This window comes from Amycolatopsis panacis (assembly GCF_003600245.1).
GTDB classification, from domain to species: Bacteria; Actinomycetota; Actinomycetes; order Mycobacteriales; family Pseudonocardiaceae; genus Amycolatopsis; species Amycolatopsis sulphurea.
This window is the reverse complement of the sequence record NZ_QZFV01000010.1, coordinates 57,672-115,342: the sequence shown is the minus strand read 5'-3', so window position 1 is coordinate 115,342 and position 57,671 is coordinate 57,672. Positions and strand designations below refer to the sequence as shown.

Sequence of the window (57,671 nt, the reverse complement as noted above, 5' to 3'; positions counted from 1 at the left end):
GTCCGGCCCAATGGGTCGGTGACGCTGGTGGGCTCGCCGAGGGTGTAGCCGTACAGCGTGGCGTGGCCGAGGTTGTCGGTGACCTTGCTGACCTGGCCGCTTTCCAGGGTGTCGACGGTGGTGGTGCGCGCCGTCGGATCGGTGACGGTGTGCAGGGCGCCGTTGGGCAGGTAGCCGTAGACGGTGGCGGCGTTCTGCCAGTCGGTGCGGCGGCTGATCTGGTCGAACGGGCCGTCTCGCGTGAAGGTCGCGGTGCGGGCGTTGCCGGTGCCGGCGAGCTGGGTGACGCTGGTGAGGTTGCCGTAGGGATCGCGGCCGAAGTCGGTCCGGCGGCCGAGTGGGTCGGTGGTGCTGGTGACGACGTTGCTGGCCGGGTCGCGCGCGATCGTGGTGGTCTGGGCCAGTGGAGTACCGAACGCCGCGGTGTCGCTGGTGGTGAAACCGGCGGCGTTGAAGGTCAGGCGGCGGACGGTGCCGCGCGGGTCGGTCAGCCGGGTTTCGGTGACGTTGCCCGCGGCGCCGGTGGTGTAGTCGATCTTGAAGAACGTGCCGTCGGCGTTCGCCTGCTTGGTGACGCGTCCGTTCGCGTCGTAGGTGTTGGTGGAGAAGACGGTGCCGCGCGCGTCCTTGCTCGTGGCCAGCCTGCCCTGCGCGTCGTAGCCGTAGGTGGTGCTATTGTCGTCCGCGTCGACGAATTGATTCAGGTGGCCCGAAGAGTCGTAGCCGTAGAAGACTTTGCGACCGGTGTTGTCACCGATCAGGGCGAGTTCGTGGTCGTTGTTGTAGGACAGGTCGAGCCATTTGCCGTTCGGCGAGGTCACCTGGGTGATCGGGCCCTTGTTCCGGACCCTGCCGTCGGGATCGGCCGCCGCAGTCGCGCGGTGGATGGTGATCGTGTTGCCGAACCTGTCGCGGATCGCCTGCAGCGGCGCTTCTTCACCGAAGACGTAGGCGGTGCCGTCGCGGAGCCGGACGTCGAACCCGTTGCCGTTCCAGGCAAGCACGGATCCGCTGAACTTCGTCGGCGTCGGGTCCGCGGCGAACACCGCGTCCAGGTAATCGGTGGAACCCGTGCCGCCGGGGGTGATCCGGTGGTACCGCACCCGCCCGCCGTCGGGCAGGATCAGCTGCCCGTCCAGCCATTGCCGGTCGGAGTAGAGGTACATGTTGTAGTCGAAATCGCCGCCCACGCCGAAGGTGCGCGGCGCGGTGTCGCCCTGCTGGTAGGTGCGGTTGATCGCCAGCGGCAGGGTGTCCTGGACGGCGAGGTCGGTGCGGGTGCCGGTGAGCAGGCCGGTGGCCAGGTCGACCGGATCGGCGGCACTGACGATGCCGCCGGGCTTCGACGCGACCGGCGGCGGCGGTGCGGTGCCGGGCCCGATCAGCATGGCGCCGGTGAACTGGTAGACCTCGGTGCCGGCGTCGGGCACGACCTGTTTGCGGTCCGCGGTGACCTTGCCGTGGCCGTAGACGAACCAGCCGCGCCCGGCCGGGTCGTAGTGCCAGAAGTCCATCACCGTGCCGGGCGAGGCGTTGGTGTAGTTCGGATACACCACGCGGGCGCCGGTCGGGAACACGTACGCGCTGCCGGGCTGGACGGTGAAGTACACCGGGACGTGCGAGTTCGGCAGCGGGAACGGCGGACGGTCGATCGGGATCGCGGTGATGGCCAGCTCGGTCACCGGTTTGCCGGCCACATCGCGGACCACCGCCCCGGCGGGCAGGCGCACTTCGAGCCCGGGGATCGCGGGGTTGGTGACGACCGTTTCCCGCTTGGCCGGCGATTCGAGCTTGACGGTGTGCGCCGTGTCGAGCGCGGTCAGCCAGATCGGGTAGGACAGCACGGTGGTGCGGCCCTCGGCCACGTCGACACCGATGTCGTACAGGCCGAACGACGCCTTCGGGCCGTTCGCGGTGGTGCCGTCGACGCGCAGGACTCGGTGCCCGGCCCCGACACCGGAAAGCAGGAACCTGCCGGTGGAATCGCTGGTGCCGCGTGTGCCGTCGATCGAGACCGTGATGCCGGGCAGGCCGCGGCCGTCCAGGCTCTGCACGCGACCGGACAACGCTGTGGTGCCGGCCGGGGCGTTCAGTGCGGCGGGCTGCCCGGTGGACACCGCGGCGCGATGAGTGGTCCAGTCCTTACCGGACAGATTCGCCTTGTCCGGGGTCCAGCTCGGCCCGCCGGCTTCCGCGGCCGGCACGGGCTGCTGGAAACCGGACGGCACGCCCGGTGCGCGGTGCGGCAGCACGTCGGCGTTGAGCCGCTGAAGCGGTGCGCCAGGTCCGGGCGACGGCGTCGCGGCAGGCGGTGCCGGTGCGCGGGGTTGCGCCGAGGATCGAGCCGCGGCAGTGGCCGGGGCGAGCACGATCGTGGCGGTGCCGGTGGCCGAGTACGGGCTGAGCAGGATCTCGTAACTGCCGGTCACCGGCAGCGCGGGCAGCGGGGTCGACGCCGCACTCGGACCGGAAGCGAGAACCGTACCGTCCGGTTTGGACACTGTGTAGTACGGATAGTAGGGCAGCGCGCCGCCGGTGACGTTGAGCGAGAGCCGCTGCCCCGCGGTCCCGGAATAGCGGACGCGGTTTTCCTGGCCGACCCGCGGGAACGACAGCGTCTTGGCCGCGTTCAGCTGGAGGGCGCCCGCGTCGATCGGCTCGGACAGGGTCGCGGTGACCGAACCGGTGACGAACCCTTCGGGAGTGACGACGATCCGGTGCTGCCCCGCGGTCGGCGGGACGATGACCCCCACGCCGCCCTGTTCGATCCGGTCGTCGACGATCGCGGCCCCGGTCGGGCCGAGCACCCGCACCCGCAGCGCTGTCCCGGCCGGGAACATCGAGCCGGTCAGGGCGAGATTGAGCCGACGGCCGGCGGCCGCGGTGAACGCGGTCTCGCCGAGCTGCGCCCGGCTGCCCATCGTGAGGATCTTGGCCGCGCCACCGACGGCGATGGCGCCTGCGTCGACGCGCTGTTCCAGCGTCAGCTGGGTGCTGCCGGTCTCCGCGTACGGGTAGACGACGATCTGGTAAGTCCCGTTGGCGGGCAACGGATCCAGGTCGACTTGGGACTCGGTCAGGTTCCCGTCACGCAGGACCGAGCCGTCCGGGCCGACCACCTGGACACGGAACGTGTGGGCGAACGCCATGGCGGCAAAGCCCAGGCTCAGGTGCTGCCCGGCGGTACCCGCGACGGTGAACCTCGTGCCCTGACCCGCCCGCCCGGCGACGGCTTGCTTGGTGTCCCCCACCGCGAGCGCGCCGCCGGACTTCTCGTTCGACAGCGTCACCGTGACCGCGCCGGTGCTCGTGGGGTCGTTCAGGGAGAACTCCAGCCGGAACGTGCCGGTGGCGGCCGGGGTGAAGAAAAACGAACTCAGTGAGCGGGTCTCGGAGATGCGGGCCGCGACTTTGCCGTCCGGGCCGATCACCTGCGCCCACAACGACGCCGGCGCGGGGAAGGTCCAGCCGGAGAACGCCAAGGACACCGGCTGACCCGAGGTCGCCGCGAAGGACGACACCGCGGTATGTCCCGGCTGAGCCAGCGTGACCGTCGTAGCGGCATCGGTCGCGCTGAGCGTTCCCGCCGATTGGATGGTGGTGAGCCGCAGCTTGAACGCGCCGGTACCGGAATACGTGTCCAACGTGATCGTGTAATTGCCGGTGACCGGGAGCGCCGGGACTTCCCAGTGGAAATCCGCGACGATTCCCGAGGACACGACCGAACCGTCCGGTGCGGTGACCGTGAGAGTGGGAAGATAATCGAAGCCATAGCCGGTCAAATCGAGACTCAGCGCCGTCCCCGCGGTACCGGCATAGGTCAGCCGCGCATCCTGGCCCGGACGATCGATCTGTACCGTCTTGTCCACACCGGCTTCGAGCGGACCCGCTTCCGCGGCGACCGAAGCCGTGACGGTGATCGACCCGGTGCTTTGATCCGCGGCACCGAACACCACTGAATACGTACCGGTCTCCGCTGCCGTGAAATCGAGATTCCCGTTCCCGTCCAAGCGGATCTGACCACGCGTGGTGCCGGGCGACCACTGCAGCGCAACCCCGTACGGCTCGCGGATCTCCGCCGTCACCGCCGAGCCCGGCGCGAACGTGGAACCGCTGAAACCCAGGTCCAGATGCTGGCCCGCGACCGCGGGGAACGACAGTTCTGCCTGCTGGCCAGGCTTGGCCAGATTCACCTTCGTGCCCGCACCGGTCATGCTCAGCGAACCGGCGATCCGGCTCGAAAGCGTGGCCGTGACCGAACCCGCGCCGGCGGCCGGGGGCGTCAGCGCGATCTGATAGATGCCCGTACTGGGCAACGGCGGAAGCTCGTATCCCCCGTTCAGCTTCGAAACCGCCCAGAACTGATCATATTGCGCACGCGCGAACTTGGCCCCGTACGGAGTGAACGCACCGACGCCGAAATCCGTGGGAAAGGTCGAACCCGTCAACCCCAGGGTGAGACGCTGGTCCTTCTTCCCCGCAAAACGCAGCAACGCGATCTTGCCCGCGTTCGCAATCGTGACGACCGTCGGCGCGCCGTCGGCATTCAGCTTCGGCGTCGTCGCGACCGCGGACGCAGCGAACCCGTGCGGCGCCACGACCAGGTCGTCCGTGCTCGTGCCCACCCCGCCGGGCGTTTCCACCGTCACCGGTCCGGGCGCCGCGTAATCAGGCAACTCGACTGCCAGCGACGTTGCCGTGGCCGTTTTCACCTTGGCGCGCACCGAACCGACGGACACCACATCATTCGCGGCGACGGTGTCGAAACCGGAACCGGAAATCGTCAGCGTCGCGCCGCCCGTCACCACTGCGGGGCTGAAGCCGGTGACCACCGGAACCCCCGCCGGGGCATCCACCGTGAACGCCTGCTGGCTGCCCGCCGACCCGGCTGGCGTCGCGACCGTCACCGCACCGTTCGTCGCACCGGCCGGCACCGTCACGGTCAACGACGTGGCGCTTGCAGACGTGACCGTCGCGGCTTTGCCGTTGAAGGAGACGGTGTTCCCGCCGGCCGTGGTGGCGAATCCGGTGCCGGACACCGTGACGGCCGCGCCCGCGGGCGCATGAGCGGGTACCACACTGGTGATCGACACCGACGACGAGGCGTACCGATCGATCGAGGCAAGGTTGCCGGAGGCGTCATAGTTGTACCGGCCCGTCGACCCGCCCGCCTGGGTCACGCCCTTGAGCTGTCCCGCGGCGTCATAGGAATAGTCGACCGGATTCGACGGAACGGGCGCGGCGGCCGCATCCGCTGCCGGAACCTGCACACCGGACAACACCAGAAGCGCCGACAAGCCCAGCACGAACGCACGCCGCAAGGCAGGCACGATCCCCCCAAAGAAAACACCAAGTGAACAGCTCTGAATGGAACAGGAAACGCACGACCGAACCGCAAGAACGGCATGGATCACCCGAAACGGCGAACTCACCGAATCAGGACGCTAGATCAACCGGCGCAAAACGCACAAGATCACCCGCGGGCCGCCGGAGTACGAACGGGCACCACGAGAAGTATCAACGGGCCACCAGGGCCAGGAAAGCGGGCAAAACCGACGGGTGCGGCGGAGGTGGTCACCTGAACGAACCACAACCGACGTCGCAGTTCACGGTTGACATGGAGATCGCTATTTCAGTTCTTCACCAACAGCACGGCGGAACATTTTCGGCCGGTTCGGCCATTCGGCGGCGAAACGTTCGACGCAGCGGCACGGTGTGCGTTCAGCGGTGAACGGAACCTCCCGGCCCGTTGTGGTCCTCTCGATCCCGTGGTCTTCGCGCGACGGGTGGTCGATGGTGCAGAGCGAGTGGCAGTGCGGGTGGAACACCGGTTCACCTTGGAGGAAGCGGTCACCGGAATACTTGCGGCGGGGTGCGGTGATCCGCTCCGGGGCGTCGGCGAGTTGTCCGTCCGCCGGGTCCGTGCGGCGCTGCGGGACGTCGTGAGCGGACAGGCGAGGGAACGGCCGGGCGCGCGCCGGCACCGGCTCGCCGACGACGTACAGGCCGAGCTAGTCCGGATCCGGCTGTTCTCCGACCCGGCGACCGTGCCGCGGCCGCACCCGTACGAGTTCGTGGCGGTGTCCGTGGAACACCAGTTCACCCTCGACGAGGCCACTGCGGCCGTGATGGCGGCCAAGCCGATGGTGCGGCCGGGTCCGGGAAGGCACATCGTGCCGTTGACCGCGCGGGAGGTCCGGGAGGCGCTGTGCTTCGCGGCCCGGCACGGGACCTGCGGCACGCCGATCCGGCTGCGGCCCGAATCAGGCGACCCGGACCGGCTGGCCACCTGGACCCGGGACGAACTGATCCGCCTGCGAGTGTTCACCGGCCCGGCGACCGCCGCGACACCGTGATCACGGACGGTTACTCTTCGGGGACGATCGACCGGCCGGGAGGGATCCGTTGGAGTTCGAGGCGGGCGGCGGGCGGAAACCGTCGTTCCTGGGCAGGCTGCCGGAACGGGACCGCGCCGCGCTGCTGGCGCTGGGCCGCCCCCAGCGCCTCGGCGTGCGGGAACCGGTGCTGGCGGTGGGAAAACCCGGCACCGACGTGGTGGTCCTCGAATCCGGTCACGTCAAGGTGGCCTCGGCCGATCTCCAGGCCCGGCAGGTGATTCTCGACGTCGGCGGGCCGGGTGACATCTACGGCGAGGCGGCGGTGCTCTCCGGGCGGCCGCGGATGGCCGACGTGGTGGCGCTGGACGAGCTGTCCGTGCGCCGGATCGACGCCGGCAGTTTCCGGCGTTTCCTCCACGAACGCCCGTCGGTCACGCTGGAACTGCTCGTGCTCCAGTCCTGCCGGCTGTTCGACGCCCAGCAGGAACGCACCTACACCCGCGTGCCCGACGCCGTCACCCGGATCGCCCGCAGACTGGCCTATCTGGTGGACGTCTGCGCCACCGAGACCCGGCACGGCTGGCGCCTGGACGCCCCGCTCAGCCAGGAGGAACTGGCCGCGTTCATCCCGCTCGGCCGGACCACGCTGGCGACCGTGCTGGACCGGCTGCGCGAGCAGGGCATCATCAGCACCGGCCGCCGCGCACTAGCCGTTCTCGACCTGAAACGCCTGCTCATCCTGGCCGATATGTGATCCATATCACTGCACTGTGCCCGTTCCGCCGCTGGTTCTGTTCGCGGGTGAACAGAACCTCGGTCCGGTGCTCGCGAGACTCCTGTCTGTCACTGATCAGTGCATCCAGTGCAGGGGGACAGCGGTATGACCACGCTCACGGCCAGTCGGTACAACGCCCGGACGATGGCGGTGCTCGCCGTCGACATCATCGGGTCCTCGCAGGCCAGTGACGACCTGCTGGACCCGATGAAGACCGAGATGGAATCCCTGCTTGCCCAGGCGCTCGACACGGTCGGCCTGTCCTGGGACGAAGCGGCCCATATGCGGGAGACCGGGGACGGCTCGATGCTCGCCTACCCGGACCACCAGGCCGGGCAGGTCGCGGAGACCGTGTTCTATCTGGATCACCTGTTGCGTTCGCGCAACCGGTACCACCGCGTCCCGATGCGCGCCCGCGTGGCGGTGCATCTGGGGCCGATGGCCGAGCACCACCGTTACCACCGCACCTACATCACCCTGACCCGCCTGCTGAACGCGGGGCCCTTCGGCGAGGTGGTGCGGCACTGGTGCGAGATCGACCCGCTCGGCGAGCGGTTCGGGGCCGGGCTGGTGATCTCGAAAAGCCTGTGGCAGGCGGTGATCGAACCGTTCAGCGTCGCGCTGGTACCGCCTGCGCGCTGCACGCGGATCGAAGTCGTCACCCCGGATTTCACCGGCGAAGCCTGGATCCACCTGCCCGGCCTCGACGCCGAGGACACGCTCGCGCGCAGCCGCCCGCGATCGCGGGCGGCCATCCGCCCGGCGGCCGTCGAGCCCGCGCACAGCGAGCCGCCCGGTTCCGCCGAGCCCGCGCGCAACGGCACCCGCCTCAGCTCCAGTGCCTAGGCCCGGATTCCCCATGCGCATCGAGTGCAAGCAGCTGGTACCGCACGAACCATCCCGGCGCACACCCTGGGACCGGGTCCGGATCCACGACGAGCTGATCGCCGACCGCGCGGCGCGGGGCGACCGCGCGGCGTTCGGCGTCCTGGTGGGCCGCTATTCCTCCGCGGTCCACCACCTGGTGCGGCGGATGGTCCCCGAAGCCGAGGACACCGACCGCATCGTCATCGAAATCTTCCTCGCGGTCTGGCAGGAACTCCGCGATCCGGGCTGCCACAGAGGTTTCCTGCGCAGCCTCGGCCGTGCGCTCGCGGCCGAACTCCGGCGGCACCGGAGCGACTGAACCGATATGTCCACAGTGGACGGCCGGGTGAGCGTCACACCTCGATGTGCGAACCCATCACCACGGTCCGGTCCCGGGGCAGGGCGAAATGCTCGGCGGCGTCGGCGGTGATGTAGGAGGTCGCGATGAACAACCGTTTCCGCCAGCCGGCCATGGTGGGCTCGGGTCCGCGGCGCAGCTCGATCTTCGACAGGAAGTAGGACGCCCGCTCCAGATCCAGCGGCCCCTCGGTGTCCGCGGGCTTCAGCAAGGCGAGCGCGCGTGGCACGTCGGTGCTCTCCATGTACCCGAAGCTCGCGCTGACGTGGGTGATCCGGTCGTCCGCGTGGCCGAGGCCGTCGACCACGAACCGCTCCTCGTCCGGGACGCGCGGCACCTGCACGGTAACAATGGACAGCACCACGATGTGCTCGTGGCGGACGTGATTGTGCTCGGCGTTCGCGCGGAAGGCCAGCGGCGCCGTCTCGATACCGCGGTTGAGGAAGATCGCGGTGCCGGGCACGGGGACCGTCTCCAGCACGCCGGAGCGGAGGTCGTCGACGAACTCCTGCAGCGGTCCCTCCTCGCGGTCCCGCTGCGCGGTCACCACGGCACGGCCGCGCTCCCAGGTCTTCATCACGGTGAACGCGGTGAGCCCGATCAGCAGCGGCAGCCACGCCCCGTGCACCAGCTTGGTCATGTTCGCCGCCACGAACAGCAGATCCACCAGCAGCAACACTGCCGCACCCGCGCCCAGCAGCCAGCGCGGGACCTGCCACCGGCGAGCGGCGATGAAGAAGAACAACGTCGTGGTGATGGTGATCGTGCCGGTCACCGCCATGCCGAAGGCGAACGCCAGCGCGGCCGAAGTGCGGAACGCGAACACCAGCGTCAGCACCGAGACCATGAGCAGCCAGTTGATCCACGGCACGTAGATCTGGCCCGCCTCGGACTCGTTGGTGTGCACGACCCGCAGCCGCGGGAGGTACCCCAGCCGCGCGGCCTGCGCCGCCACCGAGTAAGCGCCGGTGATGACCGCCTGCGAGGCGATCACCGTGGCGGCGGTCGCCAGCAGCACCAGCGGAAGCCGTGCCCAGGACGGCACGAGCAGGAAGAACGGGCTGCTGATGTTCGCGTTGTCTTCGAGGATCAACGCGCCCTGGCCGAGGTAGCTGAGCGTGCAGGCGGGCAGGACCAGCAGCAGCCAGCCGCGGGTGATGGCCCGGCGGCCGAAATGCCCCATGTCGGCGTACAGCGCCTCGGCGCCGGTGACCGACAGGACGATCGCGGCGAGTGCGAAGAAGGCGATGTCGAAGTTCCCGGCGATGAAGCTCAGCGCGTACGTGGGCGACAGTGCCTTGAGGATGCCCGGATCGTGGGAGATTCCGCCGATGCCGCACAGGCCGATCACCGCGAACCAGGCGATCATCACCGGCCCGAAGACCCGGCCGACCGCCGCGGTTCCCCGGCGCTGCACCAGGAACAGCACGACGATGATCACCGCGGTGATCGGCACGATCAGATCGTCCAGATCGCTGGAGACCACCTTGAGGCCCTCGATCGCGGACAGCACCGAGATCGCCGGGGTGATCATGCTGTCGCCGAAGAACAGCGAGGCACCGAAGATCCCCAGCCCGGCAAGGAAGGCCGCGGCCTTGGCCCCGCCCCGGCCGCGCAACCGGCGCAGCAGCGTGATCAGCGCCATGATGCCGCCCTCGCCGTCGTTGTCGGCGCGCATGGCCAGCAGCACGTAGGTGAGGGTCACGATGATCATCACCGACCAGAAGATCAGCGAGACCACGCCGAGCACGTTGTCCGGGCTCACCGGCACCGGATGCGGGTCGGACGGGTTGAACACGGTCTGCAGCGTGTAGATCGGGCTGGTCCCGATATCGCCGAACACGACGCCGAGCGCGCCGATGATCACCGCGAGCCGGATCGCCTTCTTCCGCCCGTCCCGCGCGTGCCCGCTGGACACGCTTTCCTGCCGTACTTCGGCCACTCCCGGTCCTCCCGGATCCCGGGCGGGGCCAGCACCCCACCTCGGGCCGGACGATACCGACGATCACCACCCGGCGCCCGAGCATGACGCCGGGGGCACGGTGGGTTCTTGACGTTTTTTTAATGCGCCGTCCGGGTGGACTACGCCTGATGGCAGTCCCCTTCCAGGGGTTTCGGGTGTATAGGCGATCTGCAGCGAGGGCGTTCAGACGAGGGAAGCGCTCAGCCCGCCGTCGAGGACGTAGTGACTGCCGGTGACCCAGGAAGCGCGGTCGGACGCCAGGAAGACCACCACCTCGGCGATATCCCGCGGGGTGCCCAGCCGGCCCTGCTTCGCCGCGACGAGATCGCCGAACGGGGCCTGGGTCACCGCCTCGAAATCGGGGACCAGGCGCTCGACCATCGCGGTGTCGGCGAAACCGGGACAGACCGCGTTGACCCGGATGCCCGCCGCGCGCATCTCGACCGCGGCGACCCGGGTCAGCTGGACGACCGCGGCCTTCGTGGCGCAGTAGGACCCCAGCAGCGGGCTGCCGCCCAGCCCGGCGACCGACGACATGTTGACGATGTTGCCCTTGGACTCCATCAGGTACGGCGTCGCGGCCTTCATCGCCACGAAGGTGCCGCGCACGTTGACCCCGAAGATCTTGTCGAAGCTCTCCGTGGACTGCTGCAGCAGCGGCGACGAGACCTCGATCCCGGCGTTGTTGACCAGGACGTCGAGGCCACCGAGCAGCTCGGCCGCCCGTGCCACCGCGGACTGGACCTGTGCCTCGTCGGTCACGTCGCAGTTCGCGACGCCGGCCGCGCCGATCTCCCCGGCCGTCTGCTTGGCCGCTTCGGCGTTCCTGTCGCTCACCACGACCCGTGCGCCGCGCTCGGTGCACAGCGCGGCGATCGCTTTGCCGATCCCGGCGCCGGATCCGGTGACGAAGACCCGCTTTCCGTCAAGTTCGGGCATGTCGCGTTCCTTTCGCTTGGTCAGGTCTCGTCGACCTTGGGCAGGATCTCTTCTTTGAGGCGCTTCATGTCGTCCAGCGTCTTCGACACCGGCACGTCCTGGAACGGCGGCCAGAGGAACGGCATCGTCAGCCCCGCCTCGCGGTAGCGCTTGAGCTGGTCGGTGAGCTGCCCGGCCGAGCCCACCAGCAGGTTGCTGCCCTTGCCCAGCGGGCTCTGGTCGGCGTCCTCCTCGGTGATCACGAACCAGATCATGCTGGAGATCTCCAGCTCGTCCACCGAGCGCGGGGTGTCCAGCTCGGCCAGCTCACGCTGGATCTCGGTGCGCCAGGTGCGGATGTCCTCGGGCGAGTCCTGGATGCCGATCCAGCCGGACAGGCCGTACTTCGCGATCCGGGTGGCCGCGCGCTTCGGGTCCTTGAGGCCGCTGAAGAAGATCGGCGGATGCGGCCGCTGCACCGGCTTGGCGCCGAATCCGCTGGGCCCGAAGTCGGCGAACTCGCCGTGGTATTCGAACACCTCGTTGGTCCAGATGCCCTGCAGGATCTCCAGAGTCTCGCGGACGTGCTTGTTGCGCTTGGGAAAGATGTGCGAAGCACTGGCCGCGGCGAACTCCTCCGGCATCCAGCCCGCCCCGACGGCCACGTTGAGCCGCCCGCCCGCGAGGTGGTCGATGGTGGCCAGCTCGGCGGCGAGCACGCCGGGCGAACGGTAGGGCGTGTCGATCACGCTCATCCCGATGCGGACCTTCGAGGTCTTCGCGGCCAGCCACGGGATGAGGGGCATGCCCTGCAGGAACTCCCCGCGCGAGCTGACCGGAAGTCCTTTGGGGAAGCCGGGAATCATGCCGAAGGCGTACTGCAGCTCTTCGCGGTCGGAAGCCTCGGGCACGATGATCCGGTCGAGCGTCCAGACCGAATCGAAGTCCAGGTCCTCGGCTTGCGCGGTGAGCTGCGCCAGCTCGGCCACGGTCACCTTGTCCCGGAAGTTGGGCAGATAGAGCGCGAGTTTCATGGTGGGGCTGCCTCCTTGTCGCGGGTTGTCTCTCAGGTGCCGGAGAACGTCCGGCGGATGTCGGCCTTGAGCACCTTGCCGATCGTGGAGCGGGGCAGCTCGGTCCAGATCTCGATCTGCTTGGGTGCCTTGACGCTGCCGATGCGCTCCTTGACGAACGCGATCAGCTCGGCGGCGTCCAGCCCGGCGCCCGGCCGCAGCTCGACGACCGCGGTGACGCGCTCGCCCCACTTCTCGTCCGGCAGGCCGATCACCGCGCAATCACGCACCGCCTCGTGGGCCAGCACCGCCTGCTCGACCTCGGCCGAGTAGACGTTGAACCCGCCGGTGATCACCATGTCCTTGGCACGGTCCACGATGTGCAGATAGCCTTCGCCGTCGAGAAAACCGATGTCGCCGGTGTGGTGCCAGCCATACACGCCGGCCTCGGCGGTGGCCTCGGGATCGCGGTAGTAGCCGGCCATCACCAGCGAGCCGCGCACGCAGATCTCGCCGCGTTCGCCGCCGGGTACCGGCTGTCCCTGCTCGTCCAGAATCGCCACCGTGACCAGCGGCGAGGGTCGTCCCGCCGAGGACAACCGTCCCGTGTGGACGGTTCCGTCCGGGTGGCGGTGCTCGGCGGGCGACATCGTCGAGATCATCATCGGCGCCTCGGACTGCCCGAACAGCTGCCCCATCGGGCCGATCCGATCGAGCGCCTCGGCCAGCCGGGTGACCGACATCGGCGCCGCGCCATACCAGAAGCACTGCAGGGAGGACAGATCCGTGCGGTCCAGCGCCTCGTGGCCGAGCACCAGGTAGATCAGCGTCGGCGGCAGGAAAGTGTGCGTAACCCGGTGCCGCTCGATCAGTGCAAGGAACCGGCCGACGTCCGGCTTGGGCATGATCACGATCTCGCCGCCGCGGGCGAGGACCGGCAGGCACAGCACCCCGGCCGCGTGCGTCAGCGGGGCGAGCGCGAGGAACACCGGCGCGCCGTCGAACGGGTAGCTCATCAGCGTGATCGCCGACATGGTCTCCAGATTGCGCCCGGTGAGCATGACCCCTTTGGGCCGTCCGGTCGTGCCGCCGGTACCGACCAGCGCGGCCACGTCCCCGGGCTGCTCCGCGGCGACGGCGGGATCTTCGCGGGCGGCCGCGAGCCACTCGTCGAAACCCCGGGCGCGCTGGTCGCCCTCGCCGAACCGGATCAGCGTGGTCAGCTTCAGCAGGTCCGGCGCGATGCGGGCGATCAGATCGTCGAACGCCGGTTGGTAGAACAAGGTCGAGCAGTCGAACAGATCGAGCAGCTCCGCGTTCTCCCCCGCCGCGTTGCGCGGATTGATCGGGCACCACACCGCGCCCGCGCGGGAGATGCCGAAGACGCAGGTGAACGCCGTCGAGTCGTTGGCGGACAGGATGCCGACCTTGTCCCCCGGCGCGACCCCCGAACGGCGCAGCGCGCGGGCGACCGCCTCGGCCAGGCCGAGGACCTCCCGGTAGGAGCGGGAGACCCCGTCGAGGGTCAGGCAAGGCGCGGCAGGGTCGAGGGAGGCGCCCTTTTCCAGGTAGAAGAACAGCGACATCTTCGTCCTCCGGCGTTCCGGCAAGCGCACCCTGGCTGCTGACGACCCTGACCGCTTTTTGGACGAATGTCAAGATTTTCTTGGACGAGTGGTCAGAACGCGCCCTGGGGTGCCTGTCCGCCACGCCCCGCCGAGCCACCGGCCGCCCTCTGTCCATTTCGGACCCGGCAGCAGGGTGGAAAAGCCCTCAATCCCCCATTTCGGTGAACGGCTCTCAGCCTGCCCACAGCGCCGATCCGCGACGGTGAGGGCGTGAGAGTCGATCGACCGGGGCGGCTGCCCCGCGCGCGGCGGACGAGGATCGCCGGGCGGGTGTCGCCGGCCGCGACGCCGGTGCTCGCCCTGACCGGCTACGGCTGGGCGAGCCATCACGGTTTCGTGTCCGGCCTGCGGACGTCCGGCGTGCTCAACGGTGCCTCGACCTCCGCCGGCGGGGACACCGACATCCCGATCATGGGCCTGGATTCCCGGCTGGACGCGACGCCGAACAGGCCGTCGCGTTCGTGCGCCGGCGCCGGGACTACGTGCACCCCTCACTCGGCATCCCGGCCGGACATGTCCGGATCGAGCTGGGGACCGACTACCCCTCGACCGATGACTCGGCGGCCAGTGGTGGCCTTCCGGCCGGCGGCGGCACGGCGTCCCCGAATCCGTCCACACCGGACCCTTCGGGTGGACTTTCCCCGCTCAGCGGCGGAGCAATCCCGTGCGTGAAGTGACCTGCAACGCCCGGCGGCGGCCCCTGGCGGTCCGGTTCGCCGGTTTGCTCGCAGTTCTGGTCCTGGCCGTGGGGTGGGTGCTGCTCGCCTCGCGACTGACGCAACCGTTCAAGAGCGCGACGACCACGACAGTGCCCCCTATGCAGGTGAGCGCGGCGAGCGTCGCACCGGGTTCGGCGACGCCCGCCTCCGCGGACAGCGCCGGAACCCGGCCGTCCACCTTGGCGGGTCTGGCCGGCTGGGCACACCGGGTGGCGCGGGTGACCGGAGTCCCGGCTCGCGCACTGGAGGCCTACGGCAACGGCGAGCTGCGAATCCGTGCGACGCGCCCGGACTGCCGGCTGTCCTGGGCGACCCTCGCGGGCCTCGGCCGCATCGAATCCGACCACGGTCAGTACGGCGGGGCGAAGCTCGGGGCGGACGGCCGCCCGTCCGTCCCGATCGTCGGCACTCCGTTGCCCGGCGCGCCGGGCAGCCAGGGCCACACCCATGCCCGCGCGCTGGGCCCGATGCAGTTCATGCCCGGCACCTGGTCCCATTGGGGCACCGGCGATCCGCAGCAGATCGACAATGCGGCGCTGGCCGCGGCCCGCTACCTGTGCGCGGGCGGCCACGATCTCGGCACTGCGGCAGGCTGGTGGTCGGCAGTGCTCTCGTACGACGATTCGGTCGAGTTCGCGCGGAAAGTCTTCACCGCGGCCGACCGGTACGCCCGCGCGACCGCGCATCTCGGGGGCTGAACCGCCGCTCCTGCGGTCAGGATTTCCACGGCGTGGCACCGGCGTGGTCGGCCTTCAGCGTGGTGGTCAGCGGGCCGAGAATGCCGGGATCGGTGGTGATCAGGCCGAGTTCGCGGTTGCCGTTGAGCGAGGCGTTGGAGAAGTTCTCCGAACCGACGAACGCGGAGGCGCCGGATTGCCCGGCGTCGGCGATGATCACCTTGGCGTGGATATAGAGCTTGGCGGACCGTGCGTAGACGCCGATGTCCGCGCCGGCCGCGGCCAGGGTATCGAAGTTCTCGGTCCAGCTGGAACTGGTGGTCATCGTGATTTCGACGTCGACCCCGCGTTTCGCCGCGGCGCCGAGCGCCTGCACCACGTCCGGGTCCGCCATTTCCTCGTTCTCCACGGCCAGGCTCGTCTTGGCGCCGTTGATCAGGGCCAGCAGCGCGGACCGGGAGTTCGTCGGCGACCAGACCAGATCGGCTCCGGCAGGCGGAGTGATCGCGGTATCGGTGAAGTCCGCGCCGAAGACTTTCTCGATCGCCGCGACGTCCGCGGAATCGTGGTCGGTCACGCCGAAGTCACGACCGGTCGCGTAATAGCGGGAAGTCAGGTTGCCGGACAGGATCAGGGAAGTCCCGCCGTCGTCGGTGATGGTCTTCTGATGTGTGGCCTTGAACCCCGGCGGCGCCCAGACGACCTGGACACCGTGCCCGGACAAATAGGTGAAAGCCGCCTGATTGTGCTTTTTCTCCCGATTCTGGTCAAGAATCACCCGCACCCGCACACCCCGCGCGGCGTCGGCGGCGAGATCCTGTTCCGCGGTGGTGTCGGCCAGCTCGTACATCGTCATGTCCAGCGAAGTCTTCGCCGCGGAGATGAAGTCGTACACCGATTTCCACTGGTCGTCGGGTTCGGTCACCAGCGCGGAACCGGCCGCCTGCGCCGGTGGCGCGAACGGCAGCGCGGCAGCCACCAGCGCCGCCACCACGAAGACCGGAATCCGCCGGGAGAATTCGGCACAGCGCATGACAGCCCCCCGAATCGCAATTCAGAAACCTGATAGACGATCTGGCAGTCATGTTCTAACAGGATTCGCCCGGGCCTGGCAATACTCCATATTCCCGATCGGAATCGCGCCGCGAACCGGATATACCCGCATACCCGCGCAGAATGGCACGGACCACCCGAATCGGGACCCGTTTTCACACCCGCAGCGGCGCCGGAAGCGGTTCCGCGTGAACCACGTGCAGGCTGCTCACCGCACGAGTCAGCGCGACGTACAACCGTTGCAGACCATGGGGCTCCGCCGCGACGATCCGGGCCGGTTCGACGACCACCACGGTGTCGTACTCAAGCCCTTTCGCGAGCGAGACCGGGGCCAGGGTCAGCCGCTCCGCCTCCAGAAGATCGTCGCCCAGCACCGTGTACGGCAGCCCGACAGCGGCAAGTTCCCGTTGCCAGGCAACGACATCCTCGTCTGCAGCAAGCACGCAGACGGAGCCTTCACCGGCCAGCGCACGCTCACAGGTCTCGACGACCACCCGCACCGGAGTGCCGGTCCCGATCACCCGGAGCGCGTTTTCGCGCCGCCGGAAGGATTTCGGCCCGGACAGACCAGGGGCGATGTGCGGGAGCAGCCGGGCCGCGAAATCGAGCACCTCGGCCGGCACCCGATACCCGCGGTCAAGCACCTCCACCGTGCCATCCGGGCGATCCAGCCAGGCCAGCACGGCCGCCCAGTCCCGCACCGCGAACGGGCTCGTCGCCTGCGCGAGGTCGCCCAGCACGGTGCCCGCCCCCGCCATCCTCCTGGCCACCGCCCGGAGGTGCATGGGACTGAGATCCTGCGCCTCGTCGAGCACGATGTGCGCCATCCGGGCCGGGCGGCCGAGCAGGCCCGCCACCTCGTCGATGAGCGCCAGATCGAGAGACGACCACCGCATCGACCGCACACTACGCGGCCGTGGGGCGAGCACGATCGCCCGCTGGTCCACTTCGGACAGCACACCCGCCGCCGCGACGGCCAGCTGTCCGGGATCGGCGAGCAGCTCGAAGACCAATCGGGCCGGATCGACGGCCGGCCACACCCCGCGCACCGCGCGGCGAATCCCCGGAGTTTTGCCCAGTTCAGCCAGCGTGGCGGTGGTGCCGGAGCCGCACTCCATCCGGCGCAGCACGGCATGGGCCAGCCGCTGGGCGTACAACTTGCGGCCTGCGCCGTACCCCATGCCGCGTTCGAGCACCCGCGCGAGTTCCTCCGCCTGATCCTGCTCGGACAACCGCCAAATGCGGTGCCGATACTTGATTTCGGCCTCTTCTTCCGGCTCGCGGCGCTGCGCCCACAGGTGCCGCCGGAGCACCTCGGCCATCGCCGCGCCGCCCTTGACCCGAGCCGCCTGCGGATCGTCCACTTTGGTCACTTCGATACCCGGACCGGTCAGGTCGTCGATTGTCAGCTGCCGGACCTCCACCTCCCCCAGCGTCGGCAGCACGGTGCGGATGTATGCCAGGAACGCGCTGTTCGGCCCGATCACCGCCACCCCGCCGTCCTTGCGCAGCCGCTCCCGTTCGGAGAACAGCAAGTACGCCAGCCGATGCAGGCCGACGGCGGTCTTTCCGGTCCCGGGCGCGCCTTGGATGCAGACCGTCTCGTTCACCGGCGCTCGGACCAGCCGCATCTGCTCGGGCTGGATGGTGGCGACGATGTCGCGCATCGGCCCCTGTCGGGGCCGCTCGATCTCCTTCACCAGCAACCCATTCGCGGTGGAAGTGGCAGGCGCGCCCTCGATCGGCTCATCCTCGAAGGCGCTCAGCTCGCCGGACCGGTCGAACCCGTACCGGCGGCGGACCCGCACCCCCATCGGCTCTGGCGGTGAAGCTTCGTAGAACGCGCGGGACAGGGCGGCACGCCAGTCGATGACGATCGGCACGCCCTCCGCGTCGCGCACCCCTCGCCGGCCGACGTAGAGGAAATCACTGTCGCCCGTGCGGGTATGCGCCATCCCCTCGTCGGCCAGGCTTTCCTTGCCGGGCCGGTCGTCGAAGACCGCACCCGCCGCGTAGTCCAGCCGACCGAAGAAGAGCGGCGCGCCGTCGAAGCCGGACAGGTCTTCGACGACCTTCTTCCGGAACTCGCGCAACGCGTGGTTGAAGTACTTGTCCACCACGGCGTCGCCCTCGGCGGCTCCTCCGACCAGCATCGCCGTCGCCTCGCCGCGCATCCGGCACAGCTTGGCCCGGCACAGCGCCATGAACTCCCGCTCCGCCCGGATCTCCTCCCCACCGGTCATCCCGCACCCCCCGCGGTCTGTTTGTAATAGTTCATTTAGACTATACTAACCGGACCACCCCGGGAAGGGAACGACTGTGCGCACGTTGACCACGCTGGGCCTGACCGTGCTGCGGCTGCTCGCCGAGCGCCCGCAGCACCCGTACGAGCTGCGTCAGCAGATCCGGGAACAGGGGCTCGACCGGATCGTGAAGGTCACCCACGGCGCGCTCTACCACACGGTGGAGACGCTGGCCAAGGCCGAACTGACCCGCCCGGTCGAGACCGTGCGCGAAGGGAAACGCCCGGAGCGGACCGTCTACGAGATCACGCCTGCCGGGCTCGAACTGGCCCACGATCGGCTGCGCGAACTGCTGGTCACCCTCACCCCGGAGTATTCGAGCTACTGCGCCGCGCTCGCCTTCATGTCGTTGCTGGCACCGGAAGACGCCATGAAGCGGCTCGAACTCCGGTGCGTGCTGCTCGCAAGTGAGCTGGCCGCTTCGCAGACAGCGTACGACACCGTGGTCAAGCGGGGAACGCCGCCGATCGCGCTGGTGGAGATGCGGCACCAGCAGGCACACCTGCGGGCCGATCTCGACCTGACGCGCTCACTCGTCGAGGACATCCGTGACGGGCGGCTGAGCTGGGGGTGACCAGCCCGGGTCTGCTCCGGACATGCCCCAGCGGCGCTGTGAAGGGACCCTTCACAGCCGCTGAGTCCGTGAAGGGACCCTTCACAGCTTCAGCACCTATTCGGGCCGCGACGTGATCTCCCGCAGCACGGCGGGATCGGCCTTCGGCTCGCGAGCGGCGGTGAGCAGGCCGTTGGTCTCCTGCTCGGTATCGGTCAGCTGCGTGTAGCAGAACCCGGCCACCGCAGCACAATCCAGCAGCGCACCGGTGAGGTCGCGGTAACGTTCGACGAGGTCTTCCGGCGAACGCGCCGTGCTGTAGCCGTACCAAAGCTCGTCGTCGGCCGCGTAGCTGACACCGCCGTATTCGCTGAGCATGATGGGCTGACCGGCCCGGCGGACGTCGCCGAGGTGAAGACGCCGCCCGCCGGGCCGGATCGTCCGCAGCACTTCGTCGATTGTGGACGGGTCGGCGTAGCGTCGCTTGAGGACATCTCCGGTCGGCGCGTAGTCGTGCACGGTCCAGATGTCGCTGCTGACGTGTTCCCAGCCGTCGTTGGAGATGACCGGGCGGCTCGGGTCGAGAGCACGGGTGAGCCGGTACAGCGCGGCCACGTAGTCCTGCTGGTCCGCACGAGTGGCCACTTCGGACACTCCCCAGCTCTCGTTCACCGGGACCCAGGTGACGATCGACGGGTGACTGGCATCGCGTTCGACGGCTTCCGTCCACTCGCGACTGAACCGGTCGATGGCAGTCGGCGAGAAGGCAAAGCTGCTCGGCATCTCCCCCCACACGGCCAGACCTAGCCGATCACACCAGTACAGGAACCGCGGGTCCTCGACCTTCTGGTGAATGCGGACCCCGTTGAAGCCGAGCGATTTGATCAGCTCGACCTCTTCGCGCAACGCCTCCGCGCTGGGTGCGCTCAGGTGACTTTCCGGCCAGTAGCCCTGTTCCAGTACCATGCGCAGGAAGTACGGGCGGCCGTTGAGCAGGAAATGCCCGTCTGCGGTGCCGACCTCGCGGAAACCGAAGTAGCTGCGCACCGCGTCGGCGGCGACGCCCTCGTGCAGCAGGGTGATCTCGGCATCGATCAGCGCCGGATGCTCGGGACTCCACAGCAACCGGCCGCTCCGCCTGCTGTCCCTGGCCGCGGGCAACGCGATACGTTCGGTCAGCTCACCGCCTTCGGGCACCCGGAACGTGCTGTCCGCCAGGATTTCCTCGCCGAGGCGGAGTACCACCCGGGCCGCCAGCCGATCGTTCCGCTTCCCTCGCGCGCACAGTCGCAATGCGACACTGCCTTCACTCACTTCGGGCGTCCAGCGAAGGGATTCGACCCGCCGGGCGGGCACGGTCTCCAGCCACACCGGTTGCCAGATACCGCTCGTACGGTGGTACCAGATGTCGGTCGGCGCGTCGCCGGAGTGCTGCTTTCCGCGTGGCTGCGCCGGATCACGGGGCTCGTCCTCGGCCCGCACGACCACGACCTGTTCCTCGCCGGCCGGGTGCAACGCGGCGGTGATGTCGGCGCGGAAGCCGACGTGCCCACCCTCGTGCGAGACCACGACCTGACCGTTGACCCACACCGTGGCCCGGTAGTCGACTGCGCCGAAGTGCAGCAGCACCCGCTCCCCCGGCCCCGGCGCGACCCGAAACTCCCTGCGGTACCACAGGATCGGGTGCTCGCCGCGGTCCCCGATGCCGCTCGCGGGCGACTCCGGCGGAAACGGCACGGTGATCGTCCGGTCGAAGTGCGCGGAGTCTCGCCACCAGTGCCCGTCCCACCCCTCGTCGGCGTCGTCGTAGCCGAACCACCACTGTCCACAAAGGTCGGTCCAGTGCTCGCGGACGAGCTGCGGGCGGGGGTGCACCGGGTCGGTCACAGAGTTCCTTTCGCCGTCCGGGCGGGCGCGGAGCTTTCCCGCACCACGAGTTCGTAGCCGACCTCGGTGCGCACGGGTTTGCGCACCGGGCCGTCGGTTTCGATGCGATCGGCCAGCAGGCCCACGGCCTGCCTGGCGACCTCCGGCTTGTCCGGCGAGACCGAGGTCAGCGACGGCACGCCATAGCGGCCCTCCTCGGTGTCGTCGAAGCCGACCACCGCGAGGTCTTGCGGCACTCGGACGCCGACCTCGTGCGCCGCCCGCAGCGCGCCGAGCGCGAGCATGTCGCTGAAACAGAACACCGCGTCGGGCGGCTCCGGCAACGCGAGCAGCCGACGCATCGCGTCGGCGCCTTCCTGCGGGGAGAACTGCGCGGCCGGGGCGACCAGCTCGGGCGTGCCGGCCGCCTGCACCGCCTCCCGATAGCCACGCAGACGCAGATGCGCGGTCGCCGAGGCGGGGCCTTGCTGCGCGCCGATCGCCGCGACCCGTTTCCGGCCGGTCGCCAGCAGATGCCCGGTGGCTTCCCGAGCGGCCGCGACGTTGTCGATCAGCACGTGGTCAAAGGTGTGCGCGTAGTCCCGTTCACCCAGCAGCACCACCGGAACCCGGCCGGGCTTGCCGGACAGGTCCGCCTGGCTCAACGCCAGCGGGCTGAGAATCACGCCGTCGAGCAGCGTGGACCCGAGGCCGCGCGCCATGGCCAGCTCGGCACTGCGTTCGCCGTTGGTGAGCTCGATCAGCACCGTCATGCCGTGCCGCCGGGCCTGCGCGATGACGGCGGTCGCCAGCTCGGCGAAGTACCGCGCGGCCAGATCGGGCACGGCGAGCGCGATCACGCCGGTGCGCCCCGCCCGCAGCTGCCGCGCGGACAGGTTCGGCTGGTAGCCCAGCTCGTCGATCACCGCCTGCACACGCAGGCGCGTCCCGGGAGCCACCCGGTCGAAATCGTTGACCACATTGGACACGGTCTTGATCGAGACCCCGGCCCGCGAGGCGACGTCCTGCAACGTGACTCGTCCACCCACATCAGGAGATTACAACGTTGTACCACCCGATCGCAACGCACCGTCTCCCGTGCCGGAAAATCCTTGCTGGACGGTTGACCCTCGGCCCCCTTCGGCTTGCAACGTTGTAACCGGTGGTGGTCCGCCACCCCGGCTCTCCCTCGGCTAGGCGGCACGTATGCCCGCACGCAGCAGTGACGCCGCGGACGGTCCGGCCACCGGCGCTCCCCTGCGACGGGTGGTCGTCGCCAGTTTCATCGGCGCGACCTTCGAGCCGTGCATGATCGGAGACGATATCCGCGCCGGCCCGCCCGCCGCCGTGCCACGCGGGCCACCCGCCGCCGGAAGTCCGATGTGGACATACCAGCGGTGACCGGGTGGATCCGGCCAGTTGATCCGGAGGCGTATCATCGGGGCAGTCAGGGGCGCGTTCGCAGCGAGTGACCGGGGTTCGAGGAATGTCAACAGCAGTGGGCGGATCGGCGAAACACGGAGCGCGGCCACGGCGGCGGGTCAGTCCCCCGGTGCCACCCGACCTCGCCACCGCACCCGGCTACGGCGCCCGGCGGATGTACCAGGCCTACCTCGCGGCGTGGAACCGGCATGTCGACCCGGTGCTGACCGGCCCGCAGTTCGCGGTGCTCTCCGCGGTGCGCGCCTACCCCGGCCACGACCAGACCTCCCTGGCCAACGCCGTCGCCCTGGACACCTCGACCATGGCCGACGTATGCCGCCGCCTGGAGAAACGCGGCCTGATCGCCCGCGGCCCCGCCCCGCACGACGCCCGCGCGAAGGTCCTCACCCTCACCGACGAGGGCGCCGAGGCGTTCCGCGAGGTCACCCACCGCACCCGCCGGCTGGACGAGGTCCTCCTCGCCCACTGCCCACCCGGCCGGCGCGAGGAGGTGGCCGAACTGCTCAACGACCTCGGGCAGCTGTGGGAAGCGGTCGCCGAACAGCCCGAACTCTGACCAGTCCCCCTGAGCGGCCGGGCTTCGACCGGGCTTCGGCCGACGGGCCAGGCAAGCCGTGAAGGGCACCTTCACGGACTCCAAGTCCGTGAAGGTGCCCCGGCAAAGTTGGTCGGGGGCCCGGCAGCGGGCGATGCGGAGGTGTGTGTGCGACCACCTCGTGGCGTGCGCCGGACCGGTTTCGGGTCCGTGAAGGGTCCCTTCACAGCCTTCCCGGCGCCACCCCGCACCCCGGGGGCACCGATCCCCGGCTCGGTCAGGCGGCAACGATCCCCTATCTGCCTGCTCCAGCGGAAACTTCCCACCGACTATTGCGCATCCGGATAATACGTGTTCGGATTATCTGCGTAACGACAGCGAACGGGAGGTGCTCGTGGCGGCCAAGCAGTCCTTCGAGGTGGTGATCGCCGGGGGTGGGCTCGGCGGTCTCTGTGCGGCGTTGTCCTTGCGGCAGCGGGGTCTGCGGACCACCGTCGTGGAGGCGGCGCCCCAGCTGGGCGAGATCGGCGCGGGCATCCAGACCGCGCCGAACGCGAGCCGGATCCTGCTCGGGCTCGGGCTGCGGGCGCGGCTGGAGCGGATCCGGTGCGAACCGCAGGACCAGGTCCGGCGCCGCTGGGCGGACGGCAGCATCATCGCGCAGCTGCCGCTCGGGCAGCGGGTCGTCGAACAGTACGGCGCACCCTACTGGCACTACCACCGCGCGGATCTGCACAGCGTGCTGCTGGACGCGTGCGTCGACCCGGACGGGCCGGGGCCGGTGGTGCAGCTGGCGACCGACGCCCGGGTCACCGGGCTGGACCGGACCGACCCGCAGCGGCCCGCGGTATGCACTGCCGATGGGCGCCGGTTCGCCGGCGACGTCGTGGTCGGCGCGGACGGGATCCGTTCCGCGGTAAGGGATCTCGCCGGTTTCGACGATACGCTCGCGTTCTCCGGGGAAATGGCCTACCGCGCGCTGATCCCGGGCGATCTGATCGCCGCCGACCCGGCCACGCGGTTCCTGCTCGACCGCTACCACTCCACGATCTGGTACGGGCCGGGCAAGCATCTCGTGCACTACCTGATCCGCGGCGGCGAGTACCTGAACGTGGTCGCGATCGTGCCCTGCACCGAAAACGTCGCCCGGGACTGGAGCGCACCGGCCACGGCGGAGCAGCTGGCCGCCGAGTACGCCGACTGGGACGACCGGGTGCCCACCATGCTCGCCAAGGCCAAGGACGACGTCTCGGTCTGGGCGATGTACCGGCGCCGCCGCGATCCCGTGTGGGTGGACGAGCGCGTGGCATTGCTCGGTGACGCGTGCCATGCGATGCTCCCCTACCAGGCACAAGGTGCCTCACAGGCGATGGAGGACGCGGCCGTGCTCGCCGAGGAGCTGGGCCAGGTCACCCGGGACGGGATCGACGCGGCACTGGCGCGCTACGTGCACCGCCGGGCCAAGCACGCCGGGATGGTGCAGGACGCGTCCCTGCAGAACATGCGCTTCTACCACCTGCCCGACGGTCCCGAGCAACGCGAGCGCGACGAGAAGCTGCGCAGTTTCGACGGCGAGTCCGATGTGTCCTACGACTGGCTGTGGAACGGCACGCCGCTGCGCGACCCCGACAACGAATCCATCCACTACCAATTCGCCCGCTGACCGGCAAACGGCCACGCACACTTCGCGAAGGAGCAAGCCATGCGTACCGGAGACCAGGTCGTCCAGGACCTGCCATGGAGATGGCGGGTACAAGGGAAGATCTTCCTGATCGGTGGCCTCGGCTACATGTTCGATGCCTGGGACGTCGCCCTCAACGGGTTCCTGACCCCGTTGGTGGGCACTGAATTCGGCCTGTCCGCCGGAGGAAAAGGACTGGTCGCCACGGCCAACCTGATCGGTATGGCGGTCGGCGCGGTGGCCTGGGGTACGGTCGCGGACCGGATCGGCCGCAAGCGCGCGTTCAGTATCACGCTGCTGCTGTTCGCCTTCTTCTCGGTGCTCGCCGCGCTCTCGCCCAACATCGAGGTGTTCCTGGCCCTGCGGTTCCTCGCCGGGGTCGGGCTCGGCGGCTGTATTCCGGTGGACTACGCGATCGTCAGCGAATTCTCGCCACGGCGCCAGCGTGGCCGGGTACTGTCCGCAATGGACGGATGGTGGCCGATCGGGACCACATTGGCCGGTGCGTCGGCGACGCTGCTGCTGCCGGTCTCCGGGAACTGGCGCTGGATGCTGGTGCTGATGATCCTGCCCGCGCTGCTGTTGTTCTGGGCGCGCCGCGGGGTGCCGGAGTCACCGTTGTACTTGGTGCGCAAGGGCCGCGAAGCGGAGGCCCGGCTGGTGATCAACGATCTCGTCGCCCGCACCGGTGCGAAGCCGGAGCCGTACCGGATCCCGCCGCCGGTCGTCGAGGACACCCGTGGCCGCGGCCTGTTCGCCGCGGTCGACCAGCTCCGTCGCGTGTGGACGTTCAACCCGCGGATCACGGGGGTCGCCTGGGCGCTGTTCGTCTCGGTCATGCTGGTCTACTACGCCGCGCTGAGCTGGATGCCCTCGATCCTGCGGGCGCAGGGGTTCGGCGAGATCGCCGCGTTCGGCTCGACCACGCTGATGAACGCGCTCGGGGTCCTCGGCGTGGCGATCGCGATCCTGCTGGTGGACCGGGTGGGCCGCAAGCGGATCATCGCCGTGGCCGGCCCGCTCACCGCGATCACCCTGGTGATCTTCTCCCTGGTGCTGGGTTCGGCCGGGGCGGCGGTGGCGGCGATCGCCGCGTTCGGCTTATTCTCGCTGGTGGTGATCCCGGTGATGTACGCCTACGTTTCCGAGCTGTACCCGACGGAGCTGCGCGCGTCCGGGTTCGGCTGGGCCTCCTCGGCCAGCCGGGCGGTGACCGGGTTCGCCCCGCTGTTGTTCGGCAGTGTGCTGTGGCCGGTGCTGGGCCTTCCGCTGACCTTCGCGCTGCTGGGTGTGCTGGTCGTCGCGGCGGTGCTGTTCATGCTCTTCGCCGCGCCGGAGACGCGCGGCCGCGAACTGGACCGGATCACCACCGAAGCCGAGCCGGCGGCCCCGGTCCTCGAGGTCAATCCGTGAAACCTGCCGCTTTCGAGTACCACCGGGCGCACGACGTCGCCGACGCGCTGGGCCTGCTCGCCGGGCTCACCGCGCGGGGGCGGGAGCCGAAGCTGCTCGCCGGCGGGCAGAGCCTGCTGCCGATGATGAACTTCCGGTTGGCCCGGCCCAGCGATCTGGTCGATCTCGGCCGGCTGCGGGAGCTGCCCGAGCTGACCGCGATCGAGCAAACCGGGGCACAGCTTCGGCTCGGCGCGATGGTCACCCATCGCCAGGTCGAGCTGGCCGGGCTCGGAGCGGGGTTCGCGGTGCTGAGCCGGGCCATGCGTTACGTCGGGCACCTGCCGATCAGGTCCCGCGGCACGGTCGGCGGCAGTCTCGTGCACGGCGACGCGACCGCGGAGTGGTGCCTGCTCGCCCTGCTGCTGGACGCGGTCGTGGTCGCCGAAGGCCCGGGCGGCAGCAGGGAGATCCCGGCGAGCGAGATGTTCCACGGCTTCTACACCACCGCCGTCGAGCCGGACGAAGTGGTCACCCAGGTGCGGTTCACCCGCCCGTCACCCCGGGCGGAGCTGACCGAGTTCGCCCGCCGGGCCGGGGATTTCGCCACGGTCGCGGCCGCGGTGTCGCTGGATGGGGGACGGGTGGTGCTCGGCGGCGTCGCACCCGCGCCCATCCGGGTACCCGAAGCGGAAGAGGTGCTCGCCGGGGCGGAGCCGGGGCCGGACCTGTTCGCCGCGTGCGGGCAGGCCGCGGCCGAGGCGATCGACCCGCCCGGTGACGCGGCAGGCAGCGCGGATTACCGCCGCGCACTGACGAAAACACTGGTCACGCGCAGCCTCACCCAAGCCTGGCAGAACGGAGGGAACGCATGAACAGCACCATCGGCGACGCGTCCCTTCTCCTCTCGGAGGTGGCGACGTGAGCGCGGAGTTCGACGGCCGCCGTGGCCGCTGGATCGGCGCGCCGGTGCGGCGGCGCGAGGACCCGCGCCTGGTCACCGGCCGCGGGCGATTCCTCGACGACATCCACCTGCCCGGGTTGCTGCACGCCGGGTTCGTGCGGGCCACCGTCGCGCACGGCCGGCTCCGCGAGATCGACCTCACTGCGGTACGCGAGGTGGAAGGCGTGGTCGCCGCGTACTCCGCGGAGGACCTCGAACTCGGCGACATCGTCGCGCTCCTCGAACGGCCGCCCGAGGAGTTCACGCCGACCACGATGCCGATCCTCGCCCGGGACAAGGTGCGTTTCGTCGGTGAGCCGGTCGCCATCGTCGTCGCGAAGGATCCGTACGCGGTTGAGGACGGCATCGAAGCCGCGCGCGTGCGCTACGACCTGCTCGACGCAATAGTGACCGAAGAAGCCGCGTTGGCACCGGATGCTCCCCTGGTCCACGAAGAGGCAGCGAGCAACGTGCTGCTCGACGTGACCTCCTTCGACACTCCGGGCGTCGACGAAGCGTTCGAGGACAGCGATTGCGTGATCGAACTCGTCACCACCAGCGCCCGGCAGAACGCCCTGCCGCTGGAGACACGCGGCGCGATCGCCTCCTGGGACGACCGCGACGAGCAGCTACTGGTCCAGACCTGTACTCAGATACCGCACCAGGTCCGCACGGTAGTGGCGCGGTCCATGCGCGTTCCCGAGCAGTCGGTGCGGGTCACCGTGCCGGACATGGGCGGGGGTTTCGGCCAGAAATGCGTTGTCGGACGGGAAGAAGTCGCGGTGGCCGCGGCCGCCAAACGGCTCGGCCGTCCGGTGAAATGGATCGAGGACCGGCGAGACGCCCTCACCGCGGGTTTCCTCGCGCGTGAACAGCGGTACCGCACGCGCGCGGCGTTCACCGCCGAGGGCAGGCTGATCGCGCTCGACGCGGACATCGTCTGCGACATGGGCGCCTACTCCTGCTACCCTTTCACAGTCGGCATCGAACCGCTGATGGCGGCGGCGGAAATGCCGTCGGTGTACCGGATTCCGGCCTACCGGGTGCGGGCGCGGGCGATCACCAGCACCAAGGCGCCGACCGCGCCGTACCGCGGGGTCAGCCGGCCGCAGTACGTGATGGTGATGGAAAGGATCATGGATCTCGCCGGGCGCCGCCTCGGCCTCGACCCGGTGGAGATCCGCCGCCGCAACCTGATCACCGAATTCCCTTACCACGGCGTCAACAACGTCACCTACGACCCGGGCAGCTATCTGGAATCCCTGGAGCTGGGCGAAAAGATCCTGCGCGACGAAGGCTGGTACGAGCTGCGCGAGCAGGCCGCCGCCGAGGGCCGTCACATCGGCATCGGCTACAGCTGTTTCTCCGAGCGGACCGGCTACGGTTCGGAGGCGTTCGCCAAGCGCAAGATGACCGTCGTCCCGGGGTTCGACCTGTCGGAGATCCGGATGGACCTCACCGGTTCGGTCGTGGTCACCAGCGGCACGATGAACCACGGCCAGTCGCACGAGACGACGTTCGCCCAGCTCGTCGCCGAGCGGCTCGGCATCGACATCGCCAAGGTCAAGCTGCGCCAGGGCGATACCGAACGGATCCCGTACGGCTGGGGCACTTTCGCCTCGCGGTCGGTGACCATCGGCGGTTCTGCCGTGGCGACCGCGGCGACCCGGCTCGGCGAGCAGCTGTGCGTGATCGCCGCGCACCTGCTGGGCACCCGCGTGGAGAACGTGGAACTGGACGGCGACGGCGGAGTGATCCGGCTCGACGACCCCACCCAGCGGATGACCTTCGAGGAACTCGCCGACGTCGCCTACCTGCGCAGCCACCTGCTACCCAAGGAGACCCCGCCGACGCTGACCGCCACCGCCGCGTTCGACGTCCCGGGCGACGGCACGTTCTCCAACGCCACGCACGCAGTGGTGGTGGAGGCCGATCCGGGCACGGGCGGAGTGAAGATCCTGCGCTACGCCTGTGTCGAGGACTGCGGGGTGGTGATCAACCCCCAGGTCGTGGAGGGACAGGCGCGCGGCGGGATCGCCCAGGGCATCGCGGGCGCGCTGTTCGAGGAGGTGGGGTACGCCGAGAACGGCGAGCCGTCCGCGGCGAGCTTCATCGACTACCTGGTGCCAACCGCGGCGGAGATCCCGGACATCTCCGTGGACCATCTCGAAACCCCGTGCGCGCTCACCGAGAGCGGCGCCAAGGGCGCGGGCGAGGGCGGCACCATCGGCGCCCCCGCGGCCGTGCTGAACGCGGTCAACGATCTGTTGTGGCACACCGGTGTCCAGCTGGAGAGCACACCGATCCACCCGGAATCGGTGCTGACCGCGCTCGCCGGCGCGGACCGGACGGAGAAGGCGGGCACCCCGGTATGAGCGGCAAGCACTTGATCGTCCTGAACGTCAACGGCGAGGAGCACGAGCTGCTCGTGGAGCCGCGGTGGACGCTGCTGGACGTGCTGCGGCACCAGGTGGAACTCACCGGCACGCATGTCGGCTGCGAGCACGGGGTGTGCGGCGCGTGCACGATCCTCCTCGACGAGGAACCGGTCCGGGCCTGCCTGATGTTCGCGGTGCAGGCCGAGGGATACGCGATCCGGACCGTCGAATCACTCGGCACGCCCGCCGAACCCAACGACTTGCAGCAGGAATTCTCCGCGCAGCACGGCCTGCAATGCGGGTTCTGCACGCCGGGGTTCCTGATGCTGGCCGAAGGGTTCCTCGCCCAGGAGCCCAGTCCCTCGCGCGAAGAGATCCGGGAGGCAGTATCGGCGAATCTCTGCCGCTGCACCGGATATCAGAGCATCGTCGACGCGATCGAAGCGACCGCGCGCCGCCGCGCGGACCGGCCCGATCCCGAACCGGAGGCAGTCCGATGATCCTGGAGAACACCCTTGACCTGCCGGGCGATCCGGACACCGTGTTCGCGTTGCTCAACGACGTCGAGCGCATGGCCGGCTGCCTGCCCGGCGCGACGCTCGAAGGCCAGGACGGCGACGCTTACCTCGGCAAGGTGAAGGTCAAGGTCGGCCCGGTCAGCGCGGCGTACTCGGGCAAGGTCCGGTTCACCGAGGTCGCCCGGGACGAACGCCGGCTGCGCCTGTCCGCGCGCGGTGCGGACAGCCACGGCAGCGGCGACGCCGAGGCGGACGTCACCGTCGTCATCGAGGCGGCGCCGGGCGGCTCGGTGCTGAAGCTGCACACCGATCTGGTCATCCGCGGGAAGATCGCGCAGTTCGGCAAGGGCGCCATCAGCGCGGTGTCGAACCGGATCCTCGACCAGTTCGCACGGAACCTCGCCGGGCTGTTGCAACCCGGCGGCAGCCCGGCCCCGGCGGCCACCGCCCCCGCACCGGCCCCCGAAGCACTCGACGGTCTGGCGATGTTCCTTTCACCGCAAGCGAAACGCTATCTCGCCATCGCCGCGGCAGGTGCGCTCGGGTTGTTCCAGGGCTGGCTGCTCGGGCGGATCCGCACGCAGGACAAGCTGATCGAGGAGCTGCGCCGTGACCGATGACCCAGGACTCCACGGAGCCGAGACCGACCGCACGTATGCCCGCGCGGGTTTCGGCGCGAAGGTACCCCGCGGGGATCGGCCCGCGCTCGTCGTGGTCGATCTGACCCGTGGTTTCACCGAGCCGGATTTCCCTTCCGGCGCGGACCTTTCCACCGAGGTCGCCGCCGCAGGCGAACTCGTCCGGACCGCGCATGCGAGTGGAGTACCGGTGATCTACACCGCGATCAGCTACGCACCGTCCGAAGTGGACTCGATAGCCTGGCTGCGCAAAGCACCCGGTATGCGCAGCCTGCTCGACGGCAGCGAAGAGGTCGCCCTGGACCCCCGGCTCGAACGGCGTGACTCCGACCAGCTGATCGTCAAGAAGGGCGCGTCAGCCTTCCACGGCACCGGATTGGCCGCGCTGCTCAGCGCGTTGCATGTGGACACCGTGGTGGTCTGCGGCGCCACCACGTCCGGCTGCGTCCGCGCGACGGCGGTGGACAGCGTGCAGTCCGGCTTCGACACCCTCGTCGTCGGAGAGGCTTGCGGAGATCGCGCGCAGGGACCACACGACGCCGCGCTGTTCGATCTGCAGGCCAAGTACGCCGACGTCGTCCCGCTCGCCGAGGGCCGGTCCGTGCTCGCTCCCGAAAGGCCGGCCCGGATAGCGTTCACCGGCAACGAACGGCTGCTCATGCCCGCTGCGCTGGCCGACCTCGAAGCGACCAGCGTGTGGGTCCGGTCCGGCGATCTACGGCTGCATCTGCTCGACTACGGCCCGGACCACGCGACGCCGCTGGTCATCCTGCCCGGGATCACCAGTCCGGCCGTGACCATGGATTTCGTCGCCCGTGAGCTGACCGATCTGGTCCGGCCGCTGGTCCTGGACCTGCGGGGCCGCGGGCTTTCCGACGACGGCCCGCCGGACGGGTACGACCTCGGCTCATACGCTACGGACGTCGAGGCCGTGCTCGACGAACTTGGCCTGCAACAGCCGATCCTGCTCGGCCATTCGATGGGCGCGCGGATCGCCGCGCAGGTCGCGGTGTCCGGCCGGCACGCGCTCGGCGGCCTGATCCTGGTGGACCCGCCGATGAGCGGTCCGGACCGGCCCTACCCGACCACGCTGGCGACGTTCCTGTCTCAGCTCGAACAGGCCCGCCGGGGCACGGACGCCGACGAGGTGGCCACGCACTGGCCCACCTGGCCCCGCCGGGAGCAGGAATTGCGGGCGCGCTGGTTGGCCTCCTGTTCCCCCGCCGCGATCGCGGGCACGCACGCCGGATTCGAGTCCGAACAGTTCCTTCCACTGTGGACAAAGCTCACGCTGCCCACAACCCTGTTGTTCGGCACGCAAAGCCCGGTCGTCACCGAGACGGACGTGGCCGAACTCGACCGCAGCAACCCGCGGCACCGGCTGATCGGCGTGGCAGGCGCCGGGCACATGGTGTTCTGGGATCAGCCCTCGGCAGCCCTGCGCGCCCTCCGCGCTCTGCTGCCGGCCCAATAGTACGTGTTCGGACAACCTTGGAGGCCGAAATGGATCAGAACCTGTTCAACGACATCTGCTTGCAGCAGCTGCGGCTTTCCGCGGTGCACGAGGGCGAGACCGTGGTCGTCCTGACCCGCGGCGGCGAACGCGCCGAGTACGCGGACGCATTCCTCTGGGCCGCGCAGCGACTCGGCGCCGCCACCTATCACCTGCGGCTGCCCTCGCCCGCGAGCGCGTCCGGCGCGTGGGCGGTCGGCGACTCGGGGCTGGCCCGGCTGCCCCTCGCGGTCGATGCCCTGAAAGCCGCGGACATGGTGGTGGACTGCACTTTCCTGCTCTTCAGCGAGGAGCAGTTCGCGATCCAGGCCGCGGGCACCCGGATCCTGACCGCGATCGAACCGCCCGAGCTGCTCGCCCGGCTGATGCCGACCGAACAGCTGCGCGAGCGCGTCGAGATCGGCGCGGAGCTGCTGGCGAAGGCGAAGACCATGCGGATCACCAGCCCACACGGCACCGACGTCACCTACCAGCTGGGCGTCTATCCGACGCTGAGCGAGTACGGCTACACCGACCAGCCGGGACGGTGGGACCACTGGCCTGCCGCGTTCGTGTTCACCGGCGGTTCCGACGACGGGGTGGACGGCAAGATCGTGCTCGCCCCTGGTGACGTGCTGCTGCCGTTCAACACCTACGTGCAGACCCCGGTCGAGCTGACCATCGAGCAGGGCTTCATCCGCGACATCCGCGGTGGCGCCGGATCCTCCGGGCTGGACGCGGACCTGCTGCGCAGCTACATCGAGTCCTTCCACGACCCGCGCGGCTACGGCATGTCGCATGTCGGCTGGGGTCTCGACGAGCGGGCGCACTGGCACGGACTGACCCAGTTCCCCGGCGGGATGGGCATGGAGCTGCGCAGCTTCTACGGCAACGTGATGTTCTCCATCGGCCCGAACAACGAGCTGGGCGGGCCGAACGACACCGCCTGCCACTTCGACATCCCGATGCGGGGCAACAGCCTGTACCTCGACGACGAGCTGATCGTGGACGCGGGCGCGCTGACCGTGCCCGAGATGCGGCCGGTGGCGCCGCGATGAGCCGGGACCACCACGTCGGGCTGATCGTGCCCAGCTCGAACCTCACCATGGAGACCGAGCTGCCACGGATGCTGCGGGCACGCGAGGAGCGGTACCCGGAGGACCGCTTCGTGTTCCACGCGGCGCGGGCGCGGATGCAGCACGTCACGCCCGAGCAGCTGAAGGCGATGAACGCGCAGTCCGAACGCGCGGCGGCCGAACTCGCCGACGCACGGCCCGACGTGGTGGCCACCGCGTGCCTGGTCGCGATCATGGCGCAGGGACCCGGTTATCACTGCACCGCCGAGGATGCGATCACGGCCGCCTTGCGGGCGGAGGGCGCCGGCGCGCCGGTCATCTCGTCCGCGGGCGCGCTGCTGGCCGGAATCGCCGCTCTCGGCGCGAAGCGGGTCGCGATCATCACGCCGTATCTCAAGCCGCTCACCCAGGCCGTCGTCACGTACCTGGAGGACGCCGGGATCGAGGTGGTCGATTCGCTGTCCCTCGAAGTGCCGGACAACCTCGCGGTGGCCCGGCTCGATCCGGCCGATCTGCGCGAGCACTACCGGAAGCTCGACCTCACCCGTGCGGACGCGCTGGTGCTCTCGGCGTGCGTGCAAATGCCGTCGCTGCCCTCGATCCAGCCGGTCGAGGACGCGGCCGGGATCCCGGTGCTCTCCGCGGCGACGGCCACCACGTTCCGGATCCTGACCGAACTCGGGCTCCGGCCGGAGGTACCCGGGGCAGGCCGGCTGCTCCGCAGCGAAACGCCCCCTGCGTAACCTCCCCCGCCCCGGGAAAAGGCTGTGAAGGGACCCTTCACGGACTCTGCGTCCGTGAAGGGTCCCTTCACAGCCTTCAGCCGGGGGGTGAGAACGCGCGGTTCGGCTCAGCCGGAACGGCCGCCGAGGTGATCCGCGAAATGACGTTCGATCGCGCGGAACATCCGGATCAGGTTCTCCGGGTTCCGGAAGTCGTGTCCCTCGTCCTCGGCGACGAGGTAGTCCACGGGGACCCCGCGGGCACGCAGTGAGCCGACGATGCGGTCGGATTCCGCTTTCGGCACCCGGGCGTCGCGCGCGCCCTGGACGACCAGCAGCGGGGTGCGGATCCGGTCGACCATCGTGCTCGGCGAGCGGGACAGCAGTTTCTTCTTCTGCGCCGGGTCGGCCGAGTCGCCCGCATAACGGTGCCAGTTCGCGCACAGGTAAGGACGCAGGATCGACGGCATCGCGTCGGTGAACGACACCAGGTTGGCCATGCCGACGTGGTCGACCGCGGCGGCGAAGTGGTCGGGAGTGACCGTGACACCGACCAAAGCCGCGTAGCCGCCGTAAGAACCGCCGTAGATGCCGAGGCGTTCCGGATCCGCGTAGCCCTGGTCGACAGCCCATTCGGTGGCGTCGATCAGGTCGTCGTGCATCTTGCCGCCCAGTTCGCCGACAGCGGCGGTCAGGTGGCGGCGGCCGTACCCGGTCGAACCGCGGAAATTCACTTGCAGCACACCGTAACCGCGGTTCGCCAGCACTTGCGCTTCGCGGTCGTACCGCCAGCTGTCGTGCGTCCACGGGCCGCCGTGCACCAGCAGCACGAACGGTAACGCGGTGGGCTCGACCCCGACCGGCAAGGTCAGGAATCCGTGCAGGGGCAGGCCGTCGCGGGCGGGGAAGGAGACCGCGGTCATCGGCGCCAGCTCCGACGGATCCAGGTGCGGGTACGGGCGGAACAGCAACCGGCTTTCACCGGTGCGATGGTCGTAGAAGTAGGTCAGGTCCGGTGCGCGGTCGTGGCTGAACGTCGCAACCCATCGTTGTTCCGCACGGTCCGAGGACACCGCGGCCAGCACGCCGTCGGACAGCTTCGCCAGCTCCGCGTACACCTCGGCGAAATGCGGGTCCAGCGCCTCGATCCGCGGCCGGTCGCCGACGAACCGTGCCGCGAGCACCTTCCCGGTGTACCGGCTGGTGAGCACCGACGGCGGATGAGCGACACCGGCGGCGACCGTACCCAGCTCGCACAGGCTGTGCCCGGGTACCGCGGCGACCACGGTCTCCTCGCCGGTCTCCGCGTCGACGCGGACCAGCCGCAGATCGTCGGTGTCCTGGTAGCTGCCCAGCAGCAGCCCCGTTCCGTCCGGCTCGGCGAGTACCGGGTGCACGCCGAGCGGGTGTTCCGCCCCGCCTGCCCGCCGGAGCAACCGCTCCACGCCACTCACCCGGTCGATCGCGTAGTACTCGCGCACGCCCTCTTCGGTCAGCGCCTCCCGGAAGACCGGCGTGCCCGATGCGTCGAACAGGAACGTGCTCCGCGGCTCCCGGATCTCCTGGTGCAGCACGGTTTCCCCGGTGGCGATGTCGACCCGGTAGTAGCCGAAGGCGAGCGCGCCGCCGTTCATCGCGACCAGCAGAATGCCCGGCAGCCCCGGCAGCAGCGTGAAGGCCGAAACCCGGCAGCCGGGCGGCAGCGGGGTCAAGTCCACCGGCTCCGCCCCGGGCACGTCCAGATCGACGCGGTAGAGGTGCCAGCCCTCATTGCCGTCGGCATCCCCGCGATAGAGCAGGCTGCCCGGATCGTCGCTCCAGCAGAACGCCGTGATACCCCGCCGGGCGTCGTCGGTCACGCATCGCGCGTCCCCGTGCTCCTCGCCGATCCCGCGCACCCACAGGTTCATCCGGCCGTGCGCCGGCGCGAGGTAGGCGACCCGCGTCCCGTCCGGGGACAGCTGCGCGGTGGAGAAGACCGGGTCAGCGAAGAACTCCGCGACGTCGATGAGCCTCGGCAAAGTCTGCACGGTCATCCGGTCTCCCCTCCGCTGGGTTCCTGCAGCACAGCCCATGCCGTTGGGGCACACTCAAGAGAAACCTGTCGTGACGGAAGTCACATGTTGACCATGCCGCAACGGCATGGTTTTCACTGGGGCCGAATCACCGGAACGAGAGGACGATCATGGCTTGGAGCACCCGCGAGATAGCCGAACTCGCCGGGACGAGCCTGCGTACGGTACGCCACTACCATGACGTGGGCCTGCTCCCCGAGCCGGCCCGGCGGCCCAACGGGTACAAACAGTACGGCGTCGCGCACCTGGTCCGGGTGCTGCGGGTCAAACGGCTCAGCGAACTCGGCTTCTCCCTCACCCAGATCGCCGAGATGGGCGAAGGTGACGAACATCCGCAGGAAGCACTGCACGCACTCGACGCGGAACTCTCCGCGACCATCACCCGGCTGCAGCGCGCCCGGGTCGAGCTGGGGTTCCTCCTGCGCGAGTCGACCGCGCCGGACCTGCCGCCGGAGCTGGCCATCGCCGCCCTCGACGCCGAACTCAGCGACGCCGACCGCTCGTTGCTCGTGGTGCTGTCCCGGGTACTGGGCCAGCAGGCCATGGAGGCCTTTACCCGGATGCTGCAGGACACCGCGGAGGACCCCACCCGGGCCGAGTTCGAGCACCTGCCCGACGACGCGGACGAGGAGACCCGCCAGGCGCTCGCCGAGCGGATGGCCCCCATCACCCGCGACCTGGTCGAACGGCATCCGAAGTTGCGGGAGATCGGGCTCGAGCCGCCCCATGGCGGCCCGTTCGCCGCGCAGACCGTGGAACGCGCGATCAAGGACCTCTACCGTCCGGCACAGCTCGACGTGCTCCGCCGGTTGGAGAAGGAGATCGAGCGGACGAACCCGCTGCACTCAGCCGAAGCGGATGCCGCGCGGCCGGCCCCGAAGGCAATCCCGGAAGCACCGCCCCGCTGAGTACCGGGGCCACTTCCACCCGGGTCAGCAGGGTGTGCCAGCCGTAGCCGGCCAGGGCGAGGACAAGCAGCACGACCACCGCCACGGCGACCGTCCCGTTCGTTCCGTCCTCCCGGCTGCGCACCGGGGCCACCCTGCCGCACCGGCGCTGTGCGCACGCTGAGAAGACCATCAGCAGCACCGGCTCCAGCACGCCGAGCAGCCTCGAACAGGCCGGTCGCGACCGTCGGGAACACCGGCGCCCCGGCCAGAACGTTCACCGTGAACGGGACGATGAACGGCAGGAAAGTGCGGGAGCGCCGCGACCGGAAGAGTTGAGCCGCCCGCCCCAGGCGGGTACCAGGTGCAGGAGCACGAGCAGCACGGTGGCCACCGCGAACGGGCCGCAGGTGCGGGCGGCGAGACGGCCGGGAACCCTGGCCCGGCCAGGCCGATGCGGACCGCCCGGAAATCACAGCGCCGTCTTGACACTCCGCAGCGACCGTGGTTACGCTGCCGACCACAACTGAAAATCATGTTACTAGAGACGCAGAGAACAGTAACCCCATGGCACAGACGGGGAAACTGTTCTCTTTTTTTGTTCCCGGAACACTCGCGGCGAGAAGCCGTTTCCGGGGCGCGCCGAGCAGAAAGGCACGATTGACGTTGGAGATCCGGGACTTCTCCCTCGACCTGTTCTCCCTGCGCGGCCGCGCTGCCGTGGTCACCGGGGGCAACACCGGGCTCGGCCGCGCCTTCACCGTTGCCTTGGCCCAGGCCGGGGCGAACGTCTTCGCACCGACCGTGACCGACGACGACGGCGAGACTCGCGAGCTGGTCGAGAAGGCCGGCGCCCGGCTGGAGACGCTGGAGATCGACCTGACCACCCCCGGTGCGCCCGCCGAGGTCGTCGAGTCCTGTGTGGACCGGCTCGGCTCGGTCGACATCCTGGTCAACTCCGCGGGTATCTCGAAGCTTGCGCCGGTCGCCGAATTCGGCCGGGAGCACTGGGATCCTATGCTCGCGCTGAACCTCACCGCGCCGTTCGAACTCGGCCGGCTCGCGGGAGCGCGGATGGTCGCGCAGGGCCACGGAAAGATCATCAACATCGCCTCGCTGTTCTCTTTCCTCGGCGGCCAGGGCTCCCCCGCCTATGCCGCGACCAAACACGGCATCGTCGGCTTCACCCGTGCCTATGCCGACGAACTCGGCGCCCACAACGTGCAGTGCAACGCGATCGCCCCCGGCTATTTCGCCACGCCGATCACCGCACAGACCCGCGCGGACCCGGTCGCCAACCAGCGCGTGCTCGACCACATCCCGGCCGGGCGCTGGGGCGAATCGGGCGACCTGATGGGCGCGGTGGTCTTCCTGGCCGGCCGTGCCTCCGACTACGTGAACGGGCACGTCCTCACCGTCGATGGCGGCTACCTCACCCGATGAACCGAAACCCTGACGGAGCAAAGGAAATCATGGACATCACCGTCGTCCTCGGCCGGCTGCGCGACCTCGTGGGCGCGGACCGCGTGGACACCGACGAACAGCTGCTGCGCGAGGCGAGCGTCGACCGGTTCAAGAAGTACACCGCGGTGCACGGCGTCTACGACGGCCCGTTCCCGATCGCCGTCGTGCGCGCGGGCAGCACCGAACAGGTCGCCGCCGTGCTGGCGTTCGCGAACGAGCATGGCGTCAACATCGTCCCGCGCACCGGCCGCACCGGCACCGAAGGCGGGCTGGAGACCAGTTTCGACCGCACCGTGGTGCTCGACGGGTCCGAAATGGACGAGATCGTGCACATCGACCCGGTCGACATGCTGGCGACCGCGCAGTGCGGGGTTCCGCTGCGGGTACTGGAGGAACGCGCGCGGGAACTCGGCCTCACCACCGGCCACTCGCCGCAGTCCAAGCCGCTGGCCCAGATGGGCGGGCTGGTCGCGACCCGCTCGATCGGCCAGTTCTCCACGCTGTACGGCGGAATCGAGGACATGGTCGTCGGGCTGGAGGCGGCGTTCCCGGACGGCAGCGTCAGCCGGATCAAGAACGTGCCGCGCCGGGCCGCCGGGCCGGACATCCGGCACGTGGTGATCGGCAACGAGGGCGCGCTCTGCTATGTCACCGAAGTCACCGTGAAGCTGTTCAAGTATCAGCCGGAGAACAACCGTTTCCACGGCTACCTGATCGACGACGTACGTACCGGGATCGAGCTGCTGCGCGAAGTCATCGTCGAGGGCTACCGCCCGTCGGTCGCCCGGGTCTATTCCGAACAGGACGCCGCGCAGCACTTCTCGCATTTCGAGGACGGCAAATGCGTCGCGATTTTCCTCGCCGAGGGACCCGCTCCCCTCGCCGAAGCGACCAGCACCGCGATCGAGGAGATAGTCGGGAAATACCGGCACGAGAAGGTGGACCCGCGGCTGATCCGCGAGTGGTTCGGCAATCTCAACTGGGGACCGGACAAGATCCGCGCCGAACAGGAAACCATGCTGGCCGAACATCGCCTGGGCTACACCACCGAGGTGTCCGCGAACTGGTCGGTGATCGGCGACATCTACGACGCGGTGATCTCCCGGATCACCAAGGAATACCCGCATTTCGAAGATCTCACTATGCTCGGCGGGCACTCCTCGCACAGCTACCAGAACGGGACGAACATGTACTTCGTCTACGACTACCGGATCACCTGTGAGCCCCGCGAGGAGATCACGAAGTACCACATCCCGCTCAACGCGATCATCGTCGAGGAAACGCTGGCCCGCGGCGGATCCATGGTGCACCACCACGGCATCGGCAAGTACCGTACACAGTGGACCGAACAGGAGCACGGCACCGCGTACCCGATCCTGCGCAGGCTCAAAGAGGTCTACGACCCGAAGGGAATCATGAACCCGGGCACCGTTTTCCCCGCCGGGGAACGGTGATGACGCGGTATCTGCTCGGCATCGACAACGGATCGCAGAGCACCAAGGTCACCATGTTCGACGAGCGCGGGGCGGTCCACGCCAGTGCCCGGGTTCCCTTGCGTCCCAACGACACCCCGCGCCCCGGCGTGGTCGAGCACCCGGACGAGGACCTGTGGGATTCGATCGGCGCGGCGACCCGTGCCGCGCTCGCCTCGTTCGACGGCCGCCCGGAGGACGTCGCGGGCGTCGGGCTGTGCACGATCCGGTTCTGCCGGGCGCTGCTGCGGGCCGACGGCACGCTCGCCCAACCGGTCCTGAGCTGGATGGACGAGCGCGTCTCCCGGCCATATGAGCACACGAACCCGGAAGTGCGTTACGTCAGCGCCTCCTCGGGTTACATCACCGCGAGGATGACCGGCCGGTTCCGCGACACCGCGGCGAATTACCAGGGCATGTGGCCGATCGACACGGACACCTGGTCCTGGGTGGACGAACCGGCCATCCCCCGGGAGATGCTGTTCGACCTGGTGGATCCGGGCGAACTGCTCGGCACGGTCACCGCGGAGGCCGCCGCGCACACCGGCCTGCCGATGGGCACGCCGGTGTTCGCCACCGCCAACGACAAAGCGGTGGAGGCGCTGGGCAGCGGGCTCGCCGACGACCGCAGCCTGCTGCTGTCGCTGGGCACCTACATCGCCGGAATGACCACCGGCTCGCGGAATGTCCCGGACGCCAAGGCGTTCTGGACGAACTTCGCCTGCCGTCCCGGCCGGTACCTCTACGAGAGCCACGGCATCCGGCGTGGCATGTGGACGGTCAGCTGGCTGCGGGATCTGCTCGGCGACGAGGAAGCACTCAACGCGGGCGCGGCCGAAGTGCCGCCCGGCTCGGACGGGCTGATCGCGGTGCTCGACTGGCTGGCCCCCGTCGAAGCACCCGACCGCAAAGGCGCTTTCCTCGGCTTCGACGGCAGGCAAGGCCGGTTCCATCTGTACCGCGCGGTGCTCGAAGCGATCGCGCTCACCTTGTGCGGCAACGGCGCCGCGATGGCCGCGGAGCTGGGCACGGAATTCGACGAGGTGCTCGTCTCCGGCGGCGGCGCCGGATCGGACGCGCTGATGCGGATCGTCGCGGACGCCTTCGGCAGGCCCGCCCGCCGTGCCCAAGGCGGGGCGGAACTCGGCGCGGCGATCTGCGCCGCGGTCGGCCTCGGTGTCCACTCCGGATTCGACGAAGCGGTGGCGGCAATGGTCCGGCCGGGCGAGCGATTCGCCCCGGACCCGGGCACCCACGAGCTGTACCGGCGGCTGCAACAGACGTACGAGCAGGTACGCGGCTATACCGATCCCCTGTTCGGCTGGCTGGCCCGGCAGTGAGCTACATCACCCAGACGTCCACATTGGACGTCGCGATCGCCAGGGCGCCCGCACCGAGCGCGGCGAGCACGTCGTCCTTGTCGCAGACCAGGCCGCCGGCGATGATCGGCACCTCGGTGTCCGCCTTCAGCCAGGTGATCACCCGGGGCACGCAGCCGGGCAGGATCTCGACGTAGTCCGGCCGGGAGATCGCGAGCTGCCGGCCGAGGTTGTGGTAGGAGATCGAATCGACGAGGAAGAACCGGTGCACCGCGAACAACCCGCGGGCCTTGGCCGCCTTGACCAGCGCAGCCTTGCTGCTGAGCACCCCGTCGGCGGCCGTCTGCTGGGCCACGAAGTCCACCGCGATGTCCCGGCCGACCAGCCCTTCGACGAGATCCACGTTCACCAGCACGGTCTTGCCCGCCGCACGCAGCCGCTCGACCAGCTCGGGCAGGGTAAGGATCGACCCGAAGAGCAGGAACACCACCGGCGGCCCGGACGCCACGGCTGCCGCCAGCCCCGCCTCGTCCTTGACACTCGCGACGACCGGGTGGTCCAGCAGGAGTTCACGCACCGTCCCACTATGACACGAATGCACTACAGGCCAAGGAAAGGCGGTCCTTTGCCGACGCGGCCGGCGAATACCGAGCGGACCCTCCTGCAGTCAGGTGTGGATGCAGCGGGGCCTGCGCCCGCTCGGTGGTCGCGGGCTCCCCGGTCACCCCTCGAACCTGGCGATGATCTCCTCGCCGAACCTGCGGATCGCGTCCACCTTCGGCCCGGCCGCCGCGTCGAAGCCGAGCCCCTCGAACACCCACGGCATGGTGATCGCGTCGGTCACCCCGGCCGCCTCCTGCTCGCGGAAACCGTCGAACCCGAACCGGTCCACGCACACCGCCTGGAACTCGAACGGATCGTGCTCGCGCCCGCGTTCGGCGAGCAGGACCTTGAGCCGGCCGATGGTCTCGCGCAGCTGGTCGAGCGTCATCATCGCCGACGACCACCCGTCCGCGACCCGGCCGCCCGGCGCAGCGCGGCGTCGGTGTGCCCGCCGATGGAGAACGGCACCCGCTTCGGCGGGGCTGGGCTCATCTGCAGCCTGCCGAAGTCGAAGAACTCGCCGTGATACTCGACCATCCCGCCGTCGAGAATCAGCCGCAGCACCTCGATCGCCTCGTCGAACCGCCTGCCGCACGGCGCGTACGGCGCGCCGCACCATTCGAACTCCTCTGGCGCCCAGCCGATGCCGACCCAGGACCGAACCGGCCACCGGTCAGCACCTCGACCCAGGCGACCTGCCGGGCAAGCAGCACCGGATTGCGGGAACCGAGCTTCGGCACCGAGGTGGAGAACTCGATCCGCTCGGTCACCGCACCCATCGCGGCGGTCGCCACCAGCGGGTCGGCCCAGGGCGTGTCCGCGTCCCAGAAGCGGCTGCCGTCCGGCGTGTACGGGTAGGCGGCGGAGACCTGTTCGGAGTAGAAGAGCGAATCCGGCAGCACGATCGAGGAGAACCCCACGTCCTCCGCCGCCCGCGCCGGCTCGCCCAGCTGATCGAGCGGGTTCATCGCGATCGACCGGGAGAACCTCATGCCGCGGGACCATAATGTGTTCCGGCCCACCCGGCCATCGGCCGGTCGGTGCGGCCGGCGGGAACTTCCCGGGTAGCGTCCGCGTTGTCCGATTCAAGAGGCGGTCACCGTACCGCCGAGTTCGCAAGAGACACGGAGTAACCCATGGGCACCGCGATCCTGCTGATCGTGCTGGTCGTCGTCATCGTCGGTGGTGGGCTGTACTTCGCCCGCGCGCAGCGCGCCGCCCGGCAACGGCAGCTGGAGGACGCCAAGGCCGACGCGCGGCGGCTGGTGGAGCGCCTCGGCGGCCAGGTACTCAACATCACCGGCACGGATACCGCCTCCCAGCAGGCGATGGCGGATGCGAGCGAGCGCTACAACGCCGCCGGTTCGCAGCTTGAGCAGGCGCAGACGGCGGAGCAGGCCCGGCTGGTCAAGGAGACCGCGATCGAGGGCCTGTACTACGTCCGCGCCGCGCGTATCGCGATGGGCATGGACCCCGGCCCGACCCTGCCGGACGAGGCCGAACGAGAGCGCGCCGGCAAGGTCACCGAACACCGCTCGGTCGACGTCGAGGGCCAGAACTACCAGGCCTCCCCGGACCCCGGCCAGGACACGCCGTACTACTACCCCGGCGGGCGGGTGGCCGGCCGCCCGGTGCCGGAGGGCTGGTACAGCGAGCCGTGGTGGAAGCCCGCACTGGTGGCCGGTGCCTGGGGCCTCGGCTCGATGTTCCTGTTCAGCGCGATGTTCTCCGGGATGGGCGGCATCGCCAGCGCCTCGGCCTGGGAATCGGGCTACGACGCGGGCCAGCAGGACGCCATGGATGCCGGCGGCGACGCAGGCTTCGACGGCGGCGGCTTTGACGGCGGCGGTTTCGACGGCGGCGACTTCGGTGGCGGCTTCGATGGCGGAGGTTTCGACGGTGGCGGTTTCGACGGCGGTGGCGGCTTCGACTTCTGACCACCCGCACCCGCCGCGGTGACCCCCTGACGTTCCGGCCGGGTCCCCATCCCGGACCCGACGACGTCCCGGCCCCTCCCGCGCGGATCCCCCGGACCGGCTTTCCCGGCCCGGCCACGAGTTTCGGCCGCCCCGCTCAGTTTCGCGGGGCGGCCGAGCCATTTCCGCCCCGGGTGGAGATCGCTCCGGCACCGCACGGCACCCCCGGCACCTGACCTTCGAGGGGGTGACCTCTGACGAGTGACCTCCGGCGCGTACGACGGCTTTCGCGTACGCCCTCCGTAGGCAAGACAGCGCGCCCGGCACCTAGGCCACACCCGGCTTCCAGCACACCAGCACACTCGACGCAGTCGACCCACTCGACCCAGCCGACGCAGCCGACGCAGCCAACCCAGCCGACCCAGCCGCATGCCCAGCACTCCCCGGCCACACCAACCCGGCACCCGCTGCGCCCCGCTGCGCCCCGCGGCACCCGCGGCACCCGCGGCACCCGCGGCACCCGCAGCACCCGCAGCACCCGCAGCACCCGCAGCACCCGCAGCACCCGCAGCACCCGCAGCACCCGCAGCACCCGCAGCACCCGCAGCACCCGCAAGGATCCTCCGGCACTGCCCTACCTACCTGCCGACCGCGCGGGCACAGCTCCCCGGCACACCCACATGGCGCACCGACCCACCTCGGTCATTCCGAAACGCCCAAACCAAGTCCGTGAAGGGACCCTTCACGGACTCTGAGTCTGTGAAGGGACCCTTCACAGACCCGAAACCGGTCCGGCGCACGCCACGAGGTGGTCGCACACACCTCCGCATCGCCCACCGCCGGGCCCCCCGACCAACTTTGCCGACACCCTGGACTTAAAGGCGGTGAAGGGACCCTTCACAGACTTGAAAATCGTCCCTTCAGGCAGGAGCCGCGCCGCACCCCGCCGCACCTGCACGACCCCACACACCGACTCGACAGACCGCCGCACCCGTTCACCCACCAGTGCCCCACGGCCCCACCATCCCGGCCGCTCACGCTGACCCGGCCACGCCCCGGGCTCGGCCCGCTCCCCGGCCCCGACCACTCACCAGGCCCCGAACCCAGCCACTCACCCGGCCCAACCCAACCCGGTCCGGCCCAACCCAACCCGGTCCGGCCCAACCCGGTCCGGCCCAACCCGGTCCGGCCCAACCCGGCCCGGCCCAACCCGGCCCGGCCCAACCCGGCCCGGCCCAACCCGGTCCGGCCCAACCCGGTCCGGCCCAACCCGGCCCACCCCGGCCCCGGCCCCGGCCCCAACCACCCGATCAACCAGGCTGGCAGGTAGGGCACCAATACAACTTCCGCCCCGCCAAGTCCTGATACGCCACCGCGGTTCCGCACACCAGGCACGGCATCCCGGTGCGCCGGTAGACGTACACCTCGCCGCCGTGCCGATCTTCGCGCGGGGCGCGGCCCATCGCGGCGGGCAGGTGTTCCGGGGCGACGGTGTCGATCCGTCCCACTCGCACGCCGGCGCGCATCAGGGTCACCAGGTCGGCCCACATGTCGTCCCAGAGCGCACGGTCCAGCGCGCGGCCGGGGACCAGCGGGGCGACGCCGTGCCGGAACAGTACTTCGGCGCGGTAGACGTTGCCGACCCCGGCCAGCACGGCCTGATCCATCAGCAACGCGGCGACGGACGAGCGCGAGCGGGAGATCCGCTCCCACGCCCGGTCCGGTTTCGCGTCGCGGCGCAGCGGGTCGGGGCCGAGACGGGCCTTGATCGCGTCGACCTGGGCGGCGTCGAGGAGTTCACAGCGGTTCGGGCCGCGCAGGTCGGTCCAGTGTGTCCGGCCCGCCAGCCGCATCCGCACCTGGCCGACCGGATCCGCTTCGGGCAGCGTCGATTCGGCGAACGTGCCGTACAGACCCAAGTGGACGTGCACTGTCCCAAGTGGACCATAGTGGTGGAACAGGTGCTTCCCGTGCGCTTCCGCGGAGGTCAGCACCTGGCCATCGAGCTTTGCCGCTTCGGTGGTGAAACGGCCTTGCGGGCTGCCGACCGAGACCGGCGCACCCGCGTACCGGCGCTGATGCAGTCGGGCCAGCCGGTGCAGCGTGTGCCCTTCGGGCATCAGGCCTCCGGCAGCGGCGGCGGGGTGCCGGTGTGCTCGTAGTCCAGCAGCTGCCGGACCCGGCGCGCGTGCCGCTCGTCCGGCGACGGCGGGGTGACCAGGAAGGCCTCGACGATCTCGGTCGCCTGGTCCTCGGTGTGCATCCGCGCACCGACGCCGAGGAGCTGGGCGTGGTTGTGCTCACGGCACAGCTTCGCGGTCTCGACACACCAGCCGAGCCCCGCCCGCGCACCGGGCACCTTGTTCGCGGCGATCTGCTCGCCGTTGCCGGAACCGCCGATCACGATCCCGAGGCTGCCCTCGTCGGCGACCACGCGGCGGGCGGTCTCCACGCAGAACGCCGGGTAGTCGTCGGCCGCGTCGTAGACATGCGGGCCGACGTCGACGATCTCGTGGCCCTGCTCGCCGAGATGGCGGACGAGGTGGTTCTTCAGCTCGAAGCCGGCGTGATCGGATCCCAAGTAGACGCGCACAGGCCGGAGTCTGCCACCCCATCCCGCACCCGGCATGCTCCGGGGGTGAACATCACGAACCAGCCCGGTGCCGCGGTCGGGCTCGAAAGCGGGAGTCACCGCATTGGGGGGACTGCGCCGTGCTCATCATCGTCGACGTGCTTTCCTTCAGCACCACAACAGATCTCGTCGTCGCCCGCGCCACCGGATCCGGCCGATCCGGTGGCGCGACGAACGCGGAGCGGCTGCCGCGCGCGAGGCCGGTGCCGTGCTCGCGGGTGAAGCACAGTGGACGCTCCGGCCGTCTTCTGTGACGGAGATCCCGTCCGGCACACTGCTCGCCCTCCCCTCCCCGAACGGAGCGACATTGTGCGCCACAGCCGCGGAAACCGGCGCGCACGTCCTCGCCGGATGCTTGCGCAACGCGTCAGCGGTCGCGGCGAAAGCAAGCGCCCTGGCTGGAGGCGAGCCGGTCGGCGTGATTCCGGCAGGGGAACGCTGGGGTGTGGATCTCTTCAACCCGGGCGAAGAATTCGGCCCGCTCCGCCCCTGCGTCGAAGATCAGCTGGGCGCAGGCGCGATCGTCGCGGCCCTGGCCGAAGACGGCCGGTCCCTCTCGGCGGAAGCAGCGCTGGCCAAGGCGGCATACTCGGCATCCGACGTGCACGCGGCTCTGCGCACCTGTGTGTCGGGCCGCGAGCTGGCGACCGCGGGACACGGAAACGACGTCACGCTCGCCGCGCAGCTCGACGTCAGTGGCAGCGTGCCCGTTCTGTCCGACGGAGTCTTGGAGGCCCGATGAGCTGGACCGAGGTCGCCGACGGCATTCACGTGCGCCGATACGAGGAGCTGGACCTGACCGTCGGGCTGGTGCTCGGCGGCGAGCGTTGCCTGGTGGTCGACACCCGGGGCGACGTCAACCAAGGCGCCGAGCTGGCCACGGCAGTGCGTGAGCTGACCGCACTGCCGTGGGCCGTGGTCTACACGCACGCGCACTTCGACCATTCCTTCGGCACCGCGCCGTTCCTGCCGTGTGAGGTGTGGGCGCAGGCCGGATGTGTCACCGAACTGGCCGAGCACGGCGACTCCGAACGGCGGAAACGCGCCGCCCAGTACCGCGAAGAAGGCAGACCGGAAATCGCCGACGCCCTCGAACGCACGTCGATCACGCTCCCCGACCATCCGGTCCATGACCACGCGGAACTCGATCTCGGCGGTCGCACTGCCGTGCTACGTCATCCCGGCCCCGGTCACACCGGCCACGACCTGATGGTCCACGTTCCGGACGCCGGGGTCGTCTTCGCCGGGGACCTGGTCGAGCACGGTCCGCACGGCTTCACCGCGGACTCCTTCGGCCCGGACACCCACCTCGCCGCATGGCCCGCCGCGCTGGGCGCACTCCTCGCCCTGGAACCGCGAGTCGTCGTCCCCGGACACGGCGAGCCGGTCGACGCGGCGTTCGTCCGGCAGCACTGCGACGGGCTCCGCATGCTCGCAAGCCTGAAGGCCGCAGGCGTCACGCCTGCCGAGGCGATCGCCGCGTCGCCTTACCCGGCCGACGTCACCCGTGCGGCATTGGCGTCAGCGGGAGTCAACTGAAGTTCAGCTCACCGCTACGGGTGCGCTTGAGTTCGAAAAAGTCCGGGTAGGCGGCCAACGCCACGGCTCCGTCGAAGAGCTTCAGCGCATCCTCGCCCCGCGGGATGGACCCGAGCACCGGGCCGAAGAACGCCACGCCGTTCACGTGGATGGTCGGCGTGCCCACGTCCATGCCCACCGGGTCCATGCCCTCGTGGTGGCTCTTGCGCAGCGCTTCGTCGTATTCGGTGGATTCACCCGCGAAGAACAGCTCCGGCGCGCCGACAGCGTCCAGCGCCTCCTTCAGCACGGCGGTCCGGTCCTTGTTGCCCTGATTGTGATAGCGGGTGCCGAACTCGGTGTAGAAGTCACGCACCGCGTCCTGACCCTTGTGTTCGGCGAGCGCGGTCGCCACACGGACCGGCGCCCAGTTCCCCTTCAGCCGCGCCTTGTACTCCTCCGGCAGCTCATCACGGCCCTCGTTGAGCACGGACAGGCTCATCACCCGGAAGGTCAGGTCCAGTTCGCGGTGCTTCTCCACTTCGAGGATCCAGCGCGAGGTGATCCAGGCGTACGGGCAGATCGGGTCGAAGTAGAAATCCACCTTGACCGGTTGGGACACGACAGTCATCTGTCAGGTACTCCTCGACGAGGTTCGGCCGGAGCCGCGGGGACTGTCCCCGCATCAGGCGGCAACGCCGGGCACCGGCCGGGTTGTTCCCTTCTCGCCCGGCACGCCCCGGCCATGATTGGATGCTCGGCAGTGTGCAAACCGTAACCGGAATCGAAGACCAGAGGTGCCCGTGCCCGCCCCCAACCTGACTCGTGACGAAGCCCTGCAGCGCTCCGGCCTGCTGGCAGTCGCCTCCTACGACATCGAGCTGGACCTGACCGACGGCCACGGCGGTCCCGGGGAGAAGACCTTCCTCTCCACCACCACCGTGCGGTTCTCGGCCGCCCGCCCCGGCGAGTCGTCCTGGATCGACCTCGTCGCCGAGGGCGTCCGCAGCGCGGTGCTCAACGGCACCGCTCTCGACGTCAGCGGTTACACCGAGGAGAACGGCATCGCCCTGCCCGGCCTGGCCGCGGAGAACGAGCTGGTGGTCACCGCGGACTGCCAGTACATGAACACCGGCGAAGGCCTGCACCGCTTCGTCGACCCGGTCGACGACGGGGTGTACCTGTACACCCAGTTCGAGACGGCGGACGCCAAGCGCATGTTCGCCTGCTTCGACCAGCCGGACCTGAAGTCGGTCTACCGGATCACCGTGCACGCCCCGCGCGACTGGAAGATCGTGTCGAACGCGCTCGCCGCGTCCGCCGAGGACACCGCCGAGGGCGGCCGCCGCACCCGGTTCGCCAAGTCCGAGCGGATCTCCACCTACCTGGTGGCGCTGGTGGCCGGCCCGTTCGCGGAATGGCGCGACGAGTTCCGGGACGAACACCGGACGATCCCGCTGGGCCTGTACTGCCGCGCGTCGCTGGCCGAATACCTCGACGCGGAGCGGCTGTTCACCGAGACCAAGCAGGGCTTCGCCTTCTACCACGAGAAGTTCGCCACCCCGTACCCGTTCTCCAAGTACGACCAGCTGTTCGTGCCGGAGTTCAACGCGGGCGCGATGGAGAACGCCGGCGCGGTCACCTTCCTCGAGGACTACGTCTTCCGCAGCCGGGTCACCCGCTACGCCTACGAGCGGCGCGCGGAGACGCTGCTGCACGAGATGGCGCACATGTGGTTCGGCGACCTGGTCACCATGCGCTGGTGGGACGACCTGTGGCTGAACGAGTCGTTCGCGACCTTCGCCAGCGTGTTCTCCCAGGCCGAGGCGACCGAGTACAAGAACGCCTGGACCAGCTTCGCGAACATCGAGAAGTCCTGGGCCTACCGGCAGGACCAGCTGCCCTCCACGCACCCGATCGCGGCCGACATCGTCGATCTGCACGCGGTCGAGGTGAACTTCGACGGCATCACCTACGCCAAGGGCGCCAGCGTGCTCAAGCAGTTGGTCGCCTACGTCGGCATCGAGCACTTCCTCGACGGGCTGAAGGTGTACTTCGGCAAGCACGCCTGGGGCAACGCCACGCTGGCCGATCTGCTGGCCGCGCTGGAAGAGGCGTCCGGGCGCGACCTGTCGTGGTGGAGCGCGGAATGGCTGGAGACCACCGGCCTGAACTCGCTGAGCCCGCGCTACGAGGTCGCCGCGGACGGCACGTTCGCCTCGTTCGCGGTGGTGCAGACCGGCGCCAAGCCCGGGGCCGGCGAGCTGCGCACGCACCGGGTCGCGGTCGGCGTGTACGACGAGGACGGCGAAGGCCGGATCACCCGGATCAACCGGGTGGAGCTGGACGTGTCCGGCGAGCGCACCGAGGTGCCGGAGCTGGCCGGGCAGCCCGCGGGCCGGCTCGTGCTGGTCAACGACGACGACCTGACCTACTGCCGGATGCGGCTCGACCCGGCGTCGCTGACCACGCTGATCGACCGGATCTCCGACATCACCGAACCGCTGCCGCGCACGCTGTGCTGGTCGGCGGCCTGGGAGATGACCCGCGAGGCGGAACTCAAGGCCCGCGACTTCGTCACCCTGGTCACCCGCGGCATCCACGCGGAGAGCGAGGTCGGCGTGGTGCAGCGGCTGCTGCTGCAGGCGCAGACCGCGCTCAACTCGTACGCCGAGCAGAAGTGGGCGGCCGCGGAGGGCTGGCCCGCGCTGTCCGGGCAGCTGCTGGAGCTGGCCCGCACCGCCGAGCCCGGCTCGGATCACCAGCTGGCCTTCGTGAACTCCCTGGCCGGTGCGGTGCTCGACGAGGACACCGTCACCGTGATCGCGGGCTGGCTGGACGGCTCCGCCCCGCTGCCGGGCCTGACCGTGGACACCGATCTGCGCTGGCGTCTGCTGCAAACCCTTGTCGCGCATGGCAAAGCCGACGCCACCGAGATCGACGCCGAGCTGGCTTCGGACGACACCGCGGCCGGCCGCCGCCACGCCGAGCGGAGCCGGGCGCTGCGCCCGACCGCGGAGTCCAAGGCCCGGACCTGGCAGCGGGCGATCTACGACGACGAGATCCCCAACGCGGTCAGCGACGCGCTGATCGCCGGGTTCTCGCACCCCGGCCAGAAGCACCTGCTCGGCGAGTACGTCGCGCGGTACTTCGAGGTGATCGACGACGTGTGGGCGCGCCGGTCCAGCGAGCGCGCGCAGCCGACCGCGGTCGGGCTGTTCCCGTCGTGGGCGGTCGAACCGGCCACGGTGACCGCCGCCGACGCATGGCTCGCGGGCGAGCACCCGGCGGCGCTGCGCCGGCTGGTGTCCGAGGGCCGTGCCGGCATCGTCCGTGCACTCGCCGCCCGAGACTTCGACAGCCAGTCCTGACCCACCCCGGAAAGCTGTGAAGGGGACCTTCACGGACTCTGAGTCCGTGAAGGTCCCCTTCACAACATCTGGAGCAGAGCTAGTGCTTCGGCGCGGGTCCGGCCTGGTCGCTGAGCATGCGGAGGGCGTTGACGAGCCCGCCCACCAGGTCGCCCTCCTTGAAGGAGGCGACCATGCTCGCCACCGCGAGGTTCGCGCCACGGTCCGGAAGCCGCAGGTGCGCGCGCTGCCCGGTGACGATCTCGATCGCCCGCTGGGTCGGCGACACCGCGACGAGCACCGAGTCACGCGGGTCCGCGGTGGACGCGTGCAGCCGCTCCGCCTCGGCACGGGTGTCCTCGGCGAGGTCGCCGAGATAAACGCTGAAAGCGAGCCCGGTCTCCCGGCTCGCGAAGGTCAGCGCCTCGTCGAGACGAGCCAGCTGCTGCACGCTGAACGGGGTGTCCGGCGGAGCAGGCTCGTACATCTTCGCCGCCGACAGGCGCCCGCTGCCGGTGACCACCTCGCCGAACGCGAGGTCCTTCTCCGCCACCCCGACCGGGTGGGTCAGCTCACCACTTGCCACGAGCGCCTCCCGCTGCCGTCGCGGTGCCCGCGGGCACCGCAGTCTCCGCACCGGCACCGTGGGCGGCACCGACGCCCTCCGGATTGCCGGTCCACCACATCGCGGGGTACTCCCACGGCTGACCCGGCCGGTAACGCTGCGTCCCCGAGAACTTCTTCCGCAGGGTGGCCGCGCCGACCACCAGGTAGATGGCCAGGGGGATGACCGCGTAGACCAGGATCGTCTCGACAACGTTCACGCCGGTGAGCGTATCGGATGCCGGTTTCCGGCACCGCGCGGCGCACCCACCGTTCGCCGTCCGGAAAGCGCCGTCCGCCGCTTGGCTCGCCCCCGCTGGCACGTTGGGGCGAAGCCCCGCACGCCGAATGATGGCAACTCACCGTACGGGCGGCCGTACCGGCGCACCTCGCCTTGTCGAAACCCTGAAATGCTCGTAGCTTTTTCACCTGTACGGGCCTTGCGCCCCCTTCATCAGCCCCAGCAGGTCACGCACCGGCCCCAGGAGGCCTCTCATGCAGAGCGTTCAGCCCCCCGCTCAGGCGATCACCGAGACCATTTCGTCACCCAGCGATGTCGCTGCTGTCCCCGGAACGCGTGTCACCTCCGGCACCAGGGTCACGCGGGGTACACGAGTCACCCGCGGAACCCGGGTGACGATGGGGACCAGAGTGACCCGGGGAACCCGCGTTACGAGGGGCACGCGGGTCACGATGGGCACTCGCGTCACCCGGGGCACGCGAGTCACCTGCGGCACGCGCGTGACGATGGGGACACGGGTCACTCGGGGCACCCGCGTCACCATGGGCACGAGGGTCACCCTGGGCACGCGAGTCACGATGGGCACAAGGGTCACCCGCGGCACGCGAGTCACCTCCGGCACCCGCGTCACTATGGGCACAAGGGTCACGATGGGAACCCGCGCCACGATGGGCACGCGAGTCACCATGGGCACCCGCGTCACTTGCCGGAACGACTACACCCTCGCCGCCTGACCCGGCACCCGGCGCGCGGCCTGACCGGCACTTCCGGTCCGGCCGCCGGCGAAGCGGCACTCACCCCGGCAGCCCGAAGGCAGCCGGGGCACCGTGCGGTCCGGACCGGAATCCGCCCGAGCCGGAGCACCGCCGGATCAGCTCACGCGGCGGTCCCCAGGTAGGGCTGCCACAGCGGATCGGCCTCCTTGGAGTGCGCGAGCAGCCGCCAGTGCGGGCCGTGGGGCGCCCGCGGGACGACGCGCAGCCGCCAGCCGATCTCCGAAAGCAGCCGGTCGGCCTTGCGGTGGTTGCACTTCGCGCAGCAGGCCACGCAGTTCGTCCAGCTGTGCGGGCCGCCACGGCTGCGCGGTAGCACATGGTCTATCGTTTCCGCCCGGCCGCCACAGTAGGCGCAGCGGTAGCGGTCACGGTGCATCAGCCCGGCACGGGTCAGCGGAACCTTCGCCCGGTACGGCACCCGCACGTAGGTGCTGAGCCGGATCACCGACGGGACGGGCAGGGACACCGTGGCGGCGTGCAGCTCCACCCCCTCGGGATCGCCGTGCACGACCTCGGCCTTGCCGCACATGACGAGCACCACGGCACGCCGCATGGGCACCGCGGTGAGCGGTTCGAAGGTCGCGTTCAGCAGCAGGACGCGACGACGGCCCCAGGCCGGGGCCGCGGGCTCGGCAGCTCTACGCTGTCCGGGCGGACGGGACACTCCCCCTGGCCGGTTCCCCGGCCCGGACGGGACCGCTCCGCCGGATGCGGAACCTCCCGGGCGGGCACGCAGGAACGCCTCCGGCGGCATACCGGCCATGGCTTGGCCGCTGCCGCCGAGGGGGATGGGTTGTCGGTCTGGCACTCGACCACCTCCACCGGTGCAGGCATAGTCGACCACACATCAGGCCCCCCGCGCACGTGTGTTCCGTGACGTGTCACGCATCCGCGACCCGCCGGCCACCCGGCGGCCGCCGGCGAAAGAAGCCGGAAAACGCGACGAAAGGACTGCTTCCGCCCGTGAATGCCGTGCTCAGTGCTTCCCCGCCGCCCTGCATCTCCGACCCGAGCACCTTTTGTTTCCAGGTCTACTCGGTCACCGGCAACGAGTGGCTCGCCGGTTCCGCGGGCTGGCTCGTCACGAAACCGCTGCGGATCATCCTGATCGTCGTCATCGCCTTCCTGGTGCGCTATCTCACACGCCGGATGATCGACCGGGTCACCCGCCTGCCTTCGGGCAACGGCAGGCTGCCGGCCCTGCTGCGCCCGCTGCGGGAACGCGCCCCGGAGATGCTCGGCGCAGCGGTGCTCGAACGCCGCCGCCAGCGGGCCAAGACGATCGGCTCGGTGCTCAAGTCGATGGCCACGCTGATCATCTACGGCACGGCGTTCTGCCTCGTCGTGGGCGAACTCGGCTACGACCTGGCCCCGCTGATCGCGTCCGCGGGCATCGTCGGGGTCGCCCTCGGGTTCGGCGCGCAGAACCTGGTCAAGGACTTCCTGTCCGGGATCTTCATGATGATCGAGGACCAGTACGGCGTGGGCGACGTGGTGGACATCGGCGAAGCGACCGGCACGGTCGAGGCGGTCGGCCTGCGCATCACCACCCTGCGCGACCTGCAGGGCACCGTCTGGTACGTGCGCAACGGCGAGGTGCTGCGGGTCGGGAACTCCAGCCAGGGCTTCGCGGTCGCGGTGGTCGACGTGCCGCTGGGGTATTCCGCCGACGTGGACCGCGCCTCGGACGTGCTCGCCGTAGCCGCGACCAAGGCGGCCGAGAGCGAGGCCCTCGCCGCGCTCGTGCTGGAGCCGCCCGAGATGCTCGGGGTGGAAAAAGTCACCCCGGAGAGCATTCAGCTGCGGCTGATCGTGAAGGTGCGGCCGGGCAAGCAGTGGGCCGTGCAGCGGGCGTTGCGCGGGCAGCTGCTCAGGGCTTTGGAGGACGCCGGTTTCGAGCCGCCGCTCGGCCGGTTCCTGTCCTCCCCGTCGGTCGACAAGTGACCGGTTCGGCAAGGCAAGATGGAAGGGTGTCGACTGTGAGTGACCCGGAACCGGCGAACCTGTACGAGGCGGTCGGCGGCGAGCCGACCTTCCGGCGGATCGTCGCGCGGTTCTACCAGGAGGTCGCGCGGGACGAGATCCTGCGCCCGCTGTACCCGGAGGAGGATCTCGGCCCGGCCGAGGAGCGCTTCCGGCTGTTCCTCATCCAATACTGGGGCGGCCCGCACACCTACTCCGACCAGCGTGGCCATCCGCGGCTGCGGATGCGGCACGCGCCGTTCAAGATCGGCCCGATCGAACGCGACGCCTGGCTGCGCGCGATCCGGATCGCGGTGGACGGGGAGAACCTGCCCGAGCCCTACCGTGAGCAGCTGTGGGCGTACCTGGAAATGGCGGCGCACAGCATGATGAACAGCTTCGTCTGATGGCCGCGGCACCGCATGCGTCCTGGTGGTCCGACGCGGTCTTCTACCAGGTCTACCTCCGCTCGTTCGCGGATTCCGACGCCGACGGGATCGGTGATCTGGAAGGGCTGCGCCGCCGGCTGGGCTACCTGGAGCAGCTGGGCGTGGACGCGCTGTGGCTCACACCGTTCTACCGGTCCCCGATGGCCGACCACGGCTACGACGTGGCCGATCCCCGGGACGTGGACCCGATGTTCGGCACACTGGGCGATTTCGACGAGCTGCTCGCCGACGCCCACCAGCGGGGTATCCGGGTCACCGTGGACGTGGTGCCCAACCACACCAGCAACCAGCACGCCTGGTTCAAGTCCGCGATGGCCGCCGCCCCCGGCAGCCGGGAGCGGGCCCGCTACCTCTTCCGCGACGGCCGCGGCCCGGACGGCGCCGAACCGCCCAACAACTGGGTCAGCGTGTTCGGCGGCCCGGCCTGGACCCGGGTCCCGGACGGCCAGTGGTACCTGCACCTGTTCACCCCACAGCAGCCGGACCTGAACTGGGACGACGCCGAGGTGCGCTACGACCTCGAACGCACCCTGCGGTTCTGGCTGGACCGCGGCGTGGACGGGTTCCGCTTCGACGTGGCGCACGGGATGGCGAAGGCGCCGGGCCTGCCGGACATGGACCCGCACGCGGCCGAGGAGTACGGGACCAGCGAGCAGGGCAAGGCCTACGACCCGCGATTCGACGACGACGGGGTGCACGACGTGCACCGGATGATCCGGAAGGTGCTCGACGAGTACCCGGGCACCATGTCGGTCGGCGAGATCTGGGTGTCCGACGAGGAGCGGCTGGCCCGCTACCTGCGCCCGGACGAGCTGCACCTGGCGTTCAACTTCCGCCTGGTGCTCACCCATTTCGACGCGGACGCTCTGCGCACCGCGATCGAGCGGTCGCTGGCCGTGCCGCGGGCCGCGGGCGCGGACGCCACCTGGACGCTGTCCAACCACGACGTGTCGCGCACGGTGAGCCGCTACGGCGGCGGCGCGGCGGGCCTGCGCCGGGCGCGGGCGATGGCGCTGGTGGAGCTGGCCCTCCCGGGCGCGGTGTACCTGTACAACGGTGAAGAGCTGGGCCTGCCGGACGCGGACCTGCCGGCGAGCGCGCTCACCGACCCGTGGGCCCGCACGCTGAGCCCGGAGTACGGCCGCGACCCCGAACGGGTGCCGATGCCGTGGGACGGCGACCTGCCGCCGTTCGGGTTCTCCCGCAACCCGCGCACCTGGCTGCCGACCCCGCCGGACTGGGCCGGGCTGACCGTGCAGCGGCAGCTCGCGGATCCGGAGTCCACGCTGGCGCTGTACCGGCAGGCGATCGAGCTGCGCCGGACGCACCCGGCCCTGCACGCGGGCGACGAACTCGAATGGTACGGCGCGCCGGCGGGCTGCTTCGCCTTCCGCCGGGGCCGCGGCGGGCTGATCTGCGCGCTGAACACCTCGGCCAGCTCCATCGCGCTGCCGCCCGGGGAGGTGCTGCTCAGCAGCAGTCCCCTGGTGCAGGGCAGGCTGCCCCCGGACGCCGCGGCCTGGCTGGTCTGAGCCATCCGGATGATGTCCACTGTGGACCAAAAGTCGCCCTGGTGCGGCCGCGGCGGGCATGCTTTACTGACCGCGGTCATGTTTTGTGTTCGTGCGGCGGGCCCTCCCGCCACCACGCTCGCAAGATGCAGCGGGCGTAGTGATTCTCCGCGAGCGGAAGATCAAACCGTCGGTGTCCGACCCCGATGCCGAAGCGGTATCGCGAGTTTTTCCGTGTACTGGAGTGGAACATGACGCAAGGCACCGTGAAGTGGTTCAACGCCGAAAAGGGCTTCGGGTTCATCAGCCCGGACGACGGCGGGGCCGACGTATTCGTGCACTACTCGGAGATCCAGGGCAACGGCTTCCGCAGCCTGGAGGAGAACGCCCGGGTGGAGTTCGAGGTCGGCCAGGGCCAGAAGGGGCCGCAGGCCACCGGGGTCAGCGTCATCTGACGCGGATTTCGCGGTAGGACAAGGTTTTTCCGATGGGGCCGGTGCCTGGCGCACCGGCCCCATCGTCCATCCGGGACCGCCTCGGACCGGATCGGTCAGGCCAATCTGCGCCGTCTCGGCTCACCGTGGTCCCGCATCGGCTGGGGCGGGATACGGGGGCCGGCATCGGCTGGTGTGGTCAGTAACGCGGCCACGAACCGACGGACCAGGTCCGGTTCCGGGGTCACGTCCCCGTCCAGGCGGGCCACCAGCACCGCCGGTTCGCCGGGCGCGGTCTCCACCGACACCGCCCAGCCCTGGCGGGCGTTCCACAGCAACATCAAGTCCTGCCCCGGAAATTCCGGTGCGCGGCCGTTCAATGCCACGTACGCGGTGACCGTGTCGGAGACCTCGCACGAGGTGCACTCCACCGACACTCCCACGGCCGCGGCGACTTCGCGCACGTAGGCGACCAGCTCCCGGCGCAGCGAATGCGGATCGTCCGCGGCGGGCAGGGACATCGGACGCTCAGGACCGGAACGCAGCATGGTTCTCCTCTTCCGCCGCCGGGTTCCGCTCCGCGGCCGGGCCAAAGCCCGTGCCACGACCC

At 69.8% G+C, this 57,671-nt stretch carries 49 protein-coding genes and 1 pseudogene (1 of these 50 only partly in view); 29 read left to right on the top strand and 21 right to left on the bottom strand.

All coding sequences use genetic code 11. The features are described from left to right. Positions 1-5,321, bottom strand: the 5' portion of a protein-coding gene (locus tag D5S19_RS33470; protein ID WP_158605451.1) for a TreTu family toxin. 1,834 nt of this gene lie to the left of the window's left edge; 5,321 of the gene's 7,155 nt are visible here — the first part of the coding sequence; the start codon lies at positions 5,319-5,321; the stop codon falls past the left edge of the window. Between the two features lie 486 nt (positions 5,322-5,807). Here D5S19_RS33470 and D5S19_RS32705 point away from each other — a divergent pair, with 486 nt between their 5' ends. From D5S19_RS32705 to D5S19_RS00955, 4 genes are all read left to right on the top strand, one after another. Beyond that, positions 5,808-6,356, top strand: a complete 549-nt coding sequence (locus D5S19_RS32705) for a hypothetical protein (protein WP_233573641.1) — start codon at positions 5,808-5,810, stop codon at positions 6,354-6,356. Between the two features lie 49 nt (positions 6,357-6,405). Further along, a complete protein-coding gene (locus D5S19_RS00965) occupies positions 6,406-7,092 on the top strand; it encodes a Crp/Fnr family transcriptional regulator (protein ID WP_098514033.1) in 687 nt (228 codons plus the stop codon). A gap of 126 nt (positions 7,093-7,218) precedes the next feature. Then, positions 7,219-7,959 carry a hypothetical protein gene (locus D5S19_RS00960; protein ID WP_120021426.1) on the top strand — a complete coding sequence of 247 codons (741 nt, stop codon included), beginning with the start codon at positions 7,219-7,221 and terminating at the stop codon, positions 7,957-7,959. Positions 7,960-7,972: 13 nt separating this feature from the next. Next, complete coding sequence (locus D5S19_RS00955; RefSeq protein ID WP_120021425.1) at positions 7,973-8,299, top strand: RNA polymerase sigma factor; 327 nt, start codon at positions 7,973-7,975, stop codon at positions 8,297-8,299. A 34-nt stretch (positions 8,300-8,333) separates the two neighbouring features. On the opposite strand, the gene D5S19_RS00950 is transcribed toward D5S19_RS00955, so the two are convergent. The 5 genes from D5S19_RS00950 to D5S19_RS31855 form a co-directional block, all read right to left on the bottom strand. Continuing rightward, the gene (locus D5S19_RS00950; protein ID WP_120021424.1) at positions 8,334-10,280 is read right to left on the bottom strand and encodes a potassium transporter Kup; all 1,947 of its coding nucleotides are present in this window, start codon (positions 10,278-10,280) and stop codon (positions 8,334-8,336) included. A 204-nt stretch (positions 10,281-10,484) separates the two neighbouring features. Next, positions 10,485-11,240: an SDR family NAD(P)-dependent oxidoreductase gene (locus D5S19_RS00945; RefSeq protein WP_120021423.1), complete on the bottom strand. Its 756-nt coding sequence runs from the start codon at positions 11,238-11,240 to the stop codon at positions 10,485-10,487. Positions 11,241-11,260: 20 nt separating this feature from the next. Beyond that, positions 11,261-12,253 (bottom strand): LLM class flavin-dependent oxidoreductase, encoded by a 993-nt coding sequence (locus D5S19_RS00940; protein ID WP_120021422.1) that lies wholly within the window; start codon positions 12,251-12,253, stop codon positions 11,261-11,263. Positions 12,254-12,285: 32 nt separating this feature from the next. Continuing rightward, positions 12,286-13,818, bottom strand: coding sequence for an acyl-CoA synthetase (locus D5S19_RS00935; RefSeq protein WP_120021421.1), 1,533 nt, complete (start codon positions 13,816-13,818; stop codon positions 12,286-12,288). Positions 13,819-14,186: 368 nt separating this feature from the next. Then, entirely contained in the window at positions 14,187-14,348 is a 162-nt protein-coding gene (locus D5S19_RS31855) for a hypothetical protein (protein WP_158605450.1), read from the bottom strand. Positions 14,349-14,524: 176 nt separating this feature from the next. Here D5S19_RS31855 and D5S19_RS00925 point away from each other — a divergent pair, with 176 nt between their 5' ends. Then, the gene (locus D5S19_RS00925) at positions 14,525-15,277 is read left to right on the top strand and encodes a lysozyme family protein (protein ID WP_120021420.1); all 753 of its coding nucleotides are present in this window, start codon (positions 14,525-14,527) and stop codon (positions 15,275-15,277) included. 16 nt (positions 15,278-15,293) lie between these two features. On the opposite strand, the gene D5S19_RS00920 is transcribed toward D5S19_RS00925, so the two are convergent. Together D5S19_RS00920 and D5S19_RS00915 are read right to left on the bottom strand one after the other, a co-directional pair. Then, complete coding sequence (locus tag D5S19_RS00920) at positions 15,294-16,289, bottom strand: phospholipase D-like domain-containing protein (RefSeq protein ID WP_120021419.1); 996 nt, start codon at positions 16,287-16,289, stop codon at positions 15,294-15,296. A 175-nt stretch (positions 16,290-16,464) separates the two neighbouring features. Continuing rightward, entirely contained in the window at positions 16,465-18,552 is a 2,088-nt protein-coding gene (locus D5S19_RS00915; RefSeq protein WP_120021418.1) for a HelD family protein, read from the bottom strand. 76 nt (positions 18,553-18,628) lie between these two features. Between D5S19_RS00915 and D5S19_RS00910 the strand changes: the two genes are divergently transcribed. After that, complete coding sequence (locus tag D5S19_RS00910; RefSeq protein WP_120021417.1) at positions 18,629-19,186, top strand: PadR family transcriptional regulator; 558 nt, start codon at positions 18,629-18,631, stop codon at positions 19,184-19,186. 96 nt (positions 19,187-19,282) lie between these two features. Here D5S19_RS00910 and D5S19_RS00905 read toward each other — a convergent pair whose 3' ends face one another. Together D5S19_RS00905 and D5S19_RS00900 are read right to left on the bottom strand one after the other, a co-directional pair. Then, a complete protein-coding gene (locus D5S19_RS00905; RefSeq protein WP_120021416.1) occupies positions 19,283-21,052 on the bottom strand; it encodes a glycoside hydrolase family 2 protein in 1,770 nt (589 codons plus the stop codon). Next, complete coding sequence (locus tag D5S19_RS00900; RefSeq protein ID WP_120021415.1) at positions 21,049-22,080, bottom strand: LacI family DNA-binding transcriptional regulator; 1,032 nt, start codon at positions 22,078-22,080, stop codon at positions 21,049-21,051. The genes D5S19_RS00905 and D5S19_RS00900 overlap by 4 nt, the downstream gene beginning before the upstream one ends. A 449-nt stretch (positions 22,081-22,529) precedes the next feature. On the opposite strand from D5S19_RS00900, the gene D5S19_RS00895 reads away from it, so the two are divergent. The 10 genes from D5S19_RS00895 (at position 22,530) to D5S19_RS00850 (ending at position 33,870) form a co-directional block, all read left to right on the top strand. Beyond that, positions 22,530-23,030: a MarR family winged helix-turn-helix transcriptional regulator gene (locus tag D5S19_RS00895; protein ID WP_407641693.1), complete on the top strand. Its 501-nt coding sequence runs from the start codon at positions 22,530-22,532 to the stop codon at positions 23,028-23,030. Positions 23,031-23,403: 373 nt separating this feature from the next. Further along, complete coding sequence (locus D5S19_RS00890; protein WP_120021465.1) at positions 23,404-24,672, top strand: FAD-dependent monooxygenase; 1,269 nt, start codon at positions 23,404-23,406, stop codon at positions 24,670-24,672. Between the two features lie 39 nt (positions 24,673-24,711). Next, a complete protein-coding gene (locus tag D5S19_RS00885; protein ID WP_120021413.1) occupies positions 24,712-26,103 on the top strand; it encodes an MFS transporter in 1,392 nt (463 codons plus the stop codon). Beyond that, positions 26,100-26,957 carry an FAD binding domain-containing protein gene (locus D5S19_RS00880; RefSeq protein WP_120021412.1) on the top strand — a complete coding sequence of 286 codons (858 nt, stop codon included), beginning with the start codon at positions 26,100-26,102 and terminating at the stop codon, positions 26,955-26,957. Before D5S19_RS00885 ends, D5S19_RS00880 begins: the two co-directional genes overlap by 4 nt. 46 nt (positions 26,958-27,003) lie before the next feature. Next, complete coding sequence (locus D5S19_RS00875) at positions 27,004-29,400, top strand: xanthine dehydrogenase family protein molybdopterin-binding subunit (protein ID WP_120021411.1); 2,397 nt, start codon at positions 27,004-27,006, stop codon at positions 29,398-29,400. Further along, a complete protein-coding gene (locus tag D5S19_RS00870; RefSeq protein WP_120021410.1) occupies positions 29,397-29,903 on the top strand; it encodes a (2Fe-2S)-binding protein in 507 nt (168 codons plus the stop codon). The genes D5S19_RS00875 and D5S19_RS00870 overlap by 4 nt, the downstream gene beginning before the upstream one ends. Further along, complete coding sequence (locus D5S19_RS00865) at positions 29,900-30,541, top strand: SRPBCC family protein (RefSeq protein ID WP_120021409.1); 642 nt, start codon at positions 29,900-29,902, stop codon at positions 30,539-30,541. The genes D5S19_RS00870 and D5S19_RS00865 overlap by 4 nt, the downstream gene beginning before the upstream one ends. Beyond that, on the top strand, positions 30,531-32,033 hold the full coding sequence (locus tag D5S19_RS00860; protein WP_120021408.1) for an isochorismatase family protein: 1,503 nt from the start codon (positions 30,531-30,533) through the stop codon (positions 32,031-32,033). Before D5S19_RS00865 ends, D5S19_RS00860 begins: the two co-directional genes overlap by 11 nt. Positions 32,034-32,062: 29 nt before the next feature. Further along, the gene (locus D5S19_RS00855) at positions 32,063-33,109 is read left to right on the top strand and encodes a M29 family metallopeptidase (protein ID WP_120021407.1); all 1,047 of its coding nucleotides are present in this window, start codon (positions 32,063-32,065) and stop codon (positions 33,107-33,109) included. After that, positions 33,106-33,870, top strand: coding sequence for a maleate cis-trans isomerase family protein (locus tag D5S19_RS00850; RefSeq protein ID WP_120021406.1), 765 nt, complete (start codon positions 33,106-33,108; stop codon positions 33,868-33,870). Before D5S19_RS00855 ends, D5S19_RS00850 begins: the two co-directional genes overlap by 4 nt. Positions 33,871-33,977: 107 nt before the next feature. On the opposite strand, the gene D5S19_RS00845 is transcribed toward D5S19_RS00850, so the two are convergent. Next, the gene (locus D5S19_RS00845) at positions 33,978-35,885 is read right to left on the bottom strand and encodes a S9 family peptidase (protein ID WP_120021405.1); all 1,908 of its coding nucleotides are present in this window, start codon (positions 35,883-35,885) and stop codon (positions 33,978-33,980) included. 149 nt (positions 35,886-36,034) lie between these two features. Here D5S19_RS00845 and D5S19_RS00840 point away from each other — a divergent pair, with 149 nt between their 5' ends. The 4 genes from D5S19_RS00840 to D5S19_RS00825 all read left to right on the top strand — a co-directional run bounded on the left by D5S19_RS00840 (position 36,035) and on the right by D5S19_RS00825 (position 41,087). Next, complete coding sequence (locus D5S19_RS00840) at positions 36,035-36,832, top strand: helix-turn-helix domain-containing protein (RefSeq protein WP_120021404.1); 798 nt, start codon at positions 36,035-36,037, stop codon at positions 36,830-36,832. 639 nt (positions 36,833-37,471) lie between these two features. Then, positions 37,472-38,254 (top strand): SDR family oxidoreductase, encoded by a 783-nt coding sequence (locus tag D5S19_RS00835; RefSeq protein ID WP_199730244.1) that lies wholly within the window; start codon positions 37,472-37,474, stop codon positions 38,252-38,254. Between the two features lie 29 nt (positions 38,255-38,283). Then, entirely contained in the window at positions 38,284-39,729 is a 1,446-nt protein-coding gene (locus D5S19_RS00830; protein WP_120021402.1) for an FAD-binding oxidoreductase, read from the top strand. Beyond that, positions 39,729-41,087 (top strand): FGGY-family carbohydrate kinase, encoded by a 1,359-nt coding sequence (locus D5S19_RS00825; RefSeq protein ID WP_120021401.1) that lies wholly within the window; start codon positions 39,729-39,731, stop codon positions 41,085-41,087. The genes D5S19_RS00830 and D5S19_RS00825 overlap by 1 nt, the downstream gene beginning before the upstream one ends. A gap of 1 nt (position 41,088) precedes the next feature. On the opposite strand, the gene D5S19_RS00820 is transcribed toward D5S19_RS00825, so the two are convergent. Together D5S19_RS00820 and D5S19_RS00815 are read right to left on the bottom strand one after the other, a co-directional pair. Next, complete coding sequence (locus D5S19_RS00820; RefSeq protein ID WP_233573639.1) at positions 41,089-41,643, bottom strand: glycerol-3-phosphate responsive antiterminator; 555 nt, start codon at positions 41,641-41,643, stop codon at positions 41,089-41,091. A gap of 144 nt (positions 41,644-41,787) precedes the next feature. Then, a pseudogene (locus D5S19_RS00815) lies at positions 41,788-42,661 on the bottom strand (TIGR03619 family F420-dependent LLM class oxidoreductase). 144 nt (positions 42,662-42,805) lie between these two features. Between D5S19_RS00815 and D5S19_RS00810 the strand changes: the two are divergent. Further along, complete coding sequence (locus tag D5S19_RS00810) at positions 42,806-43,606, top strand: hypothetical protein (RefSeq protein WP_120021399.1); 801 nt, start codon at positions 42,806-42,808, stop codon at positions 43,604-43,606. 136 nt (positions 43,607-43,742) lie between these two features. Here D5S19_RS00810 and D5S19_RS32700 read toward each other — a convergent pair whose 3' ends face one another. The 3 genes from D5S19_RS32700 to D5S19_RS00795 form a co-directional block, all read right to left on the bottom strand. Beyond that, on the bottom strand, positions 43,743-44,195 hold the full coding sequence (locus tag D5S19_RS32700) for a hypothetical protein (protein WP_233573638.1): 453 nt from the start codon (positions 44,193-44,195) through the stop codon (positions 43,743-43,745). A gap of 700 nt (positions 44,196-44,895) precedes the next feature. Continuing rightward, positions 44,896-45,705 (bottom strand): Fpg/Nei family DNA glycosylase, encoded by an 810-nt coding sequence (locus tag D5S19_RS00800; RefSeq protein WP_120021397.1) that lies wholly within the window; start codon positions 45,703-45,705, stop codon positions 44,896-44,898. After that, positions 45,705-46,178 carry a ribose-5-phosphate isomerase gene (locus D5S19_RS00795; protein ID WP_120021396.1) on the bottom strand — a complete coding sequence of 158 codons (474 nt, stop codon included), beginning with the start codon at positions 46,176-46,178 and terminating at the stop codon, positions 45,705-45,707. Before D5S19_RS00795 ends, D5S19_RS00800 begins: the two co-directional genes overlap by 1 nt. A 119-nt stretch (positions 46,179-46,297) precedes the next feature. Between D5S19_RS00795 and D5S19_RS32695 the strand changes: the two genes are divergently transcribed. From D5S19_RS32695 to D5S19_RS00785, 3 genes are read left to right on the top strand one after another with little or no spacing between them, the layout of a single operon-like run. After that, entirely contained in the window at positions 46,298-46,471 is a 174-nt protein-coding gene (locus D5S19_RS32695) for a hypothetical protein (RefSeq protein ID WP_233573637.1), read from the top strand. 53 nt (positions 46,472-46,524) lie between these two features. Beyond that, complete coding sequence (locus D5S19_RS00790) at positions 46,525-46,959, top strand: 2-phosphosulfolactate phosphatase (RefSeq protein ID WP_233573636.1); 435 nt, start codon at positions 46,525-46,527, stop codon at positions 46,957-46,959. Continuing rightward, positions 46,956-47,756, top strand: coding sequence for an MBL fold metallo-hydrolase (locus tag D5S19_RS00785; protein WP_120021395.1), 801 nt, complete (start codon positions 46,956-46,958; stop codon positions 47,754-47,756). Before D5S19_RS00790 ends, D5S19_RS00785 begins: the two co-directional genes overlap by 4 nt. Here the strand turns inward: D5S19_RS00785 and D5S19_RS00780 are convergent. After that, on the bottom strand, positions 47,749-48,366 hold the full coding sequence (locus D5S19_RS00780) for a mycothiol-dependent nitroreductase Rv2466c family protein (RefSeq protein ID WP_120021394.1): 618 nt from the start codon (positions 48,364-48,366) through the stop codon (positions 47,749-47,751). The genes D5S19_RS00785 and D5S19_RS00780 overlap by 8 nt on opposite strands. Before the next feature lie 172 nt (positions 48,367-48,538). Between D5S19_RS00780 and pepN the strand changes: the two genes are divergently transcribed. Continuing rightward, positions 48,539-51,106: an aminopeptidase N gene (gene pepN / locus D5S19_RS00775; RefSeq protein ID WP_120021464.1), complete on the top strand. Its 2,568-nt coding sequence runs from the start codon at positions 48,539-48,541 to the stop codon at positions 51,104-51,106. A 79-nt stretch (positions 51,107-51,185) separates the two neighbouring features. Here pepN and D5S19_RS00770 read toward each other — a convergent pair whose 3' ends face one another. From D5S19_RS00770 to D5S19_RS34290, 3 genes are all read right to left on the bottom strand, one after another. Beyond that, entirely contained in the window at positions 51,186-51,671 is a 486-nt protein-coding gene (locus D5S19_RS00770; protein ID WP_120021393.1) for a DUF5130 family protein, read from the bottom strand. Then, entirely contained in the window at positions 51,658-51,909 is a 252-nt protein-coding gene (gene ctaJ, locus D5S19_RS00765) for an aa3-type cytochrome oxidase subunit CtaJ (protein ID WP_120021392.1), read from the bottom strand. The genes D5S19_RS00770 and ctaJ overlap by 14 nt, the downstream gene beginning before the upstream one ends. A gap of 896 nt (positions 51,910-52,805) precedes the next feature. Next, complete coding sequence (locus tag D5S19_RS34290; protein ID WP_233573635.1) at positions 52,806-53,513, bottom strand: HNH endonuclease; 708 nt, start codon at positions 53,511-53,513, stop codon at positions 52,806-52,808. Positions 53,514-53,668: 155 nt separating this feature from the next. Between D5S19_RS34290 and D5S19_RS00750 the strand changes: the two genes are divergently transcribed. The 4 genes from D5S19_RS00750 (at position 53,669) to D5S19_RS00735 (ending at position 57,082) form a co-directional block, all read left to right on the top strand. Beyond that, entirely contained in the window at positions 53,669-54,649 is a 981-nt protein-coding gene (locus D5S19_RS00750) for a mechanosensitive ion channel family protein (protein ID WP_233573634.1), read from the top strand. A gap of 35 nt (positions 54,650-54,684) precedes the next feature. Next, complete coding sequence (locus tag D5S19_RS00745) at positions 54,685-55,074, top strand: globin (RefSeq protein ID WP_120021390.1); 390 nt, start codon at positions 54,685-54,687, stop codon at positions 55,072-55,074. Then, positions 55,074-56,648, top strand: coding sequence for a glycoside hydrolase family 13 protein (locus D5S19_RS00740; protein ID WP_120021389.1), 1,575 nt, complete (start codon positions 55,074-55,076; stop codon positions 56,646-56,648). The genes D5S19_RS00745 and D5S19_RS00740 overlap by 1 nt, the downstream gene beginning before the upstream one ends. Positions 56,649-56,878: 230 nt before the next feature. Continuing rightward, the gene (locus D5S19_RS00735) at positions 56,879-57,082 is read left to right on the top strand and encodes a cold-shock protein (protein WP_098515203.1); all 204 of its coding nucleotides are present in this window, start codon (positions 56,879-56,881) and stop codon (positions 57,080-57,082) included. A gap of 95 nt (positions 57,083-57,177) precedes the next feature. On the opposite strand, the gene D5S19_RS00730 is transcribed toward D5S19_RS00735, so the two are convergent. Further along, a complete protein-coding gene (locus tag D5S19_RS00730; RefSeq protein WP_120021388.1) occupies positions 57,178-57,609 on the bottom strand; it encodes a DUF6292 family protein in 432 nt (143 codons plus the stop codon). Positions 57,610-57,671 lie beyond the last annotated feature (62 nt).

Bases quoted from the DNA above. Each gene is read 5' to 3' on its own strand.
- D5S19_RS00840 (WP_120021404.1), top strand. From the start codon at position 36,035: ATGGCTTGGAGCACCCGCGAGATAGCCGAACTCGCCGGGACGAGCCTG.
- D5S19_RS00920 (WP_120021419.1), bottom strand. From the start codon at position 16,289: ATGCGCTGTGCCGAATTCTCCCGGCGGATTCCGGTCTTCGTGGTGGCG.
- D5S19_RS00955 (WP_120021425.1), top strand. From the start codon at position 7,973: ATGCGCATCGAGTGCAAGCAGCTGGTACCGCACGAACCATCCCGGCGC.
- D5S19_RS00960 (WP_120021426.1), top strand. From the start codon at position 7,219: ATGACCACGCTCACGGCCAGTCGGTACAACGCCCGGACGATGGCGGTG.
- D5S19_RS00850 (WP_120021406.1), top strand. From the start codon at position 33,106: ATGAGCCGGGACCACCACGTCGGGCTGATCGTGCCCAGCTCGAACCTC.
- D5S19_RS00785 (WP_120021395.1), top strand. From the start codon at position 46,956: ATGAGCTGGACCGAGGTCGCCGACGGCATTCACGTGCGCCGATACGAG.
- D5S19_RS00810 (WP_120021399.1), top strand. From the start codon at position 42,806: ATGGGCACCGCGATCCTGCTGATCGTGCTGGTCGTCGTCATCGTCGGT.
- D5S19_RS00885 (WP_120021413.1), top strand. From the start codon at position 24,712: ATGCGTACCGGAGACCAGGTCGTCCAGGACCTGCCATGGAGATGGCGG.
- D5S19_RS00915 (WP_120021418.1), bottom strand. From the start codon at position 18,552: ATGACCGGTGGGGAGGAGATCCGGGCGGAGCGGGAGTTCATGGCGCTG.
- D5S19_RS00740 (WP_120021389.1), top strand. From the start codon at position 55,074: ATGGCCGCGGCACCGCATGCGTCCTGGTGGTCCGACGCGGTCTTCTAC.
- D5S19_RS00735 (WP_098515203.1), top strand. From the start codon at position 56,879: ATGACGCAAGGCACCGTGAAGTGGTTCAACGCCGAAAAGGGCTTCGGG.
- D5S19_RS00825 (WP_120021401.1), top strand. From the start codon at position 39,729: ATGACGCGGTATCTGCTCGGCATCGACAACGGATCGCAGAGCACCAAG.
- D5S19_RS00940 (WP_120021422.1), bottom strand. From the start codon at position 12,253: ATGAAACTCGCGCTCTATCTGCCCAACTTCCGGGACAAGGTGACCGTG.
- D5S19_RS00945 (WP_120021423.1), bottom strand. From the start codon at position 11,240: ATGCCCGAACTTGACGGAAAGCGGGTCTTCGTCACCGGATCCGGCGCC.
- D5S19_RS00780 (WP_120021394.1), bottom strand. From the start codon at position 48,366: ATGACTGTCGTGTCCCAACCGGTCAAGGTGGATTTCTACTTCGACCCG.
- D5S19_RS00870 (WP_120021410.1), top strand. From the start codon at position 29,397: ATGAGCGGCAAGCACTTGATCGTCCTGAACGTCAACGGCGAGGAGCAC.
- D5S19_RS00830 (WP_120021402.1), top strand. From the start codon at position 38,284: ATGGACATCACCGTCGTCCTCGGCCGGCTGCGCGACCTCGTGGGCGCG.
- D5S19_RS00845 (WP_120021405.1), bottom strand. From the start codon at position 35,885: ATGACCGTGCAGACTTTGCCGAGGCTCATCGACGTCGCGGAGTTCTTC.
- D5S19_RS00800 (WP_120021397.1), bottom strand. From the start codon at position 45,705: ATGCCCGAAGGGCACACGCTGCACCGGCTGGCCCGACTGCATCAGCGC.
- D5S19_RS00730 (WP_120021388.1), bottom strand. From the start codon at position 57,609: ATGCTGCGTTCCGGTCCTGAGCGTCCGATGTCCCTGCCCGCCGCGGAC.
- D5S19_RS00865 (WP_120021409.1), top strand. From the start codon at position 29,900: ATGATCCTGGAGAACACCCTTGACCTGCCGGGCGATCCGGACACCGTG.
- D5S19_RS00855 (WP_120021407.1), top strand. From the start codon at position 32,063: ATGGATCAGAACCTGTTCAACGACATCTGCTTGCAGCAGCTGCGGCTT.
- D5S19_RS00935 (WP_120021421.1), bottom strand. From the start codon at position 13,818: ATGTCGCTGTTCTTCTACCTGGAAAAGGGCGCCTCCCTCGACCCTGCC.